Origin of the sequence: Gemella haemolysans ATCC 10379 (assembly GCF_000173915.1) — a bacterium.
GTDB classification, from domain to species: Bacteria; Bacillota; Bacilli; order Staphylococcales; family Gemellaceae; genus Gemella; species Gemella haemolysans.
In genome coordinates this window covers 576715-634385 of record NZ_ACDZ02000014.1, presented here as the reverse complement: position 1 = coordinate 634385, position 57671 = coordinate 576715, and the positions used below count along the sequence as shown (strand labels likewise).

The 57671-nt window shown below is 30.5% G+C and carries 43 protein-coding genes and 1 CRISPR repeat array (2 of these 44 only partly in view); of the genes, 36 read left to right on the top strand and 7 right to left on the bottom strand.

Annotated features, from left to right (window positions below):
• The 4 genes in view from cas9 to csn2 are tightly spaced (each overlapping or abutting the next) and all read left to right on the top strand, a layout consistent with a single transcriptional unit that may run on beyond the window.
• Positions 1–1512: the 3' portion of a type II CRISPR RNA-guided endonuclease Cas9 gene (cas9, locus tag GEMHA0001_RS08550; RefSeq protein WP_003145379.1), read on the top strand. Its footprint begins 2667 nt before the window's first position; the window shows 1512 of its 4179 coding nt (coding positions 2668–4179); its start codon lies beyond the left edge, outside the window; its stop codon occupies positions 1510–1512.
• Positions 1487–2362 carry a type II CRISPR-associated endonuclease Cas1 gene (cas1, locus tag GEMHA0001_RS08545; protein ID WP_003144882.1) on the top strand — a complete coding sequence of 292 codons (876 nt, stop codon included), beginning with the start codon at positions 1487–1489 and terminating at the stop codon, positions 2360–2362. Before cas9 ends, cas1 begins: the two co-directional genes overlap by 26 nt.
• Entirely contained in the window at positions 2352–2672 is a 321-nt protein-coding gene (cas2, locus tag GEMHA0001_RS08540; protein ID WP_224207475.1) for a CRISPR-associated endonuclease Cas2, read from the top strand. The genes cas1 and cas2 overlap by 11 nt, the downstream gene beginning before the upstream one ends.
• On the top strand, positions 2669–3343 hold the full coding sequence (gene csn2, locus GEMHA0001_RS08535; protein ID WP_003145316.1) for a type II-A CRISPR-associated protein Csn2: 675 nt from the start codon (positions 2669–2671) through the stop codon (positions 3341–3343). The genes cas2 and csn2 overlap by 4 nt, the downstream gene beginning before the upstream one ends.
• Before the next feature lie 161 nt (positions 3344–3504).
• A CRISPR array of direct repeats spans positions 3505–5315; the repeat unit is 36 nt; unit sequence GTTTGAGAGATATGTAAATTTTGAATTCTACAAAAC.
• 208 nt (positions 5316–5523) lie between these two features.
• On the opposite strand, the gene GEMHA0001_RS08530 is transcribed toward csn2, so the two are convergent.
• From GEMHA0001_RS08530 to uvrB, 3 genes are all read right to left on the bottom strand, one after another.
• Complete coding sequence (locus tag GEMHA0001_RS08530; RefSeq protein ID WP_003145187.1) at positions 5524–6885, bottom strand: UDP-N-acetylmuramoyl-tripeptide--D-alanyl-D-alanine ligase; 1362 nt, start codon at positions 6883–6885, stop codon at positions 5524–5526.
• A gap of 8 nt (positions 6886–6893) precedes the next feature.
• Positions 6894–7961 carry a D-alanine--D-alanine ligase gene (locus GEMHA0001_RS08525; RefSeq protein WP_003145578.1) on the bottom strand — a complete coding sequence of 356 codons (1068 nt, stop codon included), beginning with the start codon at positions 7959–7961 and terminating at the stop codon, positions 6894–6896.
• Between the two features lie 247 nt (positions 7962–8208).
• Positions 8209–10209 (bottom strand): excinuclease ABC subunit UvrB, encoded by a 2001-nt coding sequence (uvrB, locus tag GEMHA0001_RS08520; protein WP_003145444.1) that lies wholly within the window; start codon positions 10207–10209, stop codon positions 8209–8211.
• Between the two features lie 273 nt (positions 10210–10482).
• Between uvrB and GEMHA0001_RS08515 the strand changes: the two genes are divergently transcribed.
• From GEMHA0001_RS08515 to GEMHA0001_RS08500, 4 genes are all read left to right on the top strand, one after another.
• Complete coding sequence (locus GEMHA0001_RS08515) at positions 10483–11382, top strand: RluA family pseudouridine synthase (protein ID WP_003145673.1); 900 nt, start codon at positions 10483–10485, stop codon at positions 11380–11382.
• Positions 11383–11748: 366 nt separating this feature from the next.
• Complete coding sequence (fba, locus tag GEMHA0001_RS08510; protein ID WP_003145332.1) at positions 11749–12615, top strand: class II fructose-1,6-bisphosphate aldolase; 867 nt, start codon at positions 11749–11751, stop codon at positions 12613–12615.
• Positions 12616–12697: 82 nt separating this feature from the next.
• Complete coding sequence (locus GEMHA0001_RS08505; RefSeq protein ID WP_003145503.1) at positions 12698–13732, top strand: M42 family metallopeptidase; 1035 nt, start codon at positions 12698–12700, stop codon at positions 13730–13732.
• Between the two features lie 299 nt (positions 13733–14031).
• The gene (locus GEMHA0001_RS08500; RefSeq protein WP_003145140.1) at positions 14032–14400 is read left to right on the top strand and encodes a hypothetical protein; all 369 of its coding nucleotides are present in this window, start codon (positions 14032–14034) and stop codon (positions 14398–14400) included.
• Between the two features lie 329 nt (positions 14401–14729).
• Here GEMHA0001_RS08500 and GEMHA0001_RS08495 read toward each other — a convergent pair.
• The 3 genes from GEMHA0001_RS08495 to GEMHA0001_RS08480 form a co-directional block, all read right to left on the bottom strand.
• A protein-coding gene (locus tag GEMHA0001_RS08495; RefSeq protein ID WP_224207469.1) for an IS3 family transposase occupies positions 14730–16078 on the bottom strand; the annotation gives its coding sequence in 2 pieces (ribosomal slippage) (positions 14730–15589 and positions 15589–16078; 1350 coding nt in all).
• Positions 16079–16156: 78 nt separating this feature from the next.
• Positions 16157–17314, bottom strand: a complete 1158-nt coding sequence (locus GEMHA0001_RS08485) for an MFS transporter (RefSeq protein ID WP_003145004.1) — start codon at positions 17312–17314, stop codon at positions 16157–16159.
• A gap of 9 nt (positions 17315–17323) precedes the next feature.
• Positions 17324–18016, bottom strand: coding sequence for a CPBP family intramembrane glutamic endopeptidase (locus tag GEMHA0001_RS08480; RefSeq protein ID WP_003144879.1), 693 nt, complete (start codon positions 18014–18016; stop codon positions 17324–17326).
• A 426-nt stretch (positions 18017–18442) separates the two neighbouring features.
• Between GEMHA0001_RS08480 and GEMHA0001_RS08475 the strand changes: the two genes are divergently transcribed.
• From GEMHA0001_RS08475 to GEMHA0001_RS08380, 20 genes are all read left to right on the top strand, one after another.
• A complete protein-coding gene (locus tag GEMHA0001_RS08475; RefSeq protein ID WP_003145078.1) occupies positions 18443–19816 on the top strand; it encodes a glycine--tRNA ligase in 1374 nt (457 codons plus the stop codon).
• Positions 19817–20128: 312 nt separating this feature from the next.
• On the top strand, positions 20129–20605 hold the full coding sequence (purE, locus tag GEMHA0001_RS08470) for a 5-(carboxyamino)imidazole ribonucleotide mutase (RefSeq protein ID WP_003145430.1): 477 nt from the start codon (positions 20129–20131) through the stop codon (positions 20603–20605).
• Positions 20602–21645: a 5-(carboxyamino)imidazole ribonucleotide synthase gene (locus GEMHA0001_RS08465; protein WP_003145311.1), complete on the top strand. Its 1044-nt coding sequence runs from the start codon at positions 20602–20604 to the stop codon at positions 21643–21645. The genes purE and GEMHA0001_RS08465 overlap by 4 nt, the downstream gene beginning before the upstream one ends.
• Positions 21638–25315 (top strand): phosphoribosylformylglycinamidine synthase, encoded by a 3678-nt coding sequence (locus GEMHA0001_RS08460; protein WP_003145197.1) that lies wholly within the window; start codon positions 21638–21640, stop codon positions 25313–25315. The genes GEMHA0001_RS08465 and GEMHA0001_RS08460 overlap by 8 nt, the downstream gene beginning before the upstream one ends.
• Positions 25315–26016: a phosphoribosylaminoimidazolesuccinocarboxamide synthase gene (purC, locus tag GEMHA0001_RS08455; RefSeq protein ID WP_003145112.1), complete on the top strand. Its 702-nt coding sequence runs from the start codon at positions 25315–25317 to the stop codon at positions 26014–26016. The genes GEMHA0001_RS08460 and purC overlap by 1 nt, the downstream gene beginning before the upstream one ends.
• A complete protein-coding gene (gene purF / locus GEMHA0001_RS08450) occupies positions 26009–27460 on the top strand; it encodes an amidophosphoribosyltransferase (RefSeq protein WP_003145005.1) in 1452 nt (483 codons plus the stop codon). The genes purC and purF overlap by 8 nt, the downstream gene beginning before the upstream one ends.
• A complete protein-coding gene (gene purM / locus GEMHA0001_RS08445) occupies positions 27460–28464 on the top strand; it encodes a phosphoribosylformylglycinamidine cyclo-ligase (RefSeq protein WP_003145037.1) in 1005 nt (334 codons plus the stop codon). Before purF ends, purM begins: the two co-directional genes overlap by 1 nt.
• Positions 28461–29024, top strand: coding sequence for a phosphoribosylglycinamide formyltransferase (gene purN / locus GEMHA0001_RS08440; RefSeq protein WP_003144900.1), 564 nt, complete (start codon positions 28461–28463; stop codon positions 29022–29024). Before purM ends, purN begins: the two co-directional genes overlap by 4 nt.
• Entirely contained in the window at positions 29021–30541 is a 1521-nt protein-coding gene (gene purH / locus GEMHA0001_RS08435) for a bifunctional phosphoribosylaminoimidazolecarboxamide formyltransferase/IMP cyclohydrolase (RefSeq protein WP_003145598.1), read from the top strand. Before purN ends, purH begins: the two co-directional genes overlap by 4 nt.
• Before the next feature lies 1 nt (position 30542).
• Positions 30543–31778 (top strand): phosphoribosylamine--glycine ligase, encoded by a 1236-nt coding sequence (gene purD, locus GEMHA0001_RS08430; protein ID WP_003145712.1) that lies wholly within the window; start codon positions 30543–30545, stop codon positions 31776–31778.
• A gap of 50 nt (positions 31779–31828) precedes the next feature.
• Positions 31829–33133, top strand: a complete 1305-nt coding sequence (gene purB / locus GEMHA0001_RS08425; protein WP_003145347.1) for an adenylosuccinate lyase — start codon at positions 31829–31831, stop codon at positions 33131–33133.
• Positions 33134–33172: 39 nt separating this feature from the next.
• Positions 33173–34828, top strand: coding sequence for a formate--tetrahydrofolate ligase (locus tag GEMHA0001_RS08420; protein WP_003145133.1), 1656 nt, complete (start codon positions 33173–33175; stop codon positions 34826–34828).
• Positions 34829–35102: 274 nt separating this feature from the next.
• The gene (locus GEMHA0001_RS08415; RefSeq protein WP_003144875.1) at positions 35103–36389 is read left to right on the top strand and encodes an adenylosuccinate synthase; all 1287 of its coding nucleotides are present in this window, start codon (positions 35103–35105) and stop codon (positions 36387–36389) included.
• A gap of 301 nt (positions 36390–36690) precedes the next feature.
• Positions 36691–37617 carry a helix-turn-helix domain-containing protein gene (locus tag GEMHA0001_RS08410; protein WP_003145363.1) on the top strand — a complete coding sequence of 309 codons (927 nt, stop codon included), beginning with the start codon at positions 36691–36693 and terminating at the stop codon, positions 37615–37617.
• 269 nt (positions 37618–37886) lie between these two features.
• A complete protein-coding gene (locus GEMHA0001_RS08405; RefSeq protein ID WP_003145418.1) occupies positions 37887–40649 on the top strand; it encodes an SEC10/PgrA surface exclusion domain-containing protein in 2763 nt (920 codons plus the stop codon).
• Positions 40650–40741: 92 nt separating this feature from the next.
• On the top strand, positions 40742–43243 hold the full coding sequence (locus GEMHA0001_RS08400; RefSeq protein ID WP_003145106.1) for a G5 domain-containing protein: 2502 nt from the start codon (positions 40742–40744) through the stop codon (positions 43241–43243).
• Between the two features lie 933 nt (positions 43244–44176).
• The gene (locus GEMHA0001_RS08395) at positions 44177–45106 is read left to right on the top strand and encodes a helix-turn-helix domain-containing protein (protein ID WP_003145259.1); all 930 of its coding nucleotides are present in this window, start codon (positions 44177–44179) and stop codon (positions 45104–45106) included.
• Positions 45107–45317: 211 nt separating this feature from the next.
• Complete coding sequence (locus tag GEMHA0001_RS08390) at positions 45318–46703, top strand: ABC transporter permease (RefSeq protein WP_003144920.1); 1386 nt, start codon at positions 45318–45320, stop codon at positions 46701–46703.
• 15 nt (positions 46704–46718) lie between these two features.
• Positions 46719–47978: an ABC transporter permease gene (locus tag GEMHA0001_RS08385; protein WP_003145122.1), complete on the top strand. Its 1260-nt coding sequence runs from the start codon at positions 46719–46721 to the stop codon at positions 47976–47978.
• Between the two features lie 13 nt (positions 47979–47991).
• Complete coding sequence (locus GEMHA0001_RS08380; RefSeq protein ID WP_003145019.1) at positions 47992–48624, top strand: ABC transporter ATP-binding protein; 633 nt, start codon at positions 47992–47994, stop codon at positions 48622–48624.
• 76 nt (positions 48625–48700) lie between these two features.
• On the opposite strand, the gene GEMHA0001_RS08375 is transcribed toward GEMHA0001_RS08380, so the two are convergent.
• A complete protein-coding gene (locus GEMHA0001_RS08375) occupies positions 48701–49159 on the bottom strand; it encodes a nucleoside 2-deoxyribosyltransferase (protein ID WP_003145151.1) in 459 nt (152 codons plus the stop codon).
• Positions 49160–49325: 166 nt separating this feature from the next.
• Here GEMHA0001_RS08375 and GEMHA0001_RS08370 point away from each other — a divergent pair, with 166 nt between their 5' ends.
• The 8 genes from GEMHA0001_RS08370 to codY form a co-directional block, all read left to right on the top strand.
• The gene (locus GEMHA0001_RS08370) at positions 49326–51434 is read left to right on the top strand and encodes a DNA topoisomerase III (protein WP_003144959.1); all 2109 of its coding nucleotides are present in this window, start codon (positions 49326–49328) and stop codon (positions 51432–51434) included.
• 176 nt (positions 51435–51610) lie between these two features.
• On the top strand, positions 51611–52285 hold the full coding sequence (gene cmk, locus GEMHA0001_RS08365; RefSeq protein WP_003145283.1) for a (d)CMP kinase: 675 nt from the start codon (positions 51611–51613) through the stop codon (positions 52283–52285).
• A gap of 19 nt (positions 52286–52304) precedes the next feature.
• On the top strand, positions 52305–52892 hold the full coding sequence (locus tag GEMHA0001_RS08360) for a lysophospholipid acyltransferase family protein (RefSeq protein ID WP_003145619.1): 588 nt from the start codon (positions 52305–52307) through the stop codon (positions 52890–52892).
• A 1-nt stretch (position 52893) separates the two neighbouring features.
• On the top strand, positions 52894–53325 hold the full coding sequence (locus GEMHA0001_RS08355) for an acyl-CoA thioesterase (protein ID WP_003144930.1): 432 nt from the start codon (positions 52894–52896) through the stop codon (positions 53323–53325).
• Positions 53326–53571: 246 nt separating this feature from the next.
• Positions 53572–54723: a cysteine desulfurase family protein gene (locus tag GEMHA0001_RS08350; RefSeq protein ID WP_003145092.1), complete on the top strand. Its 1152-nt coding sequence runs from the start codon at positions 53572–53574 to the stop codon at positions 54721–54723.
• Positions 54713–55963, top strand: a complete 1251-nt coding sequence (gene thiI, locus GEMHA0001_RS08345) for a tRNA uracil 4-sulfurtransferase ThiI (RefSeq protein WP_003145286.1) — start codon at positions 54713–54715, stop codon at positions 55961–55963. The genes GEMHA0001_RS08350 and thiI overlap by 11 nt, the downstream gene beginning before the upstream one ends.
• Positions 55964–55983: 20 nt before the next feature.
• Complete coding sequence (gene trmFO / locus GEMHA0001_RS08340) at positions 55984–57288, top strand: FADH(2)-oxidizing methylenetetrahydrofolate--tRNA-(uracil(54)-C(5))-methyltransferase TrmFO (protein WP_003145377.1); 1305 nt, start codon at positions 55984–55986, stop codon at positions 57286–57288.
• A gap of 79 nt (positions 57289–57367) precedes the next feature.
• A protein-coding gene (codY, locus tag GEMHA0001_RS08335; protein ID WP_003145415.1) for a GTP-sensing pleiotropic transcriptional regulator CodY crosses the window boundary here: on the top strand, positions 57368–57671 show its start. The gene runs 479 nt beyond the window's last position; 304 of the gene's 783 nt are visible here — the first part of the coding sequence; it begins with the start codon at positions 57368–57370; its stop codon lies beyond the right edge, outside the window.

The following is a 57671-nucleotide window of genomic DNA, read 5'->3' as shown; positions in this document are numbered from 1 at the left end:
AGAGAAAGTAATGCTGCAAAAACTGATAGATACCCACTAGGTTCTGATATTCAAACACCTAGTAATAGAAGGTTCTGGAAATTCTTAAAAGAAAAAGGATTAATATCTGATGAAAAATATAATAGATTAGTAAGAACAGAAGAATTTTCTGATGAAGAACTAAGTGGATTCATAGCACGACAATTAGTAGAGACATCTCAATCTGTAAAAGCAGTAGCGAGTATCTTAGGAGAATTAAATCCAGAAACTTCAATCTGTTACTCTAAAGCAGAAAATGTATCTAGTTTTAGACAAAACTTTGGAAAAATTAAAAAGGGTGATAGAGATTCAAAAAACAATGATCAGTTAATAAAAGTACGTGAAATAAACGATTATCACCATGCCAAAGACGCGTATCTTAATGTAGTGGTAGGGAATGTCTATGATACTAAGTTTACACGTAATGTATTTAATTTTATTAAAGATAAAAAAGATGGAAGAAAATATTCACTTAATAAGGTATTCTATGAAAATGTTAGTGATTCAAAAACAGTAGCTTGGGAAATGGATAAAACAATTCATCAAGTAGAGAAAGTCATGAATAATAACAATATCATGGTAACAAGAAGAACATCTGAACAAAAAGGTGGTTTATTCGATGCTACAGTTTATAAAGCAAAAGTTGCAGCGAAAGCTAAAGATGGAGTATATTATCCATTAAAAACATCTAATTCTGTTGTAAAAGACGTTGCTAAGTATGGTGGGTACACTAGTATTGGTATAGCATATTATTCTATTTTTGAATATACTATAGTGAATAAAAAGGGTGAAGAGAAAATTACTAGAATTATCCCTATACCAATTTATATTTCTCAAAATATAAAAGACAGCACGGCTTTAATCGAATTTGGAAAATCGCAAATTTTCTGTAGAGCTTATGAGAAGATAAAAGATTTTAAACTACTATATAGAAAGTTATGTATAGGTAGTAAAATAAATATTAATAATTATCAATATTATATTGGTGGAAAGAGTGATGAAAGGTTTTACTATGATAGTGCAATTCAAGTAACATTGGATAAAAAAAGTGAAAAATATTTAAAAATATTATCTAAATATCAAAATTGGAAAAAAGAAAATAAAGATGGTGAACTTTGGGAAAATATAACTAAAGAAAACAATATAGAATTATATAATAAACTAGTTGAAAAAATGAATTCTGAAATATTTACTAAGAAAAAATCGAATAAATATAATGAATTAAATAGTGAAGAGATTCGAAATAATTTTATTAAAATCAGTGTGGAGGAACAAGCTAAAGTATTATTAGAGATTTTAAATTTACTTACAAATAAAAAGTCTATTTTTGATTTGAAGAGCATTGATATTAAAGCAGCAAGGGGGAAAATTAGTTTTAATTTAACTAGTCTAATACAATTTTCAATTATAGAACAATCTATAACTGGATTCTATGAAAAAGAAATAACAATAATAGGGGATAAAGGGAATGACATGGAGAACAATAATAGTTAGAGATAGGGCGAAGCTAGACTATAGCTTGAATTTCCTAACTGTAAGGAAAGAAGCGGAAACTAGGAAAGTTAGTCTTAGTGAAATATACATGATCATTATTGAAAGCACAGCGGTATCAATTACCGCCGTGCTTTTAAATGAACTCATGAAAAATAAAATTAAGGTAATATTATGTGATGAAAAAAGAAATCCTAGTTCGGAATTAATACCCTACTATGGAAGTCACGATACCAGTCTAAAATATAAGAATCAGATAGAGTGGTCAGCTGAGAGTAAAGAACGAATATGGACAAGAATTGTATATGAAAAAATTAATAATCAAATGTTGTTGCTAAAGAAATTAGGTAAAGTAGAGTATAAGTTACTAGAACAATATCTTACTGAACTTGAGTGGAATGACAGCAGTAACAGAGAAGGACATGCAGCCAAGGTTTACTTCAATGCCATGTTTGGTATGGATTTTAGTAGAAATAAAGAATGTTTTACGAATGCAGCATTAGATTATGGTTATTCAATTATATTATCTGCCTTTAATAGAGAAATTGTATCATGTGGATATTTTACGCAGTTAGGCTTATGTCACAGAAATCCATATAATAAATTTAATCTAGCCAGTGATTTTATGGAACCTTTCAGAATATTAGTAGATGAAACAGTATTTAGTTTAGAAGTTGATGAATTTACTAAAGTTCATAAAAACTTATTAGTTAATATTCTAAATAACACAGTTGAAATTGATAACAAAGAACAAACTGTAGCTAATGCAATTAAAATATATGTTCGTAGTTTGTTTACCTCATTAAAAGAAAATGATTTAGAATACATAAAGATGTATAAGTATGAGTTATAGATTTATGAGAGTATTAGTAATGTTCGATCTTCCTACAGAAACATCTCTTCAAAGAAGAAATTATAGAAAATTTAGGAAAACACTAATAAAAAACGGCTTTATTATGATGCAAGAATCTGTATATGTAAAGTTAGCGATGAATCAAGGTAGTGCGGATTTGATTGTGAAGAGTATTCGAAAAATGTGTCCGGATGAGGGGATAGTTCAAGTATTACAGATTACTGAGAAACAGTTTTCCAAGATGGAGTTTTTAGTAGGAGAGAGTCAGACTGAATATGTAGATAATGATGAAAGGTTATTAGAACTATGAAGATTATTAATAAAAACTGGCAGAGAAAAATAGAAATAGAAGACAATATTATTTATACATTAGTTTTTGAAAATAAAAAGTATTATCGAGAAAATATAATTGAATTAGTCAATCAACATAAAAGTAATGAAGGAAGTTATATCTTGTCAAATGATAATAAAGAAATATCATTTGATAAGAATAGTTATATTATTACCGATATATTTAATATAGATATAAATAATAAAAAAGTACTATCAAAAATATACAGTTCATTACTTAAAGAAATAGTTGAAGATATTTCAAGTTATAATGAATTATCAACAAATATTAGAGTATATTTTGAAAAATTAATATTTAATAGTTCTTTAGAAATTGAACAAGGTGAAGAGATAGATATGTCGTCGTTATTAAAACTAGGGGATTTTAAAATACATGTTGAAAATGATGATATTTTAGAAAATTTTGTAAAATTCTTAAAAGTATTAACAGAACTATGTTGTTTTAAAATTATTTTTGTAGTAGGACTTCACACCGTTTTCACGCAAGAAGAAATAATAGAAATTTATAAAGAAGTATGTTTGAATAAAATAAATATCATAAATGTAGAGTATCAACAATTTAATAATTTATCTGCAAAAAATTATAAAGAAATAGTTTATATTTTTGATAAAGATAATTGTGAAATATAGTATTGCATTTTTATGAAAATACTTGTATAATATAGGTAGATTCAAAATTTACATTCAAGTTCAAATAAAGATTTTATCTAAATTGCCTTCGGGCCTGGATCGGTGTCGGTCCATTTTTTTATACCCAAATTCAAAATTTCTTCTCTAAATCTCAATTTGAGGTTTGAGAGATATGTAAATTTTGAATTCTACAAAACAAAGTAGGTGGATATTATGTTACTCTTTGAGTTTGAGAGATATGTAAATTTTGAATTCTACAAAACATTTCCTACAGTTTGTCTGTAAATTTGATGGTTTGAGAGATATGTAAATTTTGAATTCTACAAAACAACTGAGCTACACGCTGTTCAAATTCATTGTTTGAGAGATATGTAAATTTTGAATTCTACAAAACTTCCTGACATAGACTCTCAACTCTATCAATGTTTGAGAGATATGTAAATTTTGAATTCTACAAAACTTATAAATTTTGGCATCCATCTAAATTAATGTTTGAGAGATATGTAAATTTTGAATTCTACAAAACTGCAAGATTTCTTCCATCGAACACTTGATTGTTTGAGAGATATGTAAATTTTGAATTCTACAAAACAAAACGGCGAATTTTCGCTCTATCTTTGCTGTTTGAGAGATATGCAAATTTTGAATTCTACAAAACGTGCATTTGTTACATCGTTCCATCTAGCACGTTTGAGAGATATGTAAATTTTGAATTCTACAAAACGTTTCAGTTTTAATTTGTCGACCCTCGATGTTTGAGAGATATGTAAATTTTGAATTCTACAAAACAGACCGTCTACCATGTAATCCCACCAACCGGTTTGAGAGATATGTAAATTTTGAATTCTACAAAACACCGCCACAAATAAAGGTACCGAAAACTTTGTTTGAGAGATATGTAAATTTTGAATTCTACAAAACTCATATTCGCCACCCCAAACATCAAGAATGTTTGAGAGATATGTAAATTTTGAATTCTACAAAACTTCGACATTATTTAACTCTTGATCCATGTTGTTTGAGAGATATGTAAATTTTGAATTCTACAAAACGGCTAATTGGACAGTTGGTGGTAATTTGCGTTTGAGAGATATGTAAATTTTGAATTCTACAAAACCATTTCAAAGTTTTCTTTACTAAGATTTCCGTTTGAGAGATATGTAAATTTTGAATTCTACAAAACTAGAAAAAAACGTTTGATAGAACAGCAAAGTTTGAGAGATATGTAAATTTTGAATTCTACAAAACCGCTGATGAGCGTTATTACATCCCGAACAAGTTTGAGAGATATGTAAATTTTGAATTCTACAAAACGAGCCTCTTGCCCTATTGTGTCTGATAGTTGTTTGAGAGATATATAAATTTTGAATTCTACAAAACCATTCCCCGTTTGCATACTTAACACCATAGTTTGAGAGATATGTAAATTTTGAATTCTACAAAACAAATACAGCTGATGGTTCGTTAGTATATACGTTTGAGAGATATGTAAATTTTGAATTCTACAAAACGCAATTTTTAATTTCATTGTTAAACCTCCTGTTTGAGAGATATGTAAATTTTGAATTCTACAAAACATTTATGGAAGTTGTAAAGATTAGGAGTTAGTTTGAGAGATATGTAAATTTTGAATTCTACAAAACGATGATTTAATGAATAATCTCAATAGTACAGTTTGAGAGATATGTAAATTTTGAATTCTACAAAACTCTTGATGAAAGCTGTACTCCAGATGAGTAGTTTGAGAGATATGTAAATTTTGAATTCTACAAAACACCAAGATTGGCAGAAGTGTTACAACATTCGTTTGAGAGATATGTAAATTTTGAATTCTACAAAACAATGTTATCTTCTATTTCCAACGTATGATAGTTTGAGAGATATGTAAATTTTGAATTCTACAAACATATCCGTTAGTAATCTAATTGTATCTTTCGTTTGAGAGATATGTAAATTTTGAATTCTACAAACATATCCGTTAGTAATCTAATTGTATCTTTCGTTTGAGAGATATGTAAATTTTGTGATTATACTATAAGATTATTGATGAGATAACATTGAGTGTTATTTGATCTATAATCTTATTTTTGTTTACATAATTTCAAGTAGAACTATTGCTAGAACAAAGAAAAAAGCATTTACGTTAATCTCAATAAACGTAAACGCTTTTAAATATTCTCTTACTTCGTTATCTCTTCAATAATAGTCTCTAGTTTCATAGAACGGCTTGCTTTGAATAAGATAACTTCGTTTTTGTGTTTGTTATTTTTTAGATATTCACTAACTTCTGCTGTAGTAGGGAAATGTAGTGTTTTTATTTTGTCGTTTTTAATTTGTTTTGTAATGTTTTCTGCTAGGTCACCAACGCTGATTACTAGGTCGATATCGTTTGTGTTTTCAGAAATATATTCTCCAACTTCACCGTGATAGTTAACTTCGTTAGGTCCTAGTTCGAACATACTTCCTAGAACAAGTGTTTTATAATCGAAGTCATCATAACTACTTACTACATCAACACCGGCTTTCATAGAAGTAGGGCTAGCGTTATATGCATCGTTGATTATTAGTGAATCCTCTTTGTATGGAATACTTTGTAGACGCATGCCTGTTATTTCCACAGTATTTTCAATAGCTTTGTGGATTTCTTCGTTAGTTAATCCAATCTTACTTGCGATTGCTGTTGCGAACATAATGTTGTATAGATTATGTTTTCCTTTTAATTTTGTGAAGTATTGTTCATCACTTATATTAAGTTTGAAATCAATTTTATCACGTGTAATTGTGTAGCTCTCTAGAATAATATCGTTATAGCTGTTTTCACCACATGATGTTGCATTGATTTCTGAAGAATCTACTAATGTTTTTATAAGAACTTCATCTCCGTTATATACGAAGTATCCGTCTTTCTTCATACCATTAGTAATTTCGAATTTAGCTTTAGCAATTCCTTCGCGTGATTTGAAGAATTCAATGTGACTTTCACCAATATTAGTAATTACTGTATAATCAGGTTCAACTAACTTAGATAAAAAGTCAAGTTGTCCAAAATCATCAGCCCCCATTTCAAGAACTAGTATTTCACTGTCTTCAGGTGCAGCAAGAATAGTAATTGGTACACCAAGTTCGTTGTTAAAGTTTCCTTGTGTTTTGTGAACTTTATATTTTGTTGATAATACACTTGTAATAATATCTTTAGTAGTAGTCTTACCGTTACTACCTGTGATTGCGATAGTCTTGGCATTTAAACTTTCTAAATAGTGTTTTGCTAGAGTTTGAATTGCTTCGTAACTATCATTTACGTAGATAATGTTATTTTCAGAAACAAAGTCATCTTTTAAAGATAAACTTGCTGCAGCACCTTTTTCAAAGGCACTTTCTATAAAGTTGTGACCATCGACATTTTCACCTAAGAAGGGAATGAATAAGTCACCTTGTTTAACTTTTCTACTATCAATAGCGATACCAGTAATTTCTACATTGCTAGTAATATTTGCTTTTTTTGCATTTAATATTTTTTCTAAGTCTGTAACTAAATATTTCATGGTTAATCCTATTCTTCAGTTAATAAGTTTTTACGATCTTCATAACGCTCTACAGCTAGTGCGAATAGTTCTTCGATAATTTCTGAATAACTCACGTTCATATTTGCCCATAGAGAAGGGAACATTGAGAATGGAGTGAATCCAGGCATTGTGTTTACTTCGTTAATAAAGATTTCTCCTTCTTTAGTGTAGAAGAAGTCAGCACGTACTAATCCTGATCCGCTGATTGCACGGAATGCAGTTGCTGCCATTTCTCTGAATTTAGGATATAGAGTAGTATCGATTGGCGCTGGAATATCCATACGAGATTGTCCATCTGTGTATTTAGTTTCATAATCGTAGAATTCTGTTGAAGAAATATTTACGATTTCACCAGGATCTGTAGTCTTAACTTCGTTGTAACCAAGAACGGCAACTTCAATTTCTTTAGCTCCTACAGCACCTTGTTCAACAACGATTTTTTTGTCGAATTTAAGGGCTTCTTCGATACCTTTTACTAATTCAGCCTCATCGTTACAACGGCTAATACCAACTGAAGAACCTAAGTTAGCAGGTTTTACGAATAGAGGATATTTAAGATTTTCATTAATTTCAGCGATAAGAGCTTCTTTTTTGTTTTTCCAAGTGTATTCGATAAAGTGAACGTATGGAAGTTGTGGAAGGTCATAAGCAGCAAATAATTGCTTCATAACTACTTTGTCCATACCAGCTGCACTTGAAAGTACGTTGTTACCAACATAAGCTATATCCATAATTTCTAGTAAACCTTGGATTGTTCCATCTTCACCATTTGGTCCGTGTAGAACAGGGAAGACGATATCGAATTTACGTCCATCTTCAAATAATAATCCACTAATATCATTGTCAAAGTTAGAAAAAACTAAATCGTGTTGATCAGTTATTTCTGATGTAATTTTTTCACCACGTGCCCAGTTACCTTCTAGTGAAATAAAGATAGGGAATACATTGTATTTTTCTTTGTCTATTGCGTTAATAATTGATTTCGCTGTTAGAAGTGACACAGAGTGTTCAGCACTTTTACCACCGTATACAATTCCAATATTTTGTTTTGTCATGTTTAAATCTCCTAAGAAATAAAAATTATTTTTTTATAATGTATAAATTTCAATATATACATATTTTGATTTAGTTATGATCGAAATTTGTTGATTAAGATACAAAAACTAACATACCTTATTATATCATAAAAATTTAAAAGTAGAATAAATTTGTAAGGTATAATAGAATAAATTTTATAAAAAATATAGAAGCAACGGATTATTATGAGTCAAAATAATAGGGTTACTTCTATAAGTTTATATTCTATAGTTTATATTTCTCTTTTAGTTCTGCGATAGTATCACGAAGTTTTGCAGCTTGTTCGAATTCAAATTTTTCTGCAGCAGTGAACATTTGTTGTTCTAATTCTGCTAAGTGTTCCTCAATATTATCATCGTTGATATTTGTAGTTTCTTCAAGTTCAAGAATTTCTTCATCGTTAATGACTTCTTTCTTAGCACTGATAGAATCACGAATATCCTTAATAATAGTTTGTGGGGTAATACCATGTTCCTCGTTATATGCCATTTGAATTTCACGACGACGGTTTGTCTCATCAATCGCTTTTCTCATACTTCGAGTAATATTATCTGCATACATTATTACACGACCATTCGCATTACGTGCGGCACGTCCGATTGTTTGAAGAAGGGCTTTATCTCCACGTAAAAATCCTTCTTTATCTGCATCCAAAATAGCAACAAGCGATACTTCAGGAATATCTAGACCTTCACGTAGTAAGTTTATACCTATTAGTATATCGAATTTACCAAGTCGAAGATTTCTAATTATCTCTGTTCGTTCTAATGTTTTAATATCAGAGTGTAAGTATTCTACTTTTAATCCATTTTCTTTCAGGTAAGCTGTCAGAGACTCTGCCATTTTCTTTGTTAGAGTAGTGATAAGTACACGTTCTCCTTTAGCTATAATCTTCTCAGCTTCCTTAGTAATATCGAATACTTGGTCACTAACAGGTCGAATATCGATAATTGGATCTAATAGACCTGTAGGACGAATGATTTGTTCAGTAATCTTTGTACTGTTTTCTAACTCAAAGTCCCCGGGTGTTGCTGAAACGAAAATAGCTTGATTAAGTTTTTTCTCGAATTCTTCGAAGTTCAAAGGTCTGTTATCCAGAGCCGTAGGTAATCTGAATCCATAGTCTACAAGCACTTGTTTACGTGCTCTATCTCCGTTGAACATACCACGAACCTGAGGAAGGGTAACGTGTGATTCATCAACTACTAGTAGCCAATCATCTGGGAAGTAATCTAGTAGTGTGTATGGAGTACTACCAGGTTCACGAAGTGTAAGATGAAGAGAGTAGTTCTCTATCCCTGAACAGAATCCCATTTCTTCCATCATTTCAAGGTCATAGTTAGTACGTTGTTCAAGACGTTGAGCTTCTAAAAGTTTATTTTCCATATTTAGAACTTTTAATCTTTCTTCTAGTTCAGCTCGAATTCTCTTAATCGCTTCTTTAGTTTTTTCATCACCAGCAACGAAGTGACTGGCAGGATATATTGCAATATGTTCAAGTTCACTTAGTACTTCACCAGTCAAAGGATTAATTTCACGAATACGATCAATTTCGTCACCGAACATCTCTATACGGACAGAGTTTTCACTACGAGAAGCTGGGAAGATTTCAATAACATCACCTCGAACTCTAAAGTTACCACGAGTAAATTCAATATCATTTCTCATATATTGAATACTGATTAGTTTTTCCATTATTTTATTTCTACTAATTTCATCACCAACACGTAGAGATAGTACTAGCGATGAATATTCTTCTGGCGAACCAAGACCATATATACAGCTAACACTCGACACGATAATAACATCATCACGATCGAATAATGAAGATGTTGCACTGTGTCGTAGTTTATCTATCTCATCATTCACAGATGAATCTTTTTCTATATATGTATCTGTAGATGGAACGTATGCCTCTGGTTGGAAGTAGTCATAGTATGAAACAAAGTATTCAACTCGGTTATTCGGGAAAAATTCTTTAAGCTCATTGTATAATTGTCCAGCTAATGTTTTATTATGAGCCAGAACTAGGGTAGGCTTTCCTACATTTTTTACTATGTTAGCTATTGTAAATGTCTTACCAGTACCAGTAGCACCAAGTAATGTTTGATATTTTTCTCCGTTATTTAAACCTTCCGTAAGTTCGGCAATCGCATTAATCTGATCGCCTTTAGGATCATACTTACTCTGAAGATCAAAATCAACATGTAATCTATTAATTTCCAAAAAATCCACTCCTTTTTTAATAGTAGTATTGTGAGTAATGTTGTAAAAATAAAATAACTCACACAAAAGGTTAATTAATTCTTTCATTAAATATTATAATATAGAAAGAATAATAGGGGAAGTGAAAGAAATTATTTAATATTTACTAATTTGTGTTTATGAAGTTGATAATAATTTATAAAACATCATATTTTATATATTTCTACTATATTTTATTTTGTTTTTTTCAGTGTATATGTTAAGATAATATAGGTATGAAAAAAGGAGGAAGTAATGGATACACAAAAAATTATATATACTTCACCGAAAAGTGAGAGAATTGATAAATTTTTACAACAAGAATTAACAGATGTTTCTAGAACAAATATCCAGAACTTAATTTCTGAAGGTTATATTAAAGTAGATGGGAATAATATTAAAACTAATTATAAGTTAAAAGAAGGTAATGTTATTACTATCGATTACAAAGAACCTGAAGAGTTAGACGTAGTAAAACAAGATATCCCAGTGGATATTGTCTATGAAGATAATGATTTAATCATTGTAAATAAAGCTAAGGGTATGGTTGTTCACCCATCTGTAGGACATAAAGACGGAACATTAGTTAATGCTTTATTATTCCACAGTGAACTTTCAAGTATTAACGGTACTATTAGACCTGGTATCGTTCATAGAATAGATAAAGATACATCAGGTTTACTAATCGTTGCCAAAAATGATAAAGCACACGTTAAATTATCAGAAATGATTGCGAATAAAGATGTTAAGAGAAAATATTACGCTCTAGTACACGGAAGTATTAAGCACGACTATGGGACTATTGATGCACCGATTGCTCGTAATCCAAAAGAACGCAAAGAAATGGCTATTATTGATGAAGGTAAACCATCTATTACACACTTTAAGGTTATAGACAGATTTGAGAAATATACTCTTATTGAATGTGAATTAGAAACTGGACGTACTCACCAAATTAGGGTACACATGAAATATATTAACCACCCATTAGTAGGGGATCCAGTATATGGTCCAAGAAAAACTTTAAATACAAATGGACAGGCACTTCATTCGAAAAGTATTGAATTCAATCATCCAATTACAGGTGAACACCTATACTTTGAAACAGAAATACCAGAATATATGGTTGAAACAATGTCTAAATTAGATAAATAGAATATTTTATAACATATCACTTCAAATGTTGGTAATTGTTGCCAACTTTGAGGTGATTTTTTAAAGTTAATTCTGTATTATTATAGATTTATAATGTAAATATTATTTTTTCAAAAATTAAAAAAATAAAAATTTTAGAAAAAAGATTAACGTAAATATAGAATAAAAAAATAAGAAAACTATTAAATTAATCTTGTATACGTTATCACTGAAACCTTGTAATGCCATAGAATAGAGGAATTAATATATAAGAAATTTGTTAATAACATACATAATTGAAAATTATTGAATAAAATAGTTTATTTTTTCTAAAAAGTGTAGTATTATAATATATATATTAGTAGTTATTTAAGGAGGACAAATAACATGGTTTTAGTACCAGCAAAAGACATGCTTGTAAAAGCAAGAGAAGAAGGATATGCAGTAGGGCATTTCAACATCAATAACTTAGAGTGGACAAAAGCTATTTTAGAAGCTTGTGAAGAAGCAAAAAGTCCAGTTATCTTAGGTGTAAGTGAAGGAGCAGTTAAATACATGACTGGTTTCAGAACTGTTGCAGCTATGGTTGCAGCTATGGTTGAAGAAATGAAAATCACAGTTCCTGTTGCATTACACTTAGACCACGGTTCATACGAAGGAACTCAAAAAGCTATCGCAGCTGGATTTAGTTCAGTAATGTTCGATGGATCTCACTATCCATTCGAAGAAAATATTGCTAAATCTAAAGAAATGATCGCTTTAGCACACTCTAAAGGATTATCAATCGAGTGTGAAGTTGGTTCAATCGGTGGAGAAGAAGATGGAGTTATCGGTTCTGGTGAATTAGCTGATCCAAACGAATGTAAAACAATGGCTGACTTAGGAATTGACTTCTTAGCAGCAGGTATTGGTAACATCCACGGTAAATACCCAGAAAACTGGGCTGGATTAAGCTTTGAAACATTAGAAAAAATTTCTAACATCACAGGTGGAATTCCATTAGTATTGCACGGTGGTTCAGGTATCCCAACTGACCAAATCCAAAAAGCTATCTCTCTAGGAGTATCTAAAGTTAACGTTAACACTGAATGTCAATTAGCGTTTGCTGAAGCTACACGTAAATACATTGAAGAAGGTGGAGATCAAAAACCTAAAGGTTTTGACCCTCGTAAATTATTAAACCCTGGATTTGAAGCTATTAAAGCTATGGTTCACGAAAAAATCGATATCTTCGGTTCAAGAAACAAAGCATAATAACTACGCAATTTTATAAAAAGGCTCATGCTTTGCATGGGTCTTTTGTTTTTTATATATTTATAGGTAAAGGAGCATCCCTATGCAACAAACAATAGATTATTTAAAAAAACTTACTAGTATTCCTTCACCAACAGGTTTCACAAGAGAAGTCGCAGACTACCTAGTGGAAGAACTAGAAAGATTAGGATATAAACCTATTCGAACTAACAAAGGTGGGGTAAATGTAATAGTTAAAGGTAAGGACGATACTAAACATCGTGTAGTAACTGCACATGTAGATACATTAGGTGCGATGGTACGTGGTGTTAAAGCAGATGGTCGCTTAAAAATGGCTAAAATCGGTGGTTATCCATGGAATATGATAGAAGGTGAAAACTGTCTTGTTCATGTAGCAAGTACAGGAAAAACTGTTAGTGGTACTATCTTAATTCATCAAACTAGTACTCATGTATATAAAGATGCAGGAACAGCAGAACGTACTGAAGATAATATGGAAGTAAGGCTAGATGCAAAGGTAAGAAACGAAAAAGAAACACGTAATCTTGGAATAGATGTAGGTGATTTTATAAGTTTTGATCCTAGAACTACCATTACAGATACAGGATTCATTAAGAGTAGATTTCTAGATGACAAAGTAAGTGCAGCTATCTTACTAGATTTATTAAGAATATATAAAGAAGAAAATCTTGAACTTCCAAATACAACACACTTTATGTTCAGTGTGTTTGAAGAAGTAGGGCATGGAGCTAACTCAAATCTTCCTAAAGAAGCAGTAGAATACCTTGCGGTAGATATGGGTGCAATGGGTGATGACCAACAAACTGATGAATATACAGTATCTATCTGTGTGAAGGATGCGAGTGGTCCATATAACTATGAATTCCGCAATCATCTAGTACAATTAGCAAAAGATAATGATATTCAATATAAATTAGATATTTATCCATATTATGGTAGTGATGCATCAGCTGCGATGAGAGCAGGAGCGGAGGTGAAACACGCACTGCTAGGGGCTGGTATAGAATCAAGCCACTCTTATGAAAGAACACATATTGATTCAGTAGAACAAACTCAAAAATTAGTTAATGCTTATTTACGAAGTACGTTAGTATAGTGACTATAAAGAATAATAGATGATTTAATAAAATATATAAATTATATATAAGTTTATATTAATTTTACTTTCTTAATGTTTAGATAAATTTTGTTAAGTATCGTAAAAAGATTTGTTTTTAAACACTGGTCTATACATATATTAGGGTTTAAACTTAAGGTGGAATGTCATATGTTGTATTAATAAAAGTTAAAAAAACTATAAAAACTTTAAAAAATTTATAAATTCTATTGACAATATATATTTATATCTATATAATTAGTGTATAAATTAATTTTAAAAAAGGAGATTGTTTTATTATGAAATTAAACAAATTTTTAGTAGCAGCAGCAGCTGTTGCAGTATTACCATTATCAGTAGCTAACGCTGTTGAAGAAGCACCAGTAGTAGAAAAACCATTCCTTAAAGTTAATCCTGATGGATCAACTGAAGAGCTTCCAGCTGTAACTGCTAAAGGAACACCAGAAGTAGGAGATGCAAAAGTAGAATTCAAAGGTGGAGTAAATGGTACTGGACTAGTACACGAAAAAGCACCTTATGCAGAAAAAGGTACTTCATTAGTAAATGAAAAACCTGAATTCAAACTTTCAGATTTACAAAAACCAGCTAAACCAGCTCCAGCTAAACCAGTTAAAAAAGTTTTACCAAAAACTCACGCAGTAAAATAATACTGATAATAAATAAAAAAGGATGTTTGACTTCAAACTCCTTTTTTTATTTTATGTAAGAATACATGTCTTAATATAATTAAGAAAACAACCTTAAAATTCAGATTAAGGTACTGCACCCAAAAACTTGGACAAAATATTAAGTTATTTTTGTTTAGTATTTTAAACTTTAAAGTCAGTAAATTTTATTACTTTTAGTGACTTTCATTCCTTACAGTTATTAAAGATTTTTTGAACTATTTAGTTAAGGATTTTTTAAAAGGCGTAGCCCTTGTCCTTGACTAAATAGGAGGAAAATCTAAACTGTAAAGGGGAATGAAAGTTTCTTTTTATTTATATTTGTTTCTATTAATTCTTCTGTAAGTTATAGGACTTAATCCACCTAAGTTCAATTTTATTCTCTCTTCATTATAATACTTTATATAATCTATAATGGCTTCTTTTAATTCATATTTATTCTTAAAAGTATCTTCGAATCCGTAATACATCTCAGATTTTAAAACTCCAAAGAAGGATTCCATAAATGCATTATCTGCCGATGTTCCCTTTCTAGACATTGATTGTTTAATTCCTTTTGCTTTAAGGATTTGTCTATATGTAATATGTTGATATTGCCAACCTTGATCACTATGTAGTATCATGCCTTCGTACCTATTATCTTGAAGTTGCGATAACATTTCATACTGTTGTTCCATATTAGGTGAGAATGAAATATTATAAGCTATTATCTCCGCATTATATCCATCAATTATAGGTGCTAAATAAACTCTATCCTCTCCAATCTTGAATTGAGTTACATCTGTATAACATTTCTTTAATGGTTCTGAGGCGAAGAAATCTCTAGCTATTATATTATCTGCGATTTTTCCAATTTCTCCTTTATATGAGTTGTATTTTCTAGTAGGTCTTACGAATGATAATACACCTAGTTTTCTCGTTAGTCTTAAAACTTTTTTATGATTTACTATAAATCCCATATTTCTAAGTTCTAATGTTATTCTTCTATAACCATATCTATATTTGTTCTTTTCTTGAATAAATAGAATAGCTTCTTCTATATTTTTATTTTTTTTATCTTTGTCTTCTTTAGTTTTTGTATAATAATATGATGAACGAGATAAGCCTAAAATCTTCAATAGTATGTTTAATCTATGTGTTTCCTTTAATTCTTCTACTATTTTTGTTTTTTCTTCGTTTGAGATTGTTTTAACCTTATCTCCCTCAACTTTTTTAAAACTGCATTTTCTGCTCGTAAGTACTCAAGTTCTTTCTCTAATTGTTCAACTTTTGATAATTCTTTGTTTTCAATATTTTTATTATTTTTTTTCATTTTACTAGGTCTTCCTTTCGGTTTCTCTAGTATATTATACTCGTTTTCTTTAAATTTTGAAATCCAATTACATAGTAAACCATGATTTGGTAATGCGTACTTTAATGAAGTAGCTGATATAGAATTCCCTAATATTAAAACTTCATTGATTATATGTAGTTTTAATTCTGCTGGATAGTAATTATTTTTCCCTTTAATTAGTATTGTTTCACCATGTAAATCAGCTAATCTGATTATATACTTTACAGTACTAGTATTAATTTTAAACTTTTTAGATAGTTCTTTATATGAGCATCCTTCTTTCTTAAGTCTATACATTTCTATCTTAGTTTCATCTGTTAATTTCATAATAAATAGCCCTCCAAAATTTGTCCAAATTTTGGGGGCTATTACCTAATTCTGATATTTTAAGGTTGTTTTTTATTGTTATCTAGTTTCTTTTAATCTCATTGCAACAAGAGTTCCTATAGCTGCGATGATTGCTGATGCATAGAATACGTATGAAGTACTAATATCCCAAAGAGCACCCATGATATATAATCCAACAGCCATACTTAATTGGAAACATATCGCTGTATATAGATTTTGCATGTCTATTATTTCTTTATTGTTGTAATCTTTATTTAAAATCAAGATGAAAGCTATATGTGCAACCGCGAATGTAATCGCATGAAATGTCTGCATTATTGTAAACACATAAATGTTATGGAACATAGCTAATGCTCCCCAACGAATAATTGCACAAACACCAGCGAAGATCATTAGATTTTTTGGTTTGATTCTTTTAACTAATCTTTTAGAGAAGATAAAGAATATTATTTCCGCAATAACTGATACGTTAAGAATAACACCAGAAAGCCACTTAGCTGATATATTCATACTTTCTAAATATAATGCATTATAATTATTATATGCAGTATGTGAAAGTTGGTATAGAAACACAGTAATAATAAGTAAAATTGCATTTCTATCTTTTAAGACCCAACTGTATAAACTTTCTTTTTCTTTATTCGTCTTCGGTTCTTCGAAACTCAGATTTTTTACTAGTTTAGGTTGTGGTAAGAACATGAATACTAAATATAATGCAACTAAAAATATTAGTATGTAATATAAAGCTTCGTTACCAACATAACTTAAGATTCCACCGATAATTATACCGATTACTGTGAATCCTAATGAACCGTATGTTCTAGCTTTTCCGTAGTCTATATTTTCTTCACGTAAAAATAATGACGCTAGTCCTTCGACTAGGGGACTTACCATGAAGTAAATCATACCGAATAAAAATGTAATTAATCCAAGTACTATCTTTTCATTAGTAAATCCGTAACTCACTGCAAGAATTAATCCGATTCCTACGGATAGTTTTAAAGTAATATCAATATTATATTTTTTTATTAAATATGGACTTAAAAATATACCACTTATAACCCTTGCGATAAATAGCATTGAAAATATCGAACTAGCTTCTAAGACACTTAGGTTTTTTACTGATGTTAGATAAACCATCCAGAATGGTAAGAACGTCCCAGTTACTAAAAATTGTAAAAAGTAGTTAGTGGATAACCAAGTTTTTGATGACATATTTACCTCCTATGCAAAATACACTTGAACTAACACAACTAAACTATTCATAAGAATATGTGAAATAATCGGTGTAAGTATACTTCTTGTGTGAAGATATAGATAGCTAAATACGAATGACATACCTACATAAATAACCATAATTGGAGAAATACCATCATGAGGTAGAGCAAAGATAAAACCTGTAATTAACGCTGGAATAGTAAATCTAATCCAATCTTTACTTCCAATCATAGCATCGTAGAAGTATCCGAATACAGCTTTTCTAAAGAATAGTTCTTCCATAATCGGACCAAGTACAGCAACATAAAGTATAAAGTATGGTTTCATTTTTATAATTTCAACAACATTACTTGTATTTTTACTTTTAGTCTCAAAATTAAAAAAGTTTGATAGGTATACTAATAAACCATTGATGAAACCTTGTAATAACATCATTGAAACAAATCCAATAATTCCAATTGCGATTACTGTAATAAGGTTATATGTACTCTTTTGTCTATCTATATCATTTTTATTCTTTATAGCAAGTATACTTAGAATAAATGTAGCAGTTATAGATAAAACTAGAACAATACTAACTCGATTATCAACGCTAATATTTCGAGGGAGTTGTAGTGGAAGTATAAATACTGCTAGTATATATATAAATCCACTAAGTAGTAAGTGGCTTACATTACCACGAGTAAATGAAATTCTCATAAACCCTCCTTAAATTATTTTATTACTATTTATTATAACATCTATAATTTAGACATACAACAATTAGTGTTTTAAAAAAGCGTTATCAGTAATAGTAAATGCTATCGCAAAATTAAAGAAATTCTATGAGGTATAAACTTCTATCTTAAATATTTTCTTTAATATCAATTGTAACACTACATGTTTTCTGAATAATTTTTGTAATTTCTCTTGAAAGTTTTTCATATTAATGTTAGAATAAAATAGTAATAAGCGAGCTGATGATGGTGAAAGTTCAGCAACAATATTGGCATTAAATACAATTTAATATTAATAAAGTTGAGTTTTTACTAATCAGGGTGGAACCGCGGAAATTATTTCGTCCCTAGATGTGCTACGGCATATCTAGGGCTTTTTTATATTTTAATAACTAGGAGGAAACAAACTATGGAGAAAATTTTATCTCTTGCAAAAAATAGAGGATTCGTATTTCAAGGATCAGAAATCTATGGTGGATTAGCTAATACTTGGGATTACGGTCCATTAGGAATTGAATTAAAAAATAACGTAAAAAAAGCATGGTGGAAAAAATTTATTCAAGAATCACCATATAACGTAGGGTTAGATGCTGCAATCTTCATGAACCCACGTACATGGGAAGCTTCAGGACACGTAGGTAACTTCAGTGACCCTATGATGGACTGTAAAGTGTGTAAATCACGTCTTCGTGCTGACAAACTTATCGAAGAATACTACTTCAATGAAAAAAATGAAGATGTAGTAGTTGATGGTCTTCCATTCGAAGAATTAGAAGCTATTATTGATCGTGAAAATATTAAATGTCCTGAATGTGGTAGCCATGACTACACTAATATTCGTCAATTTAACCTTATGTTCAAGACTAACCAAGGTGTAGTAGAAAATTCTACAAGCCAAATTTACCTACGTCCAGAAACTGCGCAAGGTATCTTCGTAAACTTCAAAAATGTTCAACGTAGTATGCGTAAAAAATTACCATTTGGTATTGGACAAATTGGTAAATCATTCCGTAACGAAATTACACCAGGTAACTTCATCTTCCGTACTCGTGAATTTGAGCAAATGGAATTAGAATTCTTCTGTGAACCAGGAACAGAATTAGATTGGCACACTACATGGAAAAATAACTGTGAAAAATTCTTACTAGACTTAGGTATGACTAAAGAAAATATCCGTTTACGTGACCACGACAAAGAAGAATTATCACACTATTCTAATGCAACTACAGATATAGAGTTCAAATTCCCATTTGGTTGGGGAGAACTTTGGGGTATTGCTTCAAGAACAGATTACGACTTAAAACAACATATGGAACACTCTGGTCAAGATCTAACTTATCAAGACTTAAGTACAAATGAAAAATTCATCCCATATTGTATTGAACCATCTGTAGGGGTTGACCGTGTTCTTCTAGCATTCTTATGTGATGCATACAACGAAGAAGAAGTTGGGGAAAATGATACTCGTACAGTTCTTAAATTCCACCCAGCATTAGCTCCATACAAAGCAGCTATCTTACCACTTTCTAAAAAATTAAGTGATAAAGCTGTTGAAGTATATCAACAATTAGCTGTGGACTTTATGGTTGATTTCGATGAAACTGGATCAATTGGTAAGAGATATAGAAGACAAGATGAAGTTGGTACTCCTTTCTGTATTACTTATGACTTCGAGTCTGAAAACGATGGAATGGTAACTGTTCGTGATAGAGATACTATGGAACAAACTCGTATTCCAATCACTGAATTAAAACAATATATCGAAGAAAAAATTAAATTCTAATTAATGAACACTCGGAACGTTAGTTCTGGGTGTTTTTTATGTCTATTTAAGGATAAAAATAAAAAGATTTAAATGTAATGTCTGTATTTTCTTATGTAAATTATCGATGTAAATAAGTATATAAGAGGAAAAGTTCATAAAATCTTTGATATTGTTTATAAAAAAATTAAAAATATCCGATTTTTATCGTGTTTATACTTGATAAATATTTAAACAAGTAGTATAATTTGAAATGTAGACGTACGATAAAAATATTTAATGCAAATAAATTATAAAAAAACGTACATTTAAAATAAAAAAGGAGCTTAAAGTATGAAAGTTGTGGTAATTATGGGTTCGAAGTCGGATTATACAACGATGGAAGAAACTTGTAAGTTGTTAGAAGAATTTGAAATTCCTTTTGATAAAAAAGTAGTAAGTGCGCATAGAACACCTGATCTTTTAGTTGAATTTTCGAAGAATGCGAGAAGTAATGGTTACTCTTTAATTATAGCGGCGGCGGGAGGAGCGGCACATCTTCCGGGTATGGTTGCTTCTATGACGACATTACCAGTTATTGGAGTTCCGATTAAATCGAGTGTTCTTAGTGGAGTTGACTCATTGTATTCGATAGTTCAGATGCCTGCAGGTGTTCCGGTCTTAACTATGGCGATTGGAGTAGCTGGCGCAAAAAATGCTGCTATTAGTGCATTATCAATACTGGGAATTACTAATGAAAAGTATGCTGCTAAGTACGAACGATTTAAAAAAGAACAAGAAAGAATAGTATTGGAAGAGATGAAACTATGATTAAGACAATTTTACCAGGAAAAACTATTGGAATAATCGGTGGTGGTCAACTAGGGAGAATGCTTGCAATGAGTGCTAAGGAGATGGGTTATAAAATTGCTGTTCTAGATCCTAGCGATAGATGTTGTGCGAAGATTTTTAGTGATGTTTTTATTCAAGCGGAGTTTAATGATTTCGAAAGTGTAGAAAAGTTGTGTTCATTGAGTGATGTCATCACTTTTGAATTTGAGAATATAGATGCCGCTTCTTTAGAAAAACTAGAGAAAAAGTATAATATTGTACAAAGTGCAGAAGTGCTGAGAACTACTCAACATAGATATTATGAAAAAGAATTTGCTAGAAAACTAGATATTCCAACGGTAGACTATATATATGTTGAAGAAGATACAAATGTAGAAATAACAAAACCATATTTAATGAAAACCGTGCGTTTTGGTTATGATGGAAAAGGTCAGAAAAAAATAAGCTCTAGTGAAGAAGTAGAACCACAAACGTTACTAGAAGAGTTCGTTAAACTTGATAAAGAAATTTCGGTAGTAGCGGTTAAAGATAAGGACGAGGTAAATATCGTTGCAGTTGTAGAAAATGAACATAGAAATAATATTCTATATCGCTCGAAAGTTCCTACTACAGCAACTAAAGAACAAGAGAATTTAGCTATAGAGTATACGAAAAGAATTCTTAGTAATTTTGACTATTACGGAGTACTTACTGTTGAGTTTTTTATAAGTGAAGGTAAGGTTATTTTTAATGAAATAGCACCACGAGTTCACAATTCGGGACATATAACGATGCAAAGTGCTACTAAGAGTCAATTTAGAGCTCATATTGAAGCTATTTGCGGCTTGAAAGTCGGTAAGATAGAAAATAAAGAAACGACATTATATAATATCCTAGGTCAAGACTTAGATTATTATATAGATGTGTATAAAAATAATGGTGGTTACTTACACTTATATGAAAAAGAACCACGACAAGATAGAAAAATAGGACATATTAATTTTTACGGTGATGTAATTTTAGGAGGAGAACATGACTAATAAACGAATTTTTGTAAAGAAACGTAATGGATATAATAAAGAAGAATTACAGCTAAGAGATAACCTGAACTTAGAGTTTAATCTAGGTCTTGACTCTGTAGAGTTGTATGTAATTTATGATGTCTTTAATATTGATGAAGAAACTTATGAACTAGCTAAAACTTCTGTGTTTTCTGAGATTGTTGTCGATGAAGTGTTTGAAGATATTGAGCTTAATGATGGAAAGTACTTTGCTTATGAAGTATTACCTGCTCAATACGATCAAAGAGCTGATAGCGCAAAAGAAAGCATAAGATTGCTTAACTCAAAGAGTAAAGCAACTGTACGAAGTGGTAAGCTAGTTCTTTTTAATAAAGAATTAACAGATGAACAATTAAAACTTGTTGAAAGTTACTTAGTAAATCCTATAGAAGCTCGTAAAAAAGATTTATCAATTCTTGACTTTACACTAGATTCTACTCCAAAACCACTAAAAGACTTAGCTGGATTTTTAGAGTTTGACAAAGATGCGTTACTTGACCTTAAAAAAGAATTTTCTCTAGCGATGAATATTGAAGACTTAGTATTTATCCAAGACTACTTCAAAAAAGAAGGTCGCGTACCAACTGAAACTGAAATCTATGTATTAGATTGTTACTGGAGTGACCACTGCCGACACACTACATTTGAAACTGTGTTGGATGAAGTTAAAATTGAGTCAGAACTTTTCCAAAAAGAGATGCAAGACGCATTTGATTATTACTTGAACGTCCGTAGTGAACTTGATCGTAATGATAAACCTATCACGCTTATGGATATGGCGAGTATTATCGGTAAATACCATGTAAAAGTATTAAAAGATGAAAATATTGAAGTAAGTGAAGAAATTAATGCATGTTCATTCTTTACTACTATAGAAAATAATGGTGAAAAAGAACGTTGGTTAATCCAATTCAAAAATGAAACACATAATCACCCAAGTGAAATCGAACCATTCGGGGGAGCTAGTACTTGTATAGGGGGAGCTATTAGAGACCCACTATCAGGACGTAGTTACGTATATCAAGCTATGCGTATTTCAGGAAGTGGTAATGTATTACAAAAACGTGAAGATACTTTAAAACACAAACTACCCCAAGTAGATATAGCTAAAGGAACTGCACACGGTAATTCATCATACGGTAACCAAATTGGGCTTGCGACTACTTTTGTTCGTGAATTATATGATGATAGCTATGTAGCTAAACATATGGAAGTTGGTGCTGTAGTCGGAGCTGTTAAGGATGGAGATTACAAACGTGAAACTCTTGTCGATGGTGATATCGTTGTAATGATAGGTGGTAGAACTGGTCGTGATGGTATTCAAGGTGCGAGTGGTTCAAGTGTAGAACATACTAACGATTCATTAAATACTATGTCTAGCCAAGTTCAAAAAGGTAATGCGCCTGAAGAACGTAAGTTACAACGTTTATTTAGAAAACCAGAAGTTACACGACTTATTAAAAAATGTAATGACTTCGGTGCTGGTGGTGTGTGTGTAGCTATTGGTGAACTTTCTGACGGTATTGAAATTCATTTAGAAAAAGTTCTTACTAAATATCAAGGATTAAATGCGACAGAACTAGCTACGAGTGAATCTCAGGAACGTATGGCAGTAGCGATAGATAAAAAACATTATGAGACATTTATTCGTGAATGTGAAAAAGAAAATATTGAATACGCTCATGTTGCTACGATAACTAATAGACGTAGATTAGAAATGTATTACAATGATGAGAAAGTTGTTGATATGAGTGCTGATTTCTTAGAAACTAGTGGTGTTCGTCAAAGATCATCAGTAACGATGAAAGATAATACTGCAACTAATCCATTCTTAAATAAGGAAGTGACTCGTGAAAATATCTTAAGCGAGTTAGGGGAATTAAATGTAACTTGTCAAAAAGGACTTGCACAAAAATTCGATTCTTCAATTGGTGTAACTACAGTGCTTATGCCTTTTGCTGGGAAACATAAACTTACACCAGTTCAAGCGAGTGTTCAAGCATTACCAACGTTACATACAACAAGTGATACAGCGACAATCTTAACTTATGGATTTATCCCAAAGATTTCTTACTACTCACCATTCCTATCATCTATTTATGCGGTGTTAGAATCAGTGGCTAAAGTTTACGCAGTTGGTGGAAATAAAGATAGTTTGTACTTCTCATTCCAAGAATACTTCGAAAAACTAGGTACTGATAGTACTAAATGGGGTAAAGTTACTCAAAGTTTACTAGGAAGTATTTATGCTCAAAAAGAAATTGGTAGACCAAGTATTGGTGGTAAAGACAGTATGTCAGGTACTTTCAATGACTTAAATGTAGTTGAAACATTAATTTCATTCGCTTGTACTCCTGTAAAAATTGCTGATGTAATAACTCCTGAACTGAAAAAAGTTGGCAATAGATTATACTATGTTCCTGTAGAAAAAGATGAAAAAGGATACCCGGATATTAAGAAAACTTTAGAAAATTATGAACTTGTTCATAAGTATATTAAAGAAGGTAAGATAGTATCTGCATATGTCCAAGAAGAAGGAAGCATTGCCGCTTCATTAGTTAAAATGTCACTTGGTAATGATCTTGGTTTTGAAGTTGAAAAAGAAAATATTCTTAACTTTGATCCAGCATCTCTTGTAGTAGAAGCAACGGATGAATTACCGTTTGAAAAACTAGGAAAAGTTAGTGAAAGAATTATAATTAATAATGAAGTGTTTATGCATAAAGATATTTATGAAGCATATACAAAAACACTTAATAAAGTTTATCCATTATATCAAAATGAAGATAAAGGTAATGTTGAAAATCTTCATACAGAATATAAAGAGAAAAAATATTATCCTGAATTTGTAGAAGACGTAAAAGTAGTTATTCCAGTATTCCCTGGTACAAACTGTGAGTACGATAGTGAAAAAGCATTCTTAGAAGCTGGAGCTACACCTATTACAGTAGTTATTAGAAATACTCGTGAAAATGATATTGAACAATCGATAGAAGAATTCACAAAAGCTATTGAAAAATCTCATATCATTATGTTCCCTGGTGGATTCTCAAGTGGGGATGAACCAGATGGAAGTGCTAAATACATTGTTAACTTCTTAAAAAATGAAAAAGTTAAAGATGCAATTCATAAACACCTTTCTCAGAAAAAATTAATCTTAGGAGTGTGTAATGGATTCCAAGCATTGCTTAAATCAGGATTATTACCATATGGAGAAGTTAGAGAGTTAGCTGAAGATGACTTAACACTTTATAGAAATGATAGTTACGAACATATTTCTACTACAGCCTTTACTCGTGTAGCTAACACAAACTCACCTTGGTTACAAGATTTTAATATTGGAGATCAACACGAAGTAGTGTTCAGCCATGGTGAAGGTAAAGTAGTAGGGCTTAATATTAACAAATTTAAACATCTTGTAGCTTTCCAATATAGTGATTTCGACGGTAATGCTACATTAAATGGTCGTTTCAATCCTAATGGTTCAGTTCTAGCTACTGAAGGATTAGTTAGTGAAGATGGACTTATTCTAGGAAAAATGGGACACAGCGAAAGATACGGAGCTACATTATATAAAACAAATACAATAAAAGTTAAACAAGATATATTCAAAAATGGAGTGAATTACTTCAAAGGGGGAAAAAAATAATGAAACTTTTATACGAAGGAAAAGCTAAACAACTGTTTGAATGTGAAAACAATGATGAAATATATGTGCATTATAAAAATAGTGCTACAGCCTTTAACGGTGTGAAAAAAGAAGAATTTGAAGGTAAAGGGGTATTTAATAATACAATTACTTCATTAATATTCGAATACTTAGAAAAACAAGGTGTAAAAACACACTTTATTAGAAAGGTTAATGAAACAGATCAAATCTGTAAACATGTAACTATTATTCCTTTAGAAGTAATTGTACGAAATATAGTAGCAGGGTCTATGGCGAAAAAATATGGACTTGAAGAAGGAAAAAAATTAAAAAAACCAGTCTTTGAGTTAAGTTATAAAAATGATGAATTAAATGACCCTTTAATCAACAACAATCATGCGGTGGCATTAGAAATAGTTACTGAAGAAGAGTTAGAAAATATCAGAAGTCAAGCCTTAAAAATCAATGAACTATTACAAAAATTGTACTTAGATGCAAACTTAGTACTTGTTGATTTCAAAATTGAATTCGGAAAAACTAAAGATGGTGAAATAATTCTTGCCGATGAAATTTCTCCGGATACATGTCGACTTTGGGATAAGGATACAAATGAAAAATTAGATAAAGATAGATTTAGAAGAGATTTAGGTTCTGTAATGGAAGCTTATGAAGAAGTTTTAAGGAGATTAAAAAATGTGTAGTCTTAATGAAGAATGTGGAGTATTTGGTATTTGGGGACATCCGGAAGCTAGTAATGTGACATACTTTGGTTTACATAGTTTGCAACATAGAGGTCAAGAAGGAGCTGGAATAGTTTCTAAAGAAGGTACTAAACTAAGAGGACATCGTGATCTTGGTTTGGTTTCTGAGGTGTTTCGTGATAAAGAAAAATTAGAAAGACTTATTGGAGAAAGTGCAATTGGACATGTTAGATATGCGACTAGCGGAAGTAATAGTATTCAAAATATCCAGCCATTTCTGTTTCATTTCTATGATATAAGTGTAGGTATTTGTCACAATGGTAACTTAATTAATGCCAAAACTTTAAGAAAAGAATTAGAACAACAAGGTGCAATTTTCCACTCTTCTTCTGATACTGAAGTACTTATTCATCTTATTAGAAGAAGTAAAAAAGAAACTTTTAAAGAACAACTTAAAGAAAGTTTGAATATTATAAAAGGTGGATTTACATATCTAGTCTTAACTGAAAATACTCTTTATGGAGCAGTAGATCCAAATAGCTTTAGACCTTTAGCTATAGGTAAGATGAAAAATGGTGCATATGTAACTGCTAGTGAAACATGCGCATTGGATATTGTAGGTGCTGAGTTTGTTTGTAATGTAGGTGCAGGTGAGTTAGTATCTATTAATGATGAAGGTATTAGAATTGAGAAATATACTGAAGATACACAAGTAGCAATAGCTGCGATGGAATATGTTTACTTTGCTAGACCTGATTCTAATATTGCTGGAATTAACGTTCATAGTGCTAGAAAAAGAACAGGACGTGCACTTGCTAAAGAGCAACCTACACCTGATGCTGATATGGTAATTGGGGTGCCTAACTCATCTTTATCAGCAGCAAGTGGTTATGCAGAAGAAAGTGGACTTCCATATGAAATGGGATTAATTAAAAATCAATATGTAGCTCGTACATTTATTCAGCCAACGCAGGAACTTCGTGAACAAGGAGTGAGAATGAAGCTTTCACCAGTAAGAGGTGTTGTTCAAGGTAAGAGCATCGTTCTAGTTGATGATTCTATCGTTCGAGGTACTACATGTAAAAGAATAGTGAAGATGTTAAAAGAAGCGGGGGCTAGAGAAGTGCACGTAAGAATAGCTTGTCCACCACTTATGTTCCCAAGTTTTTATGGAATAGATATTTCTACTACAGAAGAACTTATCTCAGCTAATAAAACAAATGAAGAAATTTGTGAAATTATCGGAGCGGATTCACTAGGATTCTTAAGTGAACAAGGATTAATAGATTCTATTGGTTTAAACTATGATGCACCTTATTCGGGCTTATGTATGGAGTGCTATAACGGAGATTACTCAGCAGGACTATATGATTATGAAGAAAGCTACGTTAATTCAATGACAGATATTCAAAAACAATTTCTAAAAGAGAGAGGTAGAATGTAATGAGTAAAAAGTATGAAGAAAGTGGTGTAAGTCTACAAGCAGGTTATGAGAGTGTAGAACGTATTAAAAAACACGTAGCTCGTACTAAAAATCTTGGTATGATGTCAGCTATTGGTGGTTTTGGGGGAGCGTTCGACCTTAGTAGTTATAACTTTAAAAATCCTGTATTAGTTAGTGGTACTGACGGTGTAGGTACAAAATTAAAACTTGCATTTGAATTAGATATTCATAATACTATCGGTATCGATGTAGTAGCGATGTGTGCTAATGATATACTTGCTCAAGGTGCGATTCCATTATTTTTCCTAGATTATCTAGCAGTAGGTAAAAACTACCCTGAACAAGTAGAAGCAATAGTTGAAGGTGTTGCTGAAGGTTGTGTTCAAGCAGGATGTGCTATAGTAGGTGGTGAGACTGCTGAGATGGCAGGATTTTATGAAGACGGAGAATACGATATCGCAGGATTCTGTGTAGGAGCTCAGGAGAAGGAGTTATTACTAAGTACAGAAAACACAAAATCAGGTCAAATAGTAATTGGACTTCCATCAAGTGGAGTACATTCTAATGGCTTCTCATTAGTAAGAAAAATTTTAAAAGATAATAACATTGGTTTAAACGAAGAATTTAACGGAACTACAGTAGGAAAAACTTTATTAACACCTACTAAAATCTATGTAAAAGAAGTACTTAAAGTATTGGAAGAGGTTAAAGTAGCAGGAATAGCACATATTACCGGAGGAGGTTTCCATGAGAATTTACCTCGTGCTCTAAAAGATGGACTAGGTATGAAGATTGATAAAAGCTCATATGAAGTACCTGAGATATTTAAGTACCTACAAGAAAAAGGTAAAATCGATGAAGAAGAAATGTATCATATCTTTAATATGGGTGTAGGTATGGTATTAATAGTAAACAAGGAAGACGTAGATAAAACTTTATCATTAATTGATAATGCATTTGTCCTTGGAGAAGTAACAGAGGAAAGTGGAATAGAAATAGTATGAAGAAAGTAGCAATATTTGCATCAGGAACAGGAAGTAATTTCGAAAAAATAGCAGATGATGAAAGATTAAAAGATAAAATATCAATTGAGCTATTAGTGTGCGACAGAAAAGATGCAGCAGTTATTAGAAAAGCACATGATAGAAATATTAAGGTATTTATATTCTCTGCAAAAGATTTTGAATCAAAAGAAGCATATGAAAGTGTAATTTTTGAGAAAGTTAAAGATTTAGAATATATATTTTTAGCAGGATATATGAGAATTATTTCACCGTATTTCTTAGATAGATATAAAAAGACAATTCTAAATTTACATCCATCATTATTACCAAAATTTAAAGGTAAAGATGCTATTGAACAAGCGTTTAATGCAGGCGAGAAAGAAATAGGAATTAGTATCCATTATGTAAATGAAGAACTTGATGGTGGAAAAGTAATTGCTCAAAGATCATTTAAAGTTTCAGATGAAGATACTATAGAGACTGTTACTGAAAAAGTACATAAACTAGAACATAAATTATATCCAGAAGTAATATTGAAGTTAGTTGAGGAGGCACTATGACAAAAAGAGCGTTAATAAGTGTAAGTGATAAAACAAATATTGTAGAATTTGCAAAAGGTTTAGAAAAACATGGTTTTGAAGTTATTAGTACAGGTGGAACTTATACTCATTTAAAAAATAATGGAGTAAGTTGTATTAGTATCGAAGATGTTACGCATTTTCCAGAAATTTTAGAGGGGCGCGTAAAAACACTTCATCCTAAAATTCATGGAGGACTACTTTCAAAACGTGGTAATGAACTTCATAATAAACACGTAGCTGAAAATAACATTGAGTATATTGACTTAGTTTGTGTAAACTTATATCCATTTGAAGCTACTGTGAAAAAAGAAGGAGTTAGTGAAGAGGAAATTATCGAAAATATTGATATTGGTGGTCCTAGTATGCTAAGAAGTGCAGCTAAAAACTTCAACGACGTAACGGTAGTTACTGATATCAATGACTATGAAAAAGTTCTAGAAGAACTTGAACAAGGTGGTATAACGTATGAAACACGTCGCGCTTTAGCTATAAAAGTATTTAATACTACAGCTAGTTATGATACTGCTATTGCGAATTATTTTAATAAAAAAGATAATCTTATACCTGAAAAATTAACATTATCTTATAAACTTCAAGATAGTCTTCGTTATGGGGAGAATCCTCATCAAAAAGCTTATCACTACGTACAAGATAATAATGAAAGTTATGCTTTGCAAAATGCTGTGCAACTTCATGGTAAGGAAATGTCATACAATAATATTCAAGATGCTTCTGCAGCTTTAGATATTCTTTCAGAGTTTGATGAGACTACATGTGTTGCTGTTAAACATATGAATCCATGTGGTGTAGCGACAGGAAATTCTGTATTTGAGGCATATAGTAGAGCTTACGAAGCGGATCCTGTATCAATTTTCGGAGGAATCGTTGCAGTAAATGGCAAAGTAGATAAAGAAACTGCTGAAAAAATGCATAATATTTTCTTAGAAATTATACTAGCTACAGATTATGATGAAGAAGCGTTAGAGATATTAACTAAGAAAAAAAATCTACGTATTTATAAACTGTCAGAAAAAAATAATAATCATGAACAACAAATTAAAAGTGTTCGCGGTGGAATCTTAGTACAAGATTTTAACGATAAACTAGCAGATGAATATGAAAGTGTAACTGAAAAGAAAGTAGATGAAAGTCAACAAAGAGATATTGAGTTTGGCTTAAAAGTAGTAAAACACGTTAAATCAAACGCAATAGTTGTAGTAAAAGGTGGGCAAACTTTAGGAATCGGTGCTGGTCAGATGAATAGAGTAGGTTCATGTAAAATAGCTTTAGAACAAGCAGGGGAAAAAGCAAAAGGTGCGGTGCTAGCTTCTGATGCATTCTTCCCAATGAGAGATAGTGCTGATATTGCAGCAGATTATGGTATTTCTGCGATAGTGCAACCAGGTGGTTCTATACGAGATCAAGAAAGTATAGATGCATGTAATGAGAAAGGTGTGGCGATGGTCTTCAGTAAAATACGCCACTTTAAACACTAATATGGCTAAAGTATTAGTAGTAGGAAGCGGCGGTAGAGAGCACGCTATCGCTTATAAATTCCATAAAGAAGGTCACGAAGTACATATGGCAGGTGTTAATCCTGCAGTCGAAAAATTTGGAGTATGTGTAGCATTAACAGAAGACCAAATACCAGGCTACGCAAAAACAAATGGTATCGATCTTGTTTTCGTTGGACCGGAAGTGCCATTAGTTAATGGTCTAGTAGATGAATTACAAAAAGAAGGTGTCCGTGCTTTTGGACCATCTGAGCTTGCAGCACAACTAGAAGGAAGTAAAGTATTCTCAAAAATGATGATGAGAAAATATAATATTCCAACTGCAAAATATGAAAGTTTCAATGATTATGAACAAGCTAAAGAGTACTTAAGCAAGCAAAAAGCTCCTATCGTTCTTAAAGCAGATGGCTTAGCTGCAGGTAAAGGAGTAATAATAGCAAACACTCTAGAAGAAGCACAAGCTGAACTTAAGGAAATGATGTGCAATGCTAAATTCAATAAAGCTGGTTCTAGTGTTGTTATTGAAGAATTTCTTCAAGGGGAAGAATTCTCACTTATGTGCTTTGTCTCTGATAGAAAAATTTATCCAATGGAGATTGCACAAGACCACAAACGTGCATTCGATAACGATGAAGGGTTAAACACAGGTGGTATGGGAGCGTATCTTCCACTTAAGAAAATCACTCAAGAAGATATTGACGAAGGTGTTAGAAATGTAGTTCAACCTATGGTCGATGCAATGAGTGATGAAGGAATGCCATTTTACGGTATATTATATGCCGGTCTTATGAAATGTCATGACGGTGTGAAAACTATTGAATTTAACGTTCGTTTTGGAGATCCAGAGAGTGAGATATTACTATTATCATTAGAAAGTAGTTTATATGAAATAGCTAATAATATTATCGACGGTAAAGAAGTAGAGTTAAAATGGAGTAAAGATGCCTTTATTGGTGTCGTAATGGCAGCGAAAGGGTACCCTGAACACAGTGAAAAAGGTGCTGTAATACAAGGCTTAGATAAAGTATCTACACCAGTATTCCATATGGGAACTAAGCGTGTAGGTGATGATATAGTAATAAATGGTGGTCGTGTATTATTAGTCTGTGCACAAGGAAAGAGCTTGCAAGAAGCATATGAAAAAGTGTATAATGAGATAGTAAAAATAGAATGTGAAGAACTATTTTACAGAAAAGACATCGGTCATTTGTCATTATAGTATTTTGAGATAGATCGATTGAAATAAAAAAACATCAGGAGATTATTGCAATGATTGAAAGATATAGTAGAGAAGAAATGCGTAATATCTTTAGCGATGAGAATCGTTTTAAAGCATATTTAGAAGTAGAACTTTATGCGACAGAAGCTTGGAGTACATTAGGAGTTGTACCAAAAGAAGATGTTGAAAAATTATTCGCTAATGCAAAATTTGACCTACCAGGAATTTTAGAATTAGAAAAAGAAACAAAACATGATATAGTAGCTTTCACTCGTAATGTTTCTAGTTATCTAGGTGATGAGAAAAAATGGGTGCACTATGGATTAACATCTACTGATGTTGTTGATACTGCTTATGGATATTTATATAAACAAGCTAACGATATCCTTTACAGAGATTTATTAAATTTCCAAGAAGTATTAAAAGAAAAAGCATTACAATATAAATTCACACCTTGTATCGGACGTACTCACGGAGTGCACGCTGATATTAGTAGCTTTGGATTAAAATTCGCTCTTTATTATGATGAGTTCAATCGTCATATCAAACGTTTTAACGAAGTAAGAAAAATTATTGAAGTAGGTAAAATCTCTGGAGCTGTAGGTACATTCTCAAATACACCACCAGAAGTTCAAGACTATGTTTGTGCAAAATTAGGAATTGAATCAAGTAATATTTCTACACAAACTTTACAACGTGATAGACACGCAGATTACTATGCAACTTTAGCATTAATCGCAAGTTCAATCGAAAAAATCGGAGTAGAGATTCGTCACTTACAACGTACAGAAGTAAGAGAAGCAGAAGAATTCTTCTCGAAAAATCAAAAAGGTTCAAGTGCAATGCCTCACAAACGTAATCCAATCTCAAGTGAAAACATGGCAGGATGCGCTAGAATCATGCGTGGATATATGTTTGCAGCTTACGAGAATATTCCATTATGGCATGAACGTGACATTTCTCACTCAAGTGCAGAAAGAATCTTAAGTAATGATGCAACAACATTATTAGACTACATGTTAAATAGATTTACTAATGTTGTGAAAAATCTAACAGTATTTACAGACAACATGATTAAAAATATTTATGCTACTAATGGTGTAATTTTCGCTCAAAGAACTATGAGTAACCTTATTGAAAAATACTCATTCTCTCGTGAAGAAGCGTACGATTTAGTACAACCATTAGCGATGAAATCATGGTTCGAAGGTATTCCATTTAGACAACTTCTAGAAGAAAATGAAACTATTAAAAATACAGTCTCTAAAGAAGTACTAGATAGTTGTTTCGATTTAAATGTACACCTTGTAAATATTGACAAAATATACAAACGTATTCCAGGATTGGAAGATTAAAAATAATAAAATAAAACTCAAAGAAAAGAGGTAGATTAAATGAAGTCAGACTTTCAAATTTCAAACGAATGTGAAAAGAAACATATTGCTGAAGTAGCAGGTAAATTAGGGATAAAAGAAGAAGATTTAATATTATACGGAAATCACAAAGCAAAAATCCAAACAAAAAATATTAAAAAAGACATTAATGACGATGCAAAACTAGTATTAGTTACATCTATTAATCCAACATCAAGTGGAGAAGGGAAAAGTACTGTAACTATCGGTTTATCTGATGGATTAAATAGAATCGGGAAAAAATCTTGTGTAGCACTACGTGAACCATCTTTAGGTCCTGTATTAGGAAGAAAAGGTGGAGCAGCTGGTGGAGGATATGCTCAAGTAGTACCGATGGAAGATATAAACCTTCACTTTACTGGAGATATGCACGCTATTACTACAGCTCACAATGCAATCGCAGTATTAGTAAATAACCACGTATTCCAAGGAAACGAATTAGAAATAGATAAAATCGTTTTTAACCGTGTTATGGATATGAACGCTCGTGATTTACGTCATATTAAAGTAAATGCAGGAACAGACCTAGAACGCCTTGATGGTTTTGATATTACTGTAGCTAGTGAAGTAATGGCTATTCTATGTCTGTCAGAAGGAATTGCTGATCTTAAAGAAAAATTAAGCAATATCCTTGTAGCTTATAATAAAAAAGGTGAACCAGTTTACCTAAAAGATTTGAAAATTGAAGGTGTAATAACTTCATTATTAAAAGATGCAATTAAACCGAATATTGTTCAAACATTAGAGAACAACCCAGCGATTATTCACGGTGGACCATTCGCAAATATTGCGCACGGATGTAATTCAATCTTAGCTACAAAAACAGCTTTAAAATTTGCTGATTACGTAATTACAGAAGCAGGATTTGGAGCTGACCTAGGAGCTGAGAAATTCTTAAACATTAAATGTCGTAAGGCGGGTCTTAAACCAAAGGCAGCTGTAGTAGTAGCAACAGTTAAAGCATTAAAACTACACGGTGACATTGAAGAAAAAGATCTAAAAGAAGAAAACTTAGAAGCATTAGCTAAAGGTGTTCAAAACTTAGAAAAACACATCGAAAACTTACGTAAATTCAATTTACCGATAGTGGTAGCTCTAAATGTCTTTGTTACTGATACAGAAAAAGAATTAGCATTCCTAGAAAACTGGGCTAAAGAACAAGGCGTAGAATTCTCTCGTACAGAAGTATGGGAAAAAGGTGGACTTGGTGGAGTAGACCTAGCAGAAAAAGTAGTAAAAGCTGTTGAAGGAAATGACAAAGAACTACAATTATTATACAAAGATGAAGCTTCAATTACTGAAAAAATCGAAACAGTATGTCGTGAGATTTATGGAGCTGATGGAGTTAACTTCTCTGATGAAGCTAAAGCTGAAATCGAAAGAATCGAAAGTCTTGGATTCAAGCATTTACCAGTATGTATGGCAAAAACACCAGCTTCATTAACAGATAATGCGAAGATCAAAGGTCGTCCTACAGGATTTAATATTACTATCAACGATGTTAAACTACGTAGTGGTGCTGGATTCGTAGTAGCTTATGCGAACAAGGTGTTAACAATGCCAGGACTTCCAAAAGTACCAAGTGCTTTAAATATAGATATTGATGAAGAAACAGAAACAATAGTTGGAATCTTCTAATATAAAATATATGACAGATTAAAATTAAAAGAATAAGTAACTTGAGAATTAGTATAAACTGATTCTCAGGTTATTTTTTGTATTTATGTTTAGTATTAAATATTTGATATAGTTGATAATTGTCTTTAATGAAAACGCATAAAAGTGTATGAACTGTGAAAATAGATTAAATTGTCCGATAATTTTGAGTTTTTTATAAAAAACGGTTGTAAACGTCTGTATTTGTGATATAATTATTAATGGAAAAAATAATTGCTTTCAGGAGGCGTAATTTATGTCAATAATCGTAGTAGTAGGTTCACAATGGGGAGATGAAGGTAAAGGTAAAATTACCGACTTTTTAGCAGAACGTGCTGATGTAATTGCTCGTTATCAAGGGGGTAACAACGCAGGACATACTATTAAGTTTGATGGAAAAACTTACAAACTTCAATTAATCCCATCTGGAATTTTTAATGAAGAGAAACTTTCAATTATCGGTAATGGTCTTGTAGTAGATCCTAAATGGATTTGTGGTGAGATCGATAGACTAAAGGAAAGTGGAGTTACTTGTAATGGATTAAGAATCTCTAACAGAGCACATGTAGTATTACCATACCACTTAAAACTTGATGAGGTTGAAGAAGCTCGTCGTGGTGAAAACAAAATTGGTACAACTAAAAAAGGTATCGGACCATGTTATGTAGATAAATACAAACGTTGCGGTATCCGTATCGCTGATTTATTAGATGCTGATCTATTCAAGAAAAAATTAGAACAAAATCTGAAAGAAAAAAATGAATTATTCGAAAAAATTTATGAAACTGAAGGATTCACAGTAGAAGAAATCTTCAATGAGTATTTCGAATATGGAAAACAATTAGCTCAATATGTTACAGACACTTCTAAAGTATTAGAAGATGCACAAAATGAAAATAAAAACATCTTATTCGAAGGTGCACAAGGGGTAATGTTAGATATCGACCACGGTACATATCCATATGTTACATCATCTAACCCATCTGCTGGAGGAATCACTGTAGGTAACGGATTTGTTCCAACAAACGGACTTAAAGTATTAGGTATTTCAAAAGCTTATACATCACGTGTAGGAGATGGTCCATTCCCAACAGAATTATTCGATGAAATTGGTTCTAGAATTCGTGAAATTGGACACGAATACGGAACTGTAACAAAACGTCCACGTCGTATTGGATGGTTTGATACCGTAGTAATGCGTCACTCAGCTCGTGTATCTGGAATGACTAATTTGTCAGTTAACTGTCTAGATGTACTTTCAGGTCTTAAAGAAATTAAAATCTGTACAGCATACGATTATAAAGGTGAAATCTTAACTGAATATCCAGCTAATGAAAACATCATTAAAGATTGTAAGCCAATCTATGAAACATTACCAGGATTCGATGAAGACATTACAGGTGTAAAATCACTCGATGAGCTTCCTGATAACGCAAGAAAATATTTAGAAAAAATCGAAGAATTAGTAGGTGTTAAAATCTCTGTATTCTCTACAGGACCAGACAGAACACAAACTCACTTACTAGAAGATTTATGGAATTAAAATAAAATGAAATGATAAGTAGACTTTGAGGTAATTATACTATACCTCGAAGTTTATTTTTGTAAAAATTATATTGAAAAATACAAAAAAAAAGGTGACGAAAATGTCACGTAGTGTAGTTATTTTTATAGATATAGAGAAAATAGATTAGAATATGACGTATTTGTCACGTAATTAAAATAAGTATTAATTAAATGGTAAAATATATGTGAAAAGACTATTTTAATAATCTTTAATGTATTTATTTGTAGAAAAAAATAGTTATAAATTATTCTTAATATTAAAATTTAGGAGATAAGAAATGGATGAAAAGAATTTGCATGGAAGTATTTTTAAAAAACTTAGAGAGGAGAGAGGGTATAAGTTAAAAGATGTCGCAGGCGATGTAATCTCTACGAGAACATTAATGCGCTTTGAAGCTGATGAAACTAGTATTTCAATTGCAGTTTTTGAGAAATTATTGGAAAATTGTGGTATAGGGTTTCTGGATTATTTAGTATATTATTTTGACAATGCCTATATAGAAAATTCTGAATTTTCGAAAAAACTTAGTGGATATGTGCAATCTGGTTCTCAATCAAAGATAGTAAATGAATGTAAAAAGGAACTAAAGAAAAATAAAATTGGACTATCAAAAAGAATAGATATTTTATCGATTATACATGCATCAAATTGGAGAGAAGAGGATAGAGAAATATCTGATAATAAGAGAATAATTAGGGAGATAATTGAGTCAACTAATAAATTAGGTTGGAATGAAATAATCGGACTTAACTTTTTAATAGGATACTCCTCACGAGAAGAGTATTCTATTGAATATATCGATAGAATTATTGTAGAGTGTTTACAAAATATTCCTGTCAGGAATTATCTGAGTCAATATGTTGGTAGTGCATATTGTAATTTATTAATTGGATCGTTAGCATTTTTATCAAGAAATGGTTATTATGAATTAGTTGAAAAAAGATGTAAGGAGGCAATTGAAGTTTTTGATGAACAATTCTTTTTAATAGAAAAAACGAATTTTTATGTAGAAGTACTGAGAATTTTAGCTACAGTATATTTACGCCAAAATAAAAAAGAAGGTATTGATCTTGCTAATAAGGTTTTAAAATATAAAAATATTGTTGCGGAAATTACTGGTGATGCTTATCATAAAAGGTTAAGAGACGCCGCTTATAAAAATTTTTATGAAGTAAATAAAACAGGTTTAGACATAGAATTTTAAAAATAAATAAAAAAACAGATTTTTTAAGAAATTGATTTGCTATAAGCGAATTAGTTTCTTTTTTTATGTTTTTAGGTAACTGATAATAATGTGTACTGTAAAAAATTCAGAGGACATATTTGTCATATTGAGAAGATAAATGAGTAAAATATGAAGTTTATATTCAGTGATGTGACGATTTTTTCATGATTTATGTTAACCTCAATATTATATGATAAAATTATCTTTATAAAGTGATTGTTTACATATTTTTATGGAGGAAATTAATTATGATAAAAAGAAAGCAAAGATTTTCTTTAAGAAAAAATAAAATCGGAACAGCCTCGGTATTATTAGGTTTAACGATAGTAGGAGCTAGTTACACTGGGTCACAAGCTCAAGCAGCGGATGTCCCTGTGGAAACAACTGTTAAACAAGATAAAACATATACTGTCTCTGATGCACAAGTATTAGATGAAAAGAAAAAAGTAGATGACAAAAAAGTCGAAATCGATAATAAAACTAAAGAAGTAGATGTTAATAAAAATGAAGTTACAAATTCTCAGAATGAAAAAAATGAATTAGAAAAAAAAGTCGATTCTTTAGTAAAAGATATTGATGAAGGTAAAAAAATAACACCAGATGTAATTGAAGGTGTGAAAAATGATATAAAAAAAGCTGAAACAGATAAAGCTACTAAAGAGCAAGAATTTGACCAAGCACAAAAAGATAAAACGGCTAAACTAAGTACTAAAAATGCTGCAGATGAAAAAGTTAAAGATGCTCAAAAAGCAGCAGATGAAGCTGATAAAAATGTGGATCTTAAGAAAAAAGCATTTGATCCTGCTCAAAAAGATATAGCGAAAAAGAAATTTACAGAAGCTGAGAAAATTGTTAATGAAAATCAGAATAAAAAAAACAGAGCACAAATAGAATTAGATCAAGCTAAAGAACATGATAGAAAATTAGCAGCAAGTAAAGTAGACGCTAATAATGATTTAAATACGGAAAAAGAAATAAAAGTGACAAAATCTGGAGAGCTCTCAGATGCAAAACGTATGTTGCAAGATATAGCTTTAGATTTAGAAAAAGCTAAATATCCATTTGGTATAAAAGGAATTAAAATGAATGCAAGCCTAGATTCTAGATTTGTAGCAGGACTTAAAGAATTTTTTGATTCTGATGATTTTGATTTTAGACTTACGAAAATGAAAGAGTTGGTTAAAATTGAAGAAGAAATATTGTCAAAAGGACGTTCTAAAGTATCAACTGATTTATCCTATAAAGATGATGAAAAAGTTGATATTAGGAATTTATCTGAAGAAGATAATATTATGTTTTCACAATATGTAGCGATGTTAAATAATCAAATTCGTGAACAGTTTGGTAAACAGGCACAAAAAGTTAATTTAAATGTTCAAAGATTTATTCGTGAAGCTACTAAAATTACTATGGATGAGGATTTTAATAAAATAGAACACCATCATAAAGCATTGAATACTGCAGCGTTTCATGCTGGTATTGATAAATATAATCATGGCAATACGTATAATAGGTTTGAAAGTCTAACTTATATTCCTGTTAAAATAACAGATAATAGATATATTTCAAGACGATACTTATTTGATCAGTTACATGATAGTTTACTTGGATTTTATTATGAAGCTCATATGACTGGACACTACGGTCATGCTAAGCATTTGTTAAGTGATGATGATACGATGGCAGTTGGATTTGCTATCACGAGTTATCCTTCATATGCTATTTTGAACCTTGATCAACTTAGAATTTCTATTGCAAGTATTAATAAATATTCACATCATGATAGAGAAATTTGGAAAGAAAAATTTAGTGCGAATTCTAAAGATACTTTAGAATTAATTCATATAAGTACTGAAGCTGAAATTCGCGAAAAAGAAAAAAATCTAGATACTGCCAATAAAGCGTTAAATGATGCTCAAAAAGCACTAGATGTAGCAACTAAAGACGTTACTGACGCTCAAAACAAAGTTGATGAATTAAACAAAATTAAAGAAAAAACACAAGATGCTCAAAATAGATTTAATAAAGCTGCAAAAGATTTACAAGATGTAGAAAAAGAAAAGCAAAAAGCTGAAGAAAATTTAAGAAATGCAACAGCAGATCAAGATTCTAAACAAAAAGCATTAAAAGATGCTTTAAATGTTCAAAAACAAAAACATGATGAATTAAACAAAGCTAAAGCTGATGCAAATAGAGCACAAAAAGAATATGATGATGCTCTAAAAGCTTCTAAAGATAAACACGAAGATCTGAACAAAATTATAGATAAAATCCAATCTTTAAATAAAAAGAAAAAAGATATGGAAGATAAAGTAGTTAAACTTACAGAAAATGAAAAAGAACTAGTTAAAGTGAAAGCTCAACTTCAAGATATAGTGAATAAGCTGACAAATCTTTTACAAACTCAAACAAAATTAAATGATCAATTACAAAAATTAATATCTGAATTAAAAGATTTAGAAAAAGAATATAATCGTTTATTAGAAATCTATACAAATGAACGTAAGCAAGAGCCACCTATAGATCCAAAACCTTTTATAGATATTAAAGAAGAAGTAAAAGAAGAAGATGTTAATTATAAAACTATTGAACAAAACAATCCAACATTAGAAGAAGGAAAACGTATCGTTAAAGTAAAAGGTAAAAAAGGTCGTAAATCAATTAAAACAATAACACTATCAGAAAATGGAAAAGTGTTAGATGTAGTAACTCAAGAAACGATACTTGAAGAAGTAGTAGATGAAGTAGTATTAGTAGGAACTAAGAAACCAGGAGACAACCCAGGAGATAACCTTGGTGGCAACCTAGGAGATAACCCAAGAAAAAATCCGGGAGATAAAGCTCCAGGTTCATCAAATAACCAACCTAACTTACAAAGTCCAAGTGTTAATTCAAATGGATTAAAAACTTTACCTAATACAGGTGAAAGTGAAAATGGTATGACAACTGTAGCAGGCTTAGTAGCTTTAGCAGTAGCTGCAAGATTAAGAAAAAAAGCTAAAGGAAACTAAATAGTAAAAATCAATAAGTGTAGGATATGAGATAATAATCTCTATCCTACATTTAAATAAATACGTTATAAAATAGAATTAGGAGAGAAACGTTGAAAAAAGATAATATATATTCTATAAGAAAAACTAAAATTGGAACTTTTTCTGCAAAAATTGCTGTAGTAACATTTCTTGCAATAGCAGGAGGAGAAGCAATATATCAACATAATAATATTACATATGCTGCTGATGTAATCAGTGAAGAGAGGACGCTAGAAAGTCCTATTAAATATACTGCTGATGAAACAAAAGATGTTGGTTATAGAGAGTTAAAAACTAAAGGAGAAAATGGTTCTCTTAAACTTATCGAAAAAGATGGTAATAAAATTGCTGAAAGAAAAGAACCTACTGAAAGTGAAGTAGTTTTAGGAACTAAGCCACAAATTGAAAGAAAAATTGAAAAGTCTAAAGTAGAATATGTTGTTGATGATACTAAGGATTTCGGAACAAGAGAAGTAGTTAAAGAAGCTAAAGATGGAGAAACAACTAAAATAACAACATTCAAAGTGGTAACTTCACCAAAATTTGATTTAGGAAAAGATGTAGAAAAAGCGCTTTACTCTAATATCTATGTATATTCTAATGAAAATTTATATTCAAAAGATGAGTCTAAAGAACTTCCAAGTGATAAGATACAAATAAATAAATTATTTGTATCAGTTCCCAAAAATCAGAATATTACAGATAAAATTAGTGCTAGAGAATTAGTGCATAGTGAAAATACAACTTTAAAACTAGTTGATTCTCAACAAAATATTACGATTCTAACACCAGAAATGTTAGATCCAGAGAATAGTGCTTTAAGAAAAGGAGCGCTAGGGAAAGTAACTAGTATCGATGGTTTGAGAGATTATTCATTAGAAAAAGATGAAGATTTTTATAATTTATTACTAACAAATAGCTTTAATTATCTTGTAGAATTTAATACTACAAACCATTTATCAATGATAAATAAAGATAATAAGTTAGAAAAAGAGAATATTAGAAATTATTTTGCCAAGAATATAATCACTGATGGGATGTATGCTGATGTAAAAGCGAATTATTTGAGATTTAAATTAGCCATAAGTAAATTAGGTAAATTAAATGAGTATCAGGAAATGCTGAGCAAAGAAGGAGAGGTAGTATTTCAAAGTATTACTCGACGATTTAATTCTTCTAAAGGAACAAAAGAAAAATTAAATATAAGATATGAAGGAAATATTCCTGATGATATAAAAAAGAAATTTGAAGAAGGAATAGAAAAAATTCCATATGAGTATAGAAAAAATCTTGTTAATTTAATAGTTACAGATAAGGATCTTCCACATGCAGACAAATTAGATAAACCACAAGGATTGGCTAATGGATATAATGAAAGTATAAGGCTTAAATATACTAAAGAGCATAATCAACCTATAACAATGTTGTTTGTTTTATTACATGAAATTGGTCATATAATCGATTATAGTGGAGGTTTTAATCTACCAGAGGTATTAGCATTCGGTCCTTCGGAAGAAATATCTCCAGAAATATATCTTAGAAGAGAAGTACAAGGTTTCCGAAATAGTAAGGAATACGAGGATGTATATAATAAGTATTTTAAAAATGCAAATCCTTATCCAAAATATTTTACAGAAAATAAAGAAGAAGCATTTGCAGAACATTTGGGTAGATATATATTCAAACGTGTATTTGGTAAAGATTATCCAAGATATATCATTGATACTAATTCTCCAGAAAATATAAAGAGAATTTATCCTGAAGATGAAAGATACAAGGATGCATTCTCACCGATGGATAAAGCAGAGTATTATTTTGCAAATCTATATAATAAATTATTTGAACAACCTACTGAAGGAAAAGTAGAAATAAACACAATAAAAGAAACTCATGTAGATGTTCAAGACGGGAAAGTAGTTTTAGGGACTAAACCAAAAGAAGAAATTATTCGAGTAGCATACGATACTGAAGAAAGAATAGACAGTACATTACCTAAAGGTATGAGAAAAGTACTACAATCTGGTGTGAATGGGGAAATATTAAAAATTTCATCATATTTATTAGTAAATAAAGAGACAGGAGAATTAACTACTCAGGTAAGCGAAAGGATAATTAAAAATTCTATAAAAGAGATAATCCTTGTAGGAAGTAAAGTAGAGAATAATGAACCAAAACCAAAACCAATTCCAGGTCCAGGAGATAAACCAAAACCAGATCCGAAACCGGGTCTAGGAGATAAACCAAAACCAAATCCAGAACCAGCTCCAGGAGATGGACCAATAGCAGATCCGAAACCAGCTCCAGGAGATGGACCAAAACCAGATCCGAAACCGGCTCCAGGGGATAAACCAAAACCAGATCCGAAACCGGGTCTAGGAGATACGCCAAATCCAGGAGACAAAGCTCCAGGTTCATCAAATAACCAATCTAATTTACAAAGTCCAAGAGTTAATTCAAATGGATTAAAAACTTTACCTAATACAGGTGAAAGTCAAACAGGTGTGGCAACTGTGGCAGGATTAGTAGCTTTAGCAGTAGCTGCAAGACTAAAAAGAAAAGATAAACAAAACTAGTAATTGTTGGATATAAGATTAAAATCTTAATCTATGTTTATTGAAATAATATTTAAACCTCGAGGTATAATATACTTATACCTTGGGGTTTTTATTTAGATATAAAGAAATAAGTACTCAATAAATACAAAATAGAAAGTAAAGATACTAAGTGAATAGTTATCAAAAAGATGCTTTGTTTATGTAAATTAGCAGGTCTATAATGGTAATTTACATATATTAAAAAGTAATCTGTTTATTTTATCAAAATAGATATATAGAAATACGAACTTTCAGGATTTTTTAAAAATAAGTGTCACAGGAGTCATTTTTTATATTTTGTAGTTAAAATTAATCTCAAAAAGTGACAATTTCAACACTAAATGATATTTATTATTATTATATGCTATAATAATAAATGTCTATAAGAGGTCCGTACTTATTATTTACTATAAAAATATGAAATATGATGTTGGCACTTTTGGTTGTTTTTTTCGTCAACATGAATATTCTAGGGGAAAGTTGTTATAATAATTATTTATAGAAAAGGAAATGAAGTTTATAAATAAATAATTTTGTTAAATTATATTTTAAATTTAATTGAAAAAGTTGTTCAAAGGAATTTATATTTAACAAAGTTGAAGAAAAGAAAGTATTATATACCTAAATAAATAATATTAAGTAAAAAAATATAATAATAGTAAGAAAAGTATTAATTTTGAAGTTTATAAAAAAGAATTATTAACGGAGAATAATATAGGCAAGAATAAAAGAGTAACCGTGTTGTGTTGTGTTGTCGGTTACTCTTTTTTATATTTATTTAAATGTGAACAAATTGTGAACAAAATTACAGTATATAATTAAATACATGAGAAAAAAGCTTATAATATCTACATTAGTTACCTAATTTATGTTATAATATTAACGAGATTATTTAAGGAGACGGATACTTGAATGGACGATAATAAAATGCATGGAAAGATCTTCAAACAAATGAGAGAAGGTCGTGGCATCAAATTAAAAGATGCTGCGGGAGATGCAATTTCTGTAAGAACATTGATTAGATTTGAAGCAGATGAAACAAGTGTATCTTTAGAGATTTTTGAGCAACTTTTGAGAAATATTGGAATAGGTTACCATGATTATTTTTCAGAGTATTTACCACTTATAGAGGCTGAGCAAACTGGTTTCCTAAAGGAAGCTAGACAACTAGAGAATTCAGGGAATTATTCAGCTATAAAAAGTTTAGCTATTAGGACTCTTGAAAAAGGGGAAGTGCCTATTAATAGTAGATTGCATATTGAACAATGTCTGAGTGCTTTAAGTGATACGAATGGTCCCCAAATTGTAAGGGAAAATAGAGCAATTGTATTAGAGCATCTTAAAAAACTAGATGTATATAATGTTAATGAATTATTCTCTATAGCATTTCTATTAAGAACTACTACTGAAGAAGAGTTTTCTAATGACTTTGTACGTCGTATAATCGATGAAAATCTTAAACCAATAAAAGCAGATGATATTTTTTCTTCGGAACGAAGTGAAAGATCATTGTTAATATTAAATAATGCGATTGCCTTGTTATCTAGAAGAGGATTTGTTGAAGAAGCAGAGAGATATTGTATTAAGGCGATTGATTTAATGAAAACTCATTATATTAATCTTACCCACTTTATTTTTCATTTAACTTCATTCAACTATATTCTGGCGCAAATGCAGCTTAAATTGAATAAACCTGAAGGTGTTGAGCTTGCGAATAAGTGCATAAGGTTATTAGATGTACATATTGATTTAAATGATATGATAGTAGATAAGTTAACTAGAGAAAAGTTAGTAAGATGGTTCTATGAGAGAAATAAAACGGGAATTGATTTTGAATTTTAAAAATTAAATAAATCCTATGGAATAAAAATTCAAAGCATTAAAGTGATCATTTTATTGTTTTGGATTTTTTATTTATATTATTAATTAAAACGTTTTACTATCTATTTAAATAATATAAATTATATTTTAAGTAAAAACGTTATCATATAATTATAAAGTGATAATAGTTATTAATACTATTTACAAAAATTAAATAAAAGAGGTGTAAAGAATGTCGATTCTAAAAAAGGCATGGTTATATATAACCAGAAAAAGTTTTAAATCATTAGTTGTTTTTTTAATATTAGCTACTATGTCATCATTAATTCTAAGTACTATATCAATTAAAAAATCAACTGATACTTTATCAAAAGAAACTTTTCAAAATATTACTAGTAGTTTTTCTATGGAGATAAATAGAAAGACCAATCAAGGGACTGCTAGGGGGGCAGGTAACTTAATAGGTGAGGATATTGAGAAGATAAAAAATCTTCCAGGAGTGAAGAAATATATCAAAAGAATGAATGTAAGTGCGGATCTAATTGATTTAGAGCCTTTAAAACTTGCGAATCATCAGCAAGAAGAGAAAAACAACAAGCAAAGACAACTTTTCTCTAAGACGGTTATCGTAACTGGAACTAATGATTCTTCATTGGATGATAGATTCTCTGCAGAGACGTTAAAATTACAAGAGGGACGCCATTTAACTGATAATGATAAAAATTCTGTTTTAATTCATGAAGGTTTCGCTAAGAAGAATAAAATTAAAGTTGGGGATAAGATCAAATTAAAAGGTAATCCAAATGACGCAGATAATGAGAAAAAATCTGATAAAGAGGTTGAAGTTACTGTAGTTGGTATTTTTGGGGGTCAGAATAAAGGTGCTACTTCTAGTCATATGGAACTATATGATAATATTTTTATAGCTGATACTCAAACAACAAAAACTTTATATAACTACAAAGATGGTAAAGAAATTTATCAAGATGCGACATTCCTTGTCGATGGAAAAGACAAAGTTGATAGTATAATAAGTGATGCTAAAAAGCTTCCTATTAATTGGAAACAATATATGTTAGTTAAGAGTAATCAGAACTTCCCAGCTCTTCAACAATCATTGGATACAATTTATAGTTTAACTAATGGTGTATTCATAAGTACAATAGTCTTTAGTATAGTGATTCTATCGCTAATATTATTCTTGTGGATAAATAGTAGAAGAAAAGAAATCGGTGTAAGTTTAGCAATTGGTATGACTAAAGCGAGCATTATAGGACAATTTATTCTAGAAGTGCTATTAATTAGTATTCCAAGCTTTATCGCTTCATATTTCGTAGGAAGTGCAATTAGTCAAAATATAGGAAATCAGATACTGCAACAATCTATTAAATCTGTAAGTAAAACTATTTCAAATCAAGCTAATGGAGTTAATCTAGGTGCTAATGCTGAAGTAGAGGGAGCAAATAAAATTATTACTGCTTTAGATGTAAGTGTTAGTATGGATAATATGCTAACAGTGGTACTTGTTGGTATTGCAATAATTGTCATTGCTGTAGGAATTGCATCTAGCAGATTAGCATATAGAAAACCTAAAGATTTATTATCTGATATTAATTAATGTAAGGAGAAGCCGATGAGTATTTTTAATAGGGCATATCTTTATATTATTAGAAAAAAAGTTAGAAGTAGTATTTTGTTTTTAATAGTGACACTAATATCATTTTTCTTATTAAGTGGTAGTGTTTTGAATACTACAGTAAATAATATTTCTAAAAATTTATATAAAGATGTTAACTTTGGATTTAATATTGAAAGTGCTGATAAATCCAATAAAGAAATAGAAAAGGATACTTTGAAAAAAATTGAAGAATTAAAAGGAATAAGTACGAAAAATTATATTTTTTCTAAACCAGTTGTTGTTGAAGGGAAAAAGGTAGTTCAAGAAAATCAAAATATTACTTTAAATGATGAAATGAAAAATAAAAGTAATTTAGTAATGATGAATGGTATTACCGCTTCTAAAAGTAATATTGATTTTAAGAGTGAAGTTTTAAAATTGGAAAAGGGAAGACATATTGAAGAAAATGACAAAAATAAAATCATGATTCACGAAAAATTTGCTGAATTAAATAATGTTAATTTGGGTGATAAAATTAAATTATCACAAGAAGGTAAAATATTAGAGTTAGAAATTGTTGGAATCTATTCTGGTGATAAAACTAATACCTTTAATGGCTTAAGCTCAGATTTTATTGAAAATACAGTTTATACGGATTATAAATCAAGTCAAGAATTATCAAATTTAATAGCTAATAATAAAGTAACTTCAGTAGAATACGGAGTTGAAGATCCGACTAAGTTAGACGATGTAATTAAAGCTGTTGAGAATTTAGGAATAAATAACTTAATGGTCTCTAAATCAAATAAAAATTATGAGCTAGTTACATCATCAGTAGAGAGTATAACGAAAATAACTAATATGATAAGAATAGGTAGTGTTGTAGTTGGAGTAGTTATACTATCATTAATATTAATGTTTTTGGTTCGTGAAAGAACCTACGAAATTGGGATTTTACTGTCGTTAGGAACTAGTAAAGTAAACCTGGTGTTACAATTTATAGTTGAGGTAATATTGGTAACAATATTTGGTCTAATGATTGCACTCGGTATAGAGATAGTGACTATCAAGTATTTAGCGAGCAATGTGGGAAGTATATTTTCTGAGGAACTACCAAAATCAATAGCTGATGAATTAATGAAGATATCTGTTAATGGAATAGATATTGTTAATCTAGTTATAGTAATGATAGCTATAGTGATTATTTCGGTAGTTGTGGCGTTATTACCAATCTTGAAGATGAAACCGAAGAAAATTTTAACGAATATTAATTAGTGAGGAATAAGAAATGTCGATTTTTAAATTGAAAAATGTAAGTTACTTATATGATAATAGTAAGTCAAAAGTTTTAAGTGGAATTACTTATAATTTTGAAGTTGGGAAGTTTTATGCGATAGTAGGTAAGTCAGGAGCTGGGAAATCAACTTTACTATCATTATTAGCGGGTTTAGATAGTCCTACAAGTGGAGAGATATTATTCAATAATACTAATATTGAAAAAATAGGATTTAGTGAACATAGACGTAAAGATATTTCTCTAGTGTTTCAAAATTATAACTTAATTGATTATCTGACTCCACTAGAAAATCTGAAACTTGTTTCTAAAAATGCAAATAAGGATATTCTATTAAAACTTGGATTAGAAGAAGAACATGTTAATCGAAATGTTATGAAGCTTTCTGGAGGGCAGCAACAACGTGTAGCTATTGCTAGAGCATTAGTATCTGAAGCACCGATAATTTTAGCTGATGAACCTACAGGGAACTTAGACGAAAGTACTGCTGAAGAGATAATCGAAATCTTGAAAAAGGTAGCTGTAGAAAACAATAAATGTGTTATAGTTGTTACTCATAGTAATCAATTAGCGAGTGCTGCTGATGTAGTATTAGAGTTGAAAGATAAAAAGTTAAAAGTTAAATAAGTAAAAAGCGAGATTAGCTTTAGAAATTGATTATTTTAAATCAAAATTCTTAAGTTGATCTCGCTTATTTTATTAATTATAAGTGATTTTTTAAACAAAATAGTTTGTCAAGTTCATTTAGTGCTTCTTCAAAGCTATAAACAAGAGTTCCGTGTTTTAAAATACCACCTAGAACATAATGGTTCATTGCATAACTTGGAATATCGTATTTGTTTGCTGATTTTAATCGAATATCTGAATTTATAGCGATAATTTTTTTCTTAAGTGCAATTGCAATCCCTAACTCGACCATTACACCACTATCTTCGTTTGTAATATCAGCTAAGAAAATGTCACAGTTTTTAACAGCTTCTGTATCACCATTAAAGATATCTTGGGGTGTAGGTAGAGTTTGTTTGTCTTCATTAAAAGGCTGTTCTATTGGATTAAAAACTGATAATCTTTCTCCAAATTTTTCTTTTAATAATTTTCCTTCTTTTAAACGTTGAGCTACTTCAGCTTCGTTAAATAATGCTCCAGCTAAATAAAGTTTCATAGAATAGTCCTCCTTTGTCTCTAATAAAATTATAATATATAAGTAGATAGTTTTACAACTAAAGTATAAAGAAATTGATAGTGATTATATGTCTTACTAGTTATTTTAGCTGAATTCTATTATAATAATTAATGAAGTAAAGAATATATATGTGAGGAATTTATTGATGAAAAGTGTAGTACTTTGTGAAAAACCATCGGTTGCTCGTGATATCGCGAGGAATCTTGGTGCAAAAAATAATAAAAATGGTTGTCTTGAAGGGGATAAGTATGTAGTTACTTGGGCATTAGGTCATTTAATCACCCTTCAAACTCCTGATAAATATAAGGAATTTAACAATGTAAGTTTAGAGAATTTACCGATGATTCCAAAGTTTATGAAAACAGAAATAATTAAGAAAACTTTTAAACAGTATAAAGTAGTAGAAAATGCTTTGAACAGGAAAGATGTTAATGAAGTTATCATTGCGACTGATGCAGGTCGTGAAGGAGAATTAGTTGCTCGTTATATTATTGATAAGGCGAAATGCAATAAAAATGTAAAAAGACTATGGATTTCTTCTGTAACAGATAAGGCGATTAAAGATGGGTTTAGAAATTTAAAGGACGGAAAAGAATACCTAGGATTATATCATTCAGGTATAGCACGTGCTAATGCGGACTGGTTAGTTGGAATAAATGCATCAAGGGCGTTAACATTAAAGTACAATGCCTCACTTAACTGCGGACGTGTTCAAACACCGACATTGCAGATGGTTTTTGAGAGAGAAGAAAAAATTAAACAGTTTAAACCAAAAGACTATTATACTTTTGAAGCTCAAATCGATGGGGTGAAATTTAGCTGTGGTAACAGTGAGTTTAATTTGGAAAAAGCGGAACAATTTATTAAAAAGAATATTAATAAAGAAATTAAATTTAACGATGTTCAGAAGAAAGCTAAAACTTCATCAGTAAAACCTTTATACAATTTAACTGATATTCAACAAACAGCTAGTGCGCTGTTCGGTATGTCACCGAAACAAACGTTAAATATTGTTCAAAGTCTGTATGAAAGACATAAGGTATTAACATATCCAAGAACGGACAGTAGATATTTAACTAGTGATATGAAGAACACTTTAAAAGATCGTATTCAAGCAATTGGAGGAGATTTTAAAGAAACTATAGCAAAATTACTTAAAGTAAAAGACTATAATACTAAGAAAATTATTAACAATGCAAAAGTTAGTGATCACCACGCTATTATTCCAACTGAGCAAAAACCTAATTACATGTCGATGTCAGATATGGAGACTAAAATATATAATTTAGTAGCGAAGAGGTTTTTAGAGAATTTACTACCTGAGTATAAATACGAAGAAACTACGTATTCGTTTAATATTGAAAATAAAGTATTTTCTGCAAAAGGATTAAAGGTAATTCAAGAGGGATATAAAGAATTAAGTAGAGAAGAATTACAGGACAAAACTATTAACCTTCAAAATAATAATCATAAACTGGAATCATTAGTTTATAATAAAAAACAAACAACACCGCCTAGTTACTATACTGAAGGTACGTTAATTTATGCTATGGAGAATCCATTTGAGTTTGTAGATGATGAGAATGAAAGGAAAATTCTTAAAGAAACTAACGGTATTGGTACTGTGGCAACACGTGCAGATATATTAGAAAAATTATTTACGAATGATTACTTAGTTTTAGATAATGGTCGAATCAAAACTACTAATAAAGCGAAACAACTTCTAAACTTAGTACCTAAAAATCTTAAGAGTCCGTCTTTAACAGCGGTTTGGGAGAAACAATTAGATAATATAGCTAAAAACAAACTTTCAAAAGATAAGTTCTTGAATGATGTAAAAGACTATACTAAATCATGTATTGCAGAAATTAAAGACAGTGAAGATAGATTTAAGCACGATAACATTAGTGGTAAGAAATGTGAAGAGTGTGGTAGTTTCATGCTCGAAGTAGATAAAAAAGGTACAAAGATGCTAAAATGTTCTAGTCCGTCATGTCGTAATCGTAAGGTTATTAGTAGATTAACAAATCTTCGTTGTGATAATTGTCATAAGAAAATGACATTATTCGGTAATGGAGAAAATGCTACTTATCGTTGTCAATGTGGTAATTCTTTGAAACAAAAAGAAGTGGATAAACGAATTAAATCTAGTAAAAAAGATAAAGCGAGTCGTGTAGATATGAAAAAATACATGAAACAAGAGAAATTAGAAAATAATGCATTAGCAGGTTTAGCAGGATTGAAATTAAAATAAGAGAAATATTTAATTTAATAGTTCTAAATATAAAATTATTTGTAGTGTAATATATATTATAATTAAATTTATTAATTAATTATGGCTGATAAATTAACTTTTTTCACTTTAATCTAGTGTTTAAAACGAGTCTATGCTATAATATATATTGAAAAAATTTGTCTGAGAGGTAAATGATGAAATATGTATCAGTGGCTGTAGATGGGCCAGCAGGATCAGGAAAAAGTACAATAACAAAAATGGTAGCAAAATCATTAGGATTCAACTATGTTGATACTGGTGCAATGTATAGAGCTTTAACGTTTAATTTCTTATCTAATGGGTTAGATGAATTAGAAGAAGAAGAAATTAAAGAATTATTGAGTAAAACAGACTTCAAAGTTGAGTATGTCGATGGGGTTCAATATGTTTATGTTAATAATGAGGAAGTAAGTGATAAAATTCGAACTGCAGAAGTATCGAAATTTACTTCATTATTCGCTAAATCTCCAGCGGTGAGAGATTTCTTAATTGATACACAAAGAAATTTAGCTAATACGAATAACATAATTATGGATGGTAGAGATATCGCATCTGTAGTACTTCCTAATGCTGATGTTAAAATTTTCTTAACTGCGTCAGTTGAAGAGAGAGCTAGAAGAAGAGTATTAGATTTCGAACGTCAAGGTATCGAAAATGTAGACTTTGAAAAAGTAAAAGAAGATATTAAAGCGCGTGATTGGCAAGATGAAAATAGAGATATTGCACCGCTTATTAAAGTGGAATCAGCTACACTGATAGATACAACTAGCTTAACTATCAATGAGGTTGTTGAAAAGATGACTGAACTAGTTAAAAGTGTAGAAAAATAGAAATTAGTAGGAGAGTACTATGTATAATTTTATTAGAAAGTTATTAGCACTGTATTATAAAACTTTTTACAAGGTTACTATTGTTAATAAAGAAAAAATAGAAAATGCTAAAGGTGTTGTAATTTCAGGTAATCATTTGAGTAATCATGATCCTTTATTATTCCCTGCATTTTTCGATAAGAAAATTCGCTTCATAGCAAAAGAAGAATTGTTTAAAATTATTTTTGTAAAACAGGCTTTAGAAGCTACTGGAGCAATACCGATTAAACGTGGAACGTTTGATAGAACTGCGATAAATAACAGTATTAAGTTGCTTAGAGAAGGAGAAGTTGTTGGGATTTTCCCTGAAGGAACTCGCTCGCACTCTAAAGAACTAGATTTAGGAGAGTCTCATAATGGAGCTTCATTTATCGCAACTAGAGCAAAAACAAAAATTATCCCATTTGCAATTATACCTAGTAAAAATTTCAGAATTTTTTCTAGTATTAAGATCGTTGTTGGTGATGAGATTGATGCAGCGGCATTAAAAGAAGAAGGTAAGAGTCATGATGAAATTACTGCGATTTTAATGGAGAGCATTTCTGAATTGATTTCAAAGGAGAAATAAAGTGTACGAAAAAACTATAAAATTCAAATTAGAAAAAAAATTCTTCAATCAATCAGGATTTCTAGATAATAAATATGTTTATGATTGGATGAATTTAGCTAAAAAATATTATTTAAATGGTTTAGGTATTGATATTGATTCATTAATAAACTATGATTTATACTATGCTGATATTGATGTTAAGTATTCAATTAGATCAAATATCAGATACAACAGCCAAGATATCTTTATTAAAACATGGATTGAGAAACATAGTGGTATTAAAACTATATTTTCATATGAATTCTATGTGGATGGGGAAGTTGTAATTCTTGCTACAAGTTCACACAATATTCTTGGTACTGATAGTGATAGAGCTATTAGAATTGATCGTAATTTACCGAAATGGGATCAAATCCTTAAAGATGTAGTAGGTAATGAATATACAGAGTAAGTTTTTTAATAAAAATGAGCAGCTAGTAACTATATAATTTATGGTTATTAGTTGTTTATTTTTGATTAGCGTCTAAATTATTACTGTAAAAAAATTAATTATTTTAAATATCAATGATATAACTAGTTTTATTTACAATAGCCACTTTAATTGATAAAATATCTATTTTGTTATATACTTTAAGGTGGTTTAAAATGTATTTATTTTAAAATTAGAAATATTGAAAAAAGAAGAAAGGTAGATAGTATGATATATTTAGATAATTGTGCTACAACTAAACCGTATAAAGAAGTGCTTGATACATTTGTTGAAGTTAACAATTCTTATTTTGGTAACGCTGCTAGTATCAATAAATTTGGGAAAACAACTAATAAACTTCTTTCAGCTGCCAGAGGACAAGTAGCATCTATCTTACAAGTGGCTGAAGATAGTATATTTTTCACATCTTGTGCTACTGAAAGTAATAACATAGCTTTACTTGGGAGTGTAGAACACAAAAAAGATTTTGGTAATAGAATTATTGTTTCGAAAATCGAACATCCTTCAGTTTTAGAATCTTTTAGAGAATTAGAGAGAAGAGGGTTTATATTAGATTATTTAAATGTTGATGAAGATGGAGTAGTTGATTTAAACCATCTAAAATCTTTACTGACAAAAGAGACAATTTTATTAAGTGTAATGCAGATTAATAATGTTTTTGGGACGATTCAACCAATAGAAGAGATTTCAGAAATTTTAAAAGATTATCCTAAGGTTCATTTCCATGTTGATGGAGTACAAGGGGTATTAAAAGATAAACTTGATTTATCAAAAGTTGATAGTTATGCTATTTCAGCACACAAATTTCATGGTATAAAAGGTGTTGGTGTACTGTATTTAAAATCTAGAAGAACAGTTCACAATATTACTTTTGGTGGAGGTCAAGAAGACGGTTTACGTAGTGGAACAGTAAATGTTGCTGCTGCGGCAAGCCTTGCGAAAGCTTTGAGATTATCACAAGAAAAAGTAGAAACTGTAAAAGTAAAACATAAAGAATTTAAGACTATGATTATTGAAGGATTTTCAAAATATAATCATATAGTAATAAACTCTCCGTTAAGTGAAAAGTATATTGATTCAATAATAAATATCAGTTTACCTAAAATTAAAGGAGAAGCAATAGTTAATGCCCTTAATGAAAGGGGGATAATGGTTTCAACTACGAGTGCTTGTTCATCAAAAACTTTTCATCTAAATGAGGCTCTTTTTGTAAGAGGCTTGTCGAGAGAAAATATAGAGGGAAGCATTCGAGTAAGCTTCTCTAATGAGACTACTAAACAAGAAGTTGAAACATTTATTGAAGTATTCATCGATGAATATAATAAAAAATTTAAAGAGGTAATTGAAAGTGGAATTTAGTCATATTATAGTAAGATATGGAGAACTTACATTGAAATCTGGTAACAGAAATGAGTTCTTAAAAAAATTAACAAAAAACATTCGTTACAATCTTCAAGGATTAACAGGTTTCCATGTCCAAACAAAAAGAGATAGAATGTATATTCATTTAGATCATAATGAAGATGTTCAAGAAATTATGGAGAGATTAAAAAAAGTTCCTGGTATTCATAATTTTTCTCCAGTATTAAGAGCTGGATTAGATGTTGAAGAAGCTAAAAAAATTATTGATAGACTTTTAGAAACTAAATTGGATAAAGAATATAAATTTAAAATCCAAACTAAACGACCTAACAAAAACTTCCCATATAATACAAATGAATTAAATAACGTATTTGGAAGTCATGTTCTAATTAATTATAAGAATTTAAAAGTAAATGTTAAACAACCAGATTTTATAATTAATGTAGAGGTTAGAAGTGAAGGAATTTTTATTTTTACTGACTTTATTAAAGGTGTAGGAGGCTTCCCAGTAAATACTTCTTCTAAAGCATTGTTATTATTATCGGGAGGTATTGATTCTCCTGTTGCTGCACATACACTACAAGTAAAAGGTGTGGAAGTTGAGATGATTCACTTCCAATCACCACCATTTACTTCAGCTGAAGCTTTACAAAAGATATTTGATTTAACAATTAAATTAAGTCAAGTTGTTGGTAGAATTAAACTTCATGTTGTAAACTTTACAAAACTACAAACAGAAATTGTAAAACGTGTACCTTCAAACTACACAATGACTTCAACTAGAAGATTTATGTTACGTATAGCTGAGGAAGTAGCAAAAAAAGAAGGATGTTTAGCTATTGCAACAGGTGAATCTCTTGGTCAAGTAGCGTCGCAAACACTTGAGTCTATGAATTGTATTAATGAGGTAACTAATTTACCAGTTTTACGTCCATTATTAACAATGGATAAAGTTGATATAATTAAAATAGCGCAAGAGATTGATACTTTAGAGATTTCTAACTTACCATTTGAAGATTGTTGTACAATCTTTACACCTAAAGCTCCAAAGACTAAGCCTAGATTAGAGAAAATTAAAGGATATGAAGCGCGTGATGATTACTCAGATCTTATCGCTGAAACACTTGATAGTGTAGAAACTTATTTATTTGATAAGAATGGTAGAGTAGTTACTCAAGATATGAGAGAACAAGAAGTTAAAAAAGAAGAAAAAGATGATTTTTCTGGATTACTATAAAATAGAAAGAGAGACAATTAATGGAAAAAAAAGTAATAGTAATAGGTGCAGGTTTAGCAGGAAGTGAAGCTGCTTGGCAACTAGCAAAACGTGGAGTTAAAGTAGATCTTTACGAAATGAGACCTAAAAAAATGACACCTGCACACAAGACTCAAAATTTTGGTGAATTAGTATGTTCTAACTCATTAAGAGCGAACAACGTAACAAATGCAGTTGGTCTTTTAAAAGAAGAGATGAGAATGTTAGATTCAATTATTATTAAATGTGCTGATGCAACACAAGTACCAGCTGGTGGAGCGTTAGCTGTAGATAGAGATAAATTCTCAGAGATGATTACTGAAACTATCAAGAATCACCCAAACATTAATGTAATAGGTGAGGAACTACCAACAATACCTAAAGGTGATATTCCTGTAATTGTTGCAACAGGTCCCCTTACATCAGACGCACTAAGCCAAGATATCAGAAATTATACGAAACAAGATGGATTATACTTCTACGATGCAGCGGCTCCTATTATCGAAAAAGATTCAATCGATATGGAAAAAGTTTATCTTAAATCAAGATATGATAAAGGTGAAGCTGCGTACTTAAATTGTCCGATGACAAAAGAAGAATTCTTTAATTTTTATAATGAATTAATAAATGCGGAAGCAGCGCCATTAAAAGAATTTGAAAAAGAAATATATTTTGAAGGATGTATGCCTTTTGAAGAAATGGCGAAACGTGGAGAAAAAACTTTATTATTTGGACCTATGAAACCAGTAGGTTTAGAAGATCCAAAAACTGATAAACGTCCATATGCTGTTGTACAATTACGTCAAGATAACAGCGAAGGTACTTTATATAATATCGTAGGTTTCCAAACACATCTTAAATGGGGAGAACAAAAGAGAATTATTAACATGATTCCAGGATTAGAAAATGCTAATATTGTACGTTATGGAGTTATGCATAGAAATACATACTTAAATTCTCCACAATTATTAGAAAAAACTTATAGACTAAAAGAGGAGAAAAACATCTATTTTGCTGGTCAAATGACAGGTGTAGAGGGATATGTTGAAAGTGCAGCTTCAGGAATTGTGGCAGCATTAAATGCTCTATACAATACAGAAGATAAAGAAGTTGTATTCCCAACAGAAACTATGATTGGTGCCATGGCAAATTATATTGTAGACAATACAAGTAAAAATTTCCAACCAATGAATGCAAATTTCGGAATTATTAAACCACTTCCAGAAAGAATTAAAGATAAAAAGGAAAAATATGAAAGATATGCTAAAAGATCATTAGAAATGTTAGAAAATTTCAAAATTGATTAAATTAATTTTTAAAAAGTCTTACAATTTATTAAAATTAATGGTATAATAATCAAGGAAGTATTTTGTAAGGAGAAAATTAATGGCAAGTTTATTACAAAAAACAAGAAAAATTAGTACAATTTTACAAGAAGGACGCCATGATAATGTAGACTTTGAGGCTATGGCAATGCGCCTAAGTCCAATTCTAGATTCTGTCGTATATATTCTTGATACTGAAGGTAATATACTTGGATATGATTCTATCGTTGATTATTCTAATGAACGTATGGAGAAAATTATTCAAGATAGAAAAGTGCCGAAAGCATATTTAGATGCAACATTGAAAGTTTATGCGACAAAAGTTAATATTCCATTCAAGGATCCATTATCAATTTTCCCAGAAG

What these genes read in the sequence shown, in the direction of transcription:
- GEMHA0001_RS08505 (WP_003145503.1), top strand. Translation starts at nt 12,698, where the DNA reads ATGCAACAAACAATAGATTATTTAAAAAAACTTACTAGTATTCCTTCA.
- GEMHA0001_RS08395 (WP_003145259.1), top strand. Translation starts at nt 44,177, where the DNA reads ATGGACGATAATAAAATGCATGGAAAGATCTTCAAACAAATGAGAGAA.
- purC (WP_003145112.1), top strand. Translation starts at nt 25,315, where the DNA reads ATGAAACTTTTATACGAAGGAAAAGCTAAACAACTGTTTGAATGTGAA.
- purM (WP_003145037.1), top strand. Translation starts at nt 27,460, where the DNA reads ATGAGTAAAAAGTATGAAGAAAGTGGTGTAAGTCTACAAGCAGGTTAT.
- GEMHA0001_RS08380 (WP_003145019.1), top strand. Translation starts at nt 47,992, where the DNA reads ATGTCGATTTTTAAATTGAAAAATGTAAGTTACTTATATGATAATAGT.
- GEMHA0001_RS08465 (WP_003145311.1), top strand. Translation starts at nt 20,602, where the DNA reads ATGATTAAGACAATTTTACCAGGAAAAACTATTGGAATAATCGGTGGT.
- GEMHA0001_RS08410 (WP_003145363.1), top strand. Translation starts at nt 36,691, where the DNA reads ATGGATGAAAAGAATTTGCATGGAAGTATTTTTAAAAAACTTAGAGAG.
- cas2 (WP_224207475.1), top strand. Translation starts at nt 2,352, where the DNA reads ATGAGTTATAGATTTATGAGAGTATTAGTAATGTTCGATCTTCCTACA.
- purD (WP_003145712.1), top strand. Translation starts at nt 30,543, where the DNA reads ATGGCTAAAGTATTAGTAGTAGGAAGCGGCGGTAGAGAGCACGCTATC.
- GEMHA0001_RS08475 (WP_003145078.1), top strand. Translation starts at nt 18,443, where the DNA reads ATGGAGAAAATTTTATCTCTTGCAAAAAATAGAGGATTCGTATTTCAA.
- GEMHA0001_RS08500 (WP_003145140.1), top strand. Translation starts at nt 14,032, where the DNA reads ATGAAATTAAACAAATTTTTAGTAGCAGCAGCAGCTGTTGCAGTATTA.
- GEMHA0001_RS08405 (WP_003145418.1), top strand. Translation starts at nt 37,887, where the DNA reads ATGATAAAAAGAAAGCAAAGATTTTCTTTAAGAAAAAATAAAATCGGA.
- purN (WP_003144900.1), top strand. Translation starts at nt 28,461, where the DNA reads ATGAAGAAAGTAGCAATATTTGCATCAGGAACAGGAAGTAATTTCGAA.
- csn2 (WP_003145316.1), top strand. Translation starts at nt 2,669, where the DNA reads ATGAAGATTATTAATAAAAACTGGCAGAGAAAAATAGAAATAGAAGAC.
- cas1 (WP_003144882.1), top strand. Translation starts at nt 1,487, where the DNA reads ATGACATGGAGAACAATAATAGTTAGAGATAGGGCGAAGCTAGACTAT.
- GEMHA0001_RS08370 (WP_003144959.1), top strand. Translation starts at nt 49,326, where the DNA reads ATGAAAAGTGTAGTACTTTGTGAAAAACCATCGGTTGCTCGTGATATC.
- GEMHA0001_RS08375 (WP_003145151.1), bottom strand. Translation starts at nt 49,159, where the DNA reads ATGAAACTTTATTTAGCTGGAGCATTATTTAACGAAGCTGAAGTAGCT.
- purB (WP_003145347.1), top strand. Translation starts at nt 31,829, where the DNA reads ATGATTGAAAGATATAGTAGAGAAGAAATGCGTAATATCTTTAGCGAT.
- purE (WP_003145430.1), top strand. Translation starts at nt 20,129, where the DNA reads ATGAAAGTTGTGGTAATTATGGGTTCGAAGTCGGATTATACAACGATG.
- GEMHA0001_RS08415 (WP_003144875.1), top strand. Translation starts at nt 35,103, where the DNA reads ATGTCAATAATCGTAGTAGTAGGTTCACAATGGGGAGATGAAGGTAAA.
- GEMHA0001_RS08515 (WP_003145673.1), top strand. Translation starts at nt 10,483, where the DNA reads ATGGATACACAAAAAATTATATATACTTCACCGAAAAGTGAGAGAATT.
- GEMHA0001_RS08385 (WP_003145122.1), top strand. Translation starts at nt 46,719, where the DNA reads ATGAGTATTTTTAATAGGGCATATCTTTATATTATTAGAAAAAAAGTT.
- GEMHA0001_RS08350 (WP_003145092.1), top strand. Translation starts at nt 53,572, where the DNA reads ATGATATATTTAGATAATTGTGCTACAACTAAACCGTATAAAGAAGTG.
- GEMHA0001_RS08360 (WP_003145619.1), top strand. Translation starts at nt 52,305, where the DNA reads ATGTATAATTTTATTAGAAAGTTATTAGCACTGTATTATAAAACTTTT.
- GEMHA0001_RS08530 (WP_003145187.1), bottom strand. Translation starts at nt 6,885, where the DNA reads ATGAAATATTTAGTTACAGACTTAGAAAAAATATTAAATGCAAAAAAA.
- GEMHA0001_RS08460 (WP_003145197.1), top strand. Translation starts at nt 21,638, where the DNA reads ATGACTAATAAACGAATTTTTGTAAAGAAACGTAATGGATATAATAAA.
- trmFO (WP_003145377.1), top strand. Translation starts at nt 55,984, where the DNA reads ATGGAAAAAAAAGTAATAGTAATAGGTGCAGGTTTAGCAGGAAGTGAA.
- GEMHA0001_RS08525 (WP_003145578.1), bottom strand. Translation starts at nt 7,961, where the DNA reads ATGACAAAACAAAATATTGGAATTGTATACGGTGGTAAAAGTGCTGAA.
- purH (WP_003145598.1), top strand. Translation starts at nt 29,021, where the DNA reads ATGACAAAAAGAGCGTTAATAAGTGTAAGTGATAAAACAAATATTGTA.
- GEMHA0001_RS08420 (WP_003145133.1), top strand. Translation starts at nt 33,173, where the DNA reads ATGAAGTCAGACTTTCAAATTTCAAACGAATGTGAAAAGAAACATATT.
- GEMHA0001_RS08480 (WP_003144879.1), bottom strand. Translation starts at nt 18,016, where the DNA reads ATGAGAATTTCATTTACTCGTGGTAATGTAAGCCACTTACTACTTAGT.
- purF (WP_003145005.1), top strand. Translation starts at nt 26,009, where the DNA reads ATGTGTAGTCTTAATGAAGAATGTGGAGTATTTGGTATTTGGGGACAT.
- cmk (WP_003145283.1), top strand. Translation starts at nt 51,611, where the DNA reads ATGAAATATGTATCAGTGGCTGTAGATGGGCCAGCAGGATCAGGAAAA.
- fba (WP_003145332.1), top strand. Translation starts at nt 11,749, where the DNA reads ATGGTTTTAGTACCAGCAAAAGACATGCTTGTAAAAGCAAGAGAAGAA.
- GEMHA0001_RS08390 (WP_003144920.1), top strand. Translation starts at nt 45,318, where the DNA reads ATGTCGATTCTAAAAAAGGCATGGTTATATATAACCAGAAAAAGTTTT.
- GEMHA0001_RS08485 (WP_003145004.1), bottom strand. Translation starts at nt 17,314, where the DNA reads ATGTCATCAAAAACTTGGTTATCCACTAACTACTTTTTACAATTTTTA.